General features: G+C 61.4%; 42 protein-coding genes and 1 pseudogene (1 of these 43 running past the window's edge). 28 read left to right on the top strand and 15 right to left on the bottom strand.

Annotated elements, in window-relative coordinates; all coding sequences use genetic code 11:
• Positions 1 to 297: 297 nt before the first annotated feature.
• Genes HDE80_RS15630 through HDE80_RS15620 form a run of 3 tightly spaced genes read right to left on the bottom strand, consistent with a single transcriptional unit; the run spans position 298 to position 5,797 of the window.
• A complete protein-coding gene (locus tag HDE80_RS15630; protein WP_345776464.1) occupies positions 298 to 3,372 on the bottom strand; it encodes an efflux RND transporter permease subunit in 3,075 nt (1,024 codons plus the stop codon).
• Positions 3,369 to 4,415 (bottom strand): efflux RND transporter periplasmic adaptor subunit, encoded by a 1,047-nt coding sequence (locus HDE80_RS15625; protein WP_184672413.1) that lies wholly within the window; start codon positions 4,413 to 4,415, stop codon positions 3,369 to 3,371. The genes HDE80_RS15630 and HDE80_RS15625 overlap by 4 nt, the downstream gene beginning before the upstream one ends.
• Positions 4,412 to 5,797, bottom strand: coding sequence for a TolC family protein (locus HDE80_RS15620; protein ID WP_184672411.1), 1,386 nt, complete (start codon positions 5,795 to 5,797; stop codon positions 4,412 to 4,414). Before HDE80_RS15620 ends, HDE80_RS15625 begins: the two co-directional genes overlap by 4 nt.
• 182 nt (positions 5,798 to 5,979) lie before the next feature.
• Between HDE80_RS15620 and HDE80_RS15615 the strand changes: the two genes are divergently transcribed.
• Positions 5,980 to 7,014: a YncE family protein gene (locus HDE80_RS15615; protein ID WP_184672409.1), complete on the top strand. Its 1,035-nt coding sequence runs from the start codon at positions 5,980 to 5,982 to the stop codon at positions 7,012 to 7,014.
• Positions 7,015 to 7,044: 30 nt separating this feature from the next.
• Here the strand turns inward: HDE80_RS15615 and HDE80_RS15610 are convergent, their stop codons facing one another.
• The 4 genes from HDE80_RS15610 to HDE80_RS15595 form a co-directional block, all read right to left on the bottom strand.
• Positions 7,045 to 8,445, bottom strand: a complete 1,401-nt coding sequence (locus HDE80_RS15610) for an ATP-binding protein (RefSeq protein ID WP_184672407.1) — start codon at positions 8,443 to 8,445, stop codon at positions 7,045 to 7,047.
• Positions 8,442 to 9,107, bottom strand: a complete 666-nt coding sequence (locus HDE80_RS15605; RefSeq protein WP_184672405.1) for a response regulator — start codon at positions 9,105 to 9,107, stop codon at positions 8,442 to 8,444. Before HDE80_RS15605 ends, HDE80_RS15610 begins: the two co-directional genes overlap by 4 nt.
• A gap of 700 nt (positions 9,108 to 9,807) precedes the next feature.
• Complete coding sequence (locus tag HDE80_RS15600) at positions 9,808 to 10,323, bottom strand: hypothetical protein (RefSeq protein ID WP_184672403.1); 516 nt, start codon at positions 10,321 to 10,323, stop codon at positions 9,808 to 9,810.
• A gap of 96 nt (positions 10,324 to 10,419) precedes the next feature.
• On the bottom strand, positions 10,420 to 12,126 hold the full coding sequence (locus tag HDE80_RS15595) for an MASE1 domain-containing protein (protein WP_184672401.1): 1,707 nt from the start codon (positions 12,124 to 12,126) through the stop codon (positions 10,420 to 10,422).
• A gap of 179 nt (positions 12,127 to 12,305) precedes the next feature.
• Here HDE80_RS15595 and HDE80_RS15590 point away from each other — a divergent pair.
• Positions 12,306 to 12,497, top strand: a pseudogene (locus HDE80_RS15590) (transposase); the annotation flags it as partial.
• A gap of 187 nt (positions 12,498 to 12,684) precedes the next feature.
• Here the strand turns inward: HDE80_RS15590 and HDE80_RS15585 are convergent.
• From HDE80_RS15585 to HDE80_RS15570, 4 genes are all read right to left on the bottom strand, one after another.
• On the bottom strand, positions 12,685 to 13,806 hold the full coding sequence (locus HDE80_RS15585) for a hypothetical protein (protein ID WP_255483830.1): 1,122 nt from the start codon (positions 13,804 to 13,806) through the stop codon (positions 12,685 to 12,687).
• A gap of 238 nt (positions 13,807 to 14,044) precedes the next feature.
• Positions 14,045 to 15,541, bottom strand: coding sequence for a S41 family peptidase (locus HDE80_RS15580; protein WP_184602756.1), 1,497 nt, complete (start codon positions 15,539 to 15,541; stop codon positions 14,045 to 14,047).
• 422 nt (positions 15,542 to 15,963) lie between these two features.
• Positions 15,964 to 17,982: a bifunctional 2',3'-cyclic-nucleotide 2'-phosphodiesterase/3'-nucleotidase gene (locus HDE80_RS15575; protein ID WP_184672399.1), complete on the bottom strand. Its 2,019-nt coding sequence runs from the start codon at positions 17,980 to 17,982 to the stop codon at positions 15,964 to 15,966.
• A gap of 183 nt (positions 17,983 to 18,165) precedes the next feature.
• Complete coding sequence (locus tag HDE80_RS15570) at positions 18,166 to 18,687, bottom strand: c-type cytochrome (RefSeq protein WP_184603051.1); 522 nt, start codon at positions 18,685 to 18,687, stop codon at positions 18,166 to 18,168.
• A gap of 519 nt (positions 18,688 to 19,206) precedes the next feature.
• On the opposite strand from HDE80_RS15570, the gene HDE80_RS15565 reads away from it, so the two are divergent.
• From HDE80_RS15565 to HDE80_RS15525, 9 genes are all read left to right on the top strand, one after another.
• On the top strand, positions 19,207 to 20,472 hold the full coding sequence (locus HDE80_RS15565) for an efflux RND transporter periplasmic adaptor subunit (RefSeq protein WP_184672397.1): 1,266 nt from the start codon (positions 19,207 to 19,209) through the stop codon (positions 20,470 to 20,472).
• On the top strand, positions 20,447 to 20,593 hold the full coding sequence (locus HDE80_RS15560) for a hypothetical protein (RefSeq protein WP_184602750.1): 147 nt from the start codon (positions 20,447 to 20,449) through the stop codon (positions 20,591 to 20,593). The genes HDE80_RS15565 and HDE80_RS15560 overlap by 26 nt, the downstream gene beginning before the upstream one ends.
• Before the next feature lie 15 nt (positions 20,594 to 20,608).
• Complete coding sequence (locus tag HDE80_RS15555) at positions 20,609 to 23,872, top strand: efflux RND transporter permease subunit (RefSeq protein WP_184672396.1); 3,264 nt, start codon at positions 20,609 to 20,611, stop codon at positions 23,870 to 23,872.
• 270 nt (positions 23,873 to 24,142) lie between these two features.
• Positions 24,143 to 27,274: an efflux RND transporter permease subunit gene (locus HDE80_RS15550; protein WP_184672394.1), complete on the top strand. Its 3,132-nt coding sequence runs from the start codon at positions 24,143 to 24,145 to the stop codon at positions 27,272 to 27,274.
• 433 nt (positions 27,275 to 27,707) lie between these two features.
• Positions 27,708 to 27,977: a hypothetical protein gene (locus tag HDE80_RS15545; protein WP_184602744.1), complete on the top strand. Its 270-nt coding sequence runs from the start codon at positions 27,708 to 27,710 to the stop codon at positions 27,975 to 27,977.
• Between the two features lie 342 nt (positions 27,978 to 28,319).
• Positions 28,320 to 29,579: an NADP-dependent isocitrate dehydrogenase gene (gene icd, locus HDE80_RS15540; RefSeq protein ID WP_184672392.1), complete on the top strand. Its 1,260-nt coding sequence runs from the start codon at positions 28,320 to 28,322 to the stop codon at positions 29,577 to 29,579.
• 274 nt (positions 29,580 to 29,853) lie between these two features.
• Positions 29,854 to 31,632, top strand: a complete 1,779-nt coding sequence (gene aceK, locus HDE80_RS15535; protein ID WP_184672390.1) for a bifunctional isocitrate dehydrogenase kinase/phosphatase — start codon at positions 29,854 to 29,856, stop codon at positions 31,630 to 31,632.
• A gap of 119 nt (positions 31,633 to 31,751) precedes the next feature.
• Positions 31,752 to 32,846 (top strand): TraB/GumN family protein, encoded by a 1,095-nt coding sequence (locus tag HDE80_RS15530; RefSeq protein WP_184672388.1) that lies wholly within the window; start codon positions 31,752 to 31,754, stop codon positions 32,844 to 32,846.
• A 77-nt stretch (positions 32,847 to 32,923) separates the two neighbouring features.
• Entirely contained in the window at positions 32,924 to 34,045 is a 1,122-nt protein-coding gene (locus HDE80_RS15525) for a TraB/GumN family protein (RefSeq protein ID WP_184672387.1), read from the top strand.
• 38 nt (positions 34,046 to 34,083) lie between these two features.
• On the opposite strand, the gene HDE80_RS15520 is transcribed toward HDE80_RS15525, so the two are convergent.
• Complete coding sequence (locus tag HDE80_RS15520; RefSeq protein ID WP_184672385.1) at positions 34,084 to 35,028, bottom strand: aldo/keto reductase; 945 nt, start codon at positions 35,026 to 35,028, stop codon at positions 34,084 to 34,086.
• A gap of 81 nt (positions 35,029 to 35,109) precedes the next feature.
• Entirely contained in the window at positions 35,110 to 35,298 is a 189-nt protein-coding gene (locus HDE80_RS15515; RefSeq protein ID WP_184672383.1) for a hypothetical protein, read from the bottom strand.
• A gap of 107 nt (positions 35,299 to 35,405) precedes the next feature.
• Here HDE80_RS15515 and HDE80_RS15510 point away from each other — a divergent pair, with 107 nt between their 5' ends.
• The 3 genes from HDE80_RS15510 to HDE80_RS15500 all read left to right on the top strand — a co-directional run bounded on the left by HDE80_RS15510 (position 35,406) and on the right by HDE80_RS15500 (position 38,092).
• A complete protein-coding gene (locus tag HDE80_RS15510; RefSeq protein WP_184602725.1) occupies positions 35,406 to 36,326 on the top strand; it encodes a LysR substrate-binding domain-containing protein in 921 nt (306 codons plus the stop codon).
• Between the two features lie 268 nt (positions 36,327 to 36,594).
• Positions 36,595 to 37,521, top strand: a complete 927-nt coding sequence (locus HDE80_RS15505) for a class I SAM-dependent methyltransferase (RefSeq protein WP_184672381.1) — start codon at positions 36,595 to 36,597, stop codon at positions 37,519 to 37,521.
• Positions 37,522 to 37,561: 40 nt separating this feature from the next.
• Positions 37,562 to 38,092, top strand: a complete 531-nt coding sequence (locus tag HDE80_RS15500) for an rRNA large subunit pseudouridine synthase E (RefSeq protein WP_184672380.1) — start codon at positions 37,562 to 37,564, stop codon at positions 38,090 to 38,092.
• Between the two features lie 38 nt (positions 38,093 to 38,130).
• On the opposite strand, the gene HDE80_RS15495 is transcribed toward HDE80_RS15500, so the two are convergent.
• On the bottom strand, positions 38,131 to 38,931 hold the full coding sequence (locus HDE80_RS15495; protein ID WP_184672378.1) for a TatD family hydrolase: 801 nt from the start codon (positions 38,929 to 38,931) through the stop codon (positions 38,131 to 38,133).
• Positions 38,932 to 39,710: 779 nt separating this feature from the next.
• Between HDE80_RS15495 and gspE the strand changes: the two genes are divergently transcribed.
• The 13 genes from gspE (at position 39,711) to HDE80_RS15430 (ending at position 54,289) form a co-directional block, all read left to right on the top strand.
• Positions 39,711 to 41,444, top strand: a complete 1,734-nt coding sequence (gene gspE, locus HDE80_RS15490) for a type II secretion system ATPase GspE (RefSeq protein WP_184602719.1) — start codon at positions 39,711 to 39,713, stop codon at positions 41,442 to 41,444.
• 1 nt (position 41,445) lies between these two features.
• Positions 41,446 to 42,663, top strand: coding sequence for a type II secretion system inner membrane protein GspF (gene gspF, locus HDE80_RS15485; protein ID WP_184602717.1), 1,218 nt, complete (start codon positions 41,446 to 41,448; stop codon positions 42,661 to 42,663).
• Positions 42,664 to 42,808: 145 nt separating this feature from the next.
• Positions 42,809 to 43,228, top strand: coding sequence for a type II secretion system major pseudopilin GspG (gspG, locus tag HDE80_RS15480; RefSeq protein WP_184602715.1), 420 nt, complete (start codon positions 42,809 to 42,811; stop codon positions 43,226 to 43,228).
• 149 nt (positions 43,229 to 43,377) lie between these two features.
• Positions 43,378 to 43,833, top strand: a complete 456-nt coding sequence (locus tag HDE80_RS15475) for a GspH/FimT family pseudopilin (protein ID WP_345776468.1) — start codon at positions 43,378 to 43,380, stop codon at positions 43,831 to 43,833.
• Positions 43,830 to 44,273, top strand: coding sequence for a prepilin-type N-terminal cleavage/methylation domain-containing protein (locus HDE80_RS15470; protein ID WP_255483827.1), 444 nt, complete (start codon positions 43,830 to 43,832; stop codon positions 44,271 to 44,273). The genes HDE80_RS15475 and HDE80_RS15470 overlap by 4 nt, the downstream gene beginning before the upstream one ends.
• Before the next feature lie 41 nt (positions 44,274 to 44,314).
• Positions 44,315 to 44,974 (top strand): prepilin-type N-terminal cleavage/methylation domain-containing protein, encoded by a 660-nt coding sequence (locus HDE80_RS15465; protein WP_184672374.1) that lies wholly within the window; start codon positions 44,315 to 44,317, stop codon positions 44,972 to 44,974.
• Positions 44,971 to 45,849 carry a type II secretion system protein GspK gene (locus HDE80_RS15460; protein ID WP_184672372.1) on the top strand — a complete coding sequence of 293 codons (879 nt, stop codon included), beginning with the start codon at positions 44,971 to 44,973 and terminating at the stop codon, positions 45,847 to 45,849. Before HDE80_RS15465 ends, HDE80_RS15460 begins: the two co-directional genes overlap by 4 nt.
• Positions 45,846 to 47,012 carry a PilN domain-containing protein gene (locus tag HDE80_RS15455; RefSeq protein WP_184672370.1) on the top strand — a complete coding sequence of 389 codons (1,167 nt, stop codon included), beginning with the start codon at positions 45,846 to 45,848 and terminating at the stop codon, positions 47,010 to 47,012. The genes HDE80_RS15460 and HDE80_RS15455 overlap by 4 nt, the downstream gene beginning before the upstream one ends.
• The gene (gene gspM, locus HDE80_RS15450) at positions 47,009 to 47,671 is read left to right on the top strand and encodes a type II secretion system protein GspM (protein ID WP_184672368.1); all 663 of its coding nucleotides are present in this window, start codon (positions 47,009 to 47,011) and stop codon (positions 47,669 to 47,671) included. The genes HDE80_RS15455 and gspM overlap by 4 nt, the downstream gene beginning before the upstream one ends.
• The gene (locus tag HDE80_RS15445; protein ID WP_184672366.1) at positions 47,668 to 48,381 is read left to right on the top strand and encodes a general secretion pathway protein GspN; all 714 of its coding nucleotides are present in this window, start codon (positions 47,668 to 47,670) and stop codon (positions 48,379 to 48,381) included. Before gspM ends, HDE80_RS15445 begins: the two co-directional genes overlap by 4 nt.
• Positions 48,382 to 48,395: 14 nt before the next feature.
• Complete coding sequence (gene gspD / locus HDE80_RS15440; protein WP_184672364.1) at positions 48,396 to 51,092, top strand: type II secretion system secretin GspD; 2,697 nt, start codon at positions 48,396 to 48,398, stop codon at positions 51,090 to 51,092.
• Between the two features lie 90 nt (positions 51,093 to 51,182).
• Complete coding sequence (gene hrpB / locus HDE80_RS15435; protein ID WP_184672362.1) at positions 51,183 to 53,735, top strand: ATP-dependent helicase HrpB; 2,553 nt, start codon at positions 51,183 to 51,185, stop codon at positions 53,733 to 53,735.
• Positions 53,736 to 53,899: 164 nt separating this feature from the next.
• Complete coding sequence (locus HDE80_RS15430) at positions 53,900 to 54,289, top strand: DUF1161 domain-containing protein (RefSeq protein WP_184672360.1); 390 nt, start codon at positions 53,900 to 53,902, stop codon at positions 54,287 to 54,289.
• A gap of 83 nt (positions 54,290 to 54,372) precedes the next feature.
• On the opposite strand, the gene HDE80_RS15425 is transcribed toward HDE80_RS15430, so the two are convergent.
• A complete protein-coding gene (locus HDE80_RS15425) occupies positions 54,373 to 55,791 on the bottom strand; it encodes a M20/M25/M40 family metallo-hydrolase (RefSeq protein WP_184672358.1) in 1,419 nt (472 codons plus the stop codon).
• A 169-nt stretch (positions 55,792 to 55,960) separates the two neighbouring features.
• Between HDE80_RS15425 and HDE80_RS15420 the strand changes: the two genes are divergently transcribed.
• Positions 55,961 to 57,671: the 5' portion of a tetratricopeptide repeat-containing sulfotransferase family protein gene (locus tag HDE80_RS15420; RefSeq protein ID WP_184672356.1), read on the top strand. It continues 338 nt past the right edge of the window; 1,711 of the gene's 2,049 nt are visible here — the first part of the coding sequence; the start codon lies at positions 55,961 to 55,963; its stop codon lies beyond the right edge, outside the window.

Here is a 57,671-nt window from a genome sequence, read left to right as displayed (position 1 = left end):
TGATCGTGAAGTTTTAGCGAAGCGGAACTCATGCCTTGACCAAAGCGGCTTTTGTGCATTTGAGTTGATTATCTCGTGTGATTCAAGTGTTGCATCATTAAATAGATTATTGAACGTATGATGGCTGTGTCGGATCGAAGCTGCACAGAAGTTGTCTTTCCGGTTATTTTATGTGGCAATGGACATCATATTGGTCGAATAACACTTAAATTGTCGCGATTCGACTTCGAACGGATAGGGGATGACTGCTGCCGAGCGGATGCCGTCCAGCCGTAACGCGAAAACACGTTGATGTGTTTAGACGTTTTTTGATGCGTCAGAGCGTCTTAGCGTGAAGCCGATAAGCATCGGCATCACCAGCAAAACCATCGGGTACTGCAGCATCAGTCCGGCGATGATGGCGATGGCCAGGGGTTGTTGCAAACCCGAGCCCTGACCGATGGCAAGCGCCAATGGGAGCAAGGTAAGAATCGCGGCCAGGGTGGTCATGGTGATCGGCCGCAGGCGATCTTCGCTCGCCTGGCGCAGGGCGCGCCGCGGCTCCACGGTTTCAGCGAGGCTCACGTATTCAGATACGTAGAAGATCGCCATCTCGGTGCCGATACCGATGATCATCGTCATGCCCATCATCGCGGTGATGTTGAAATCGACGCCACTCAGCCACAGTGCGATGAACACCGCGGTGGTCGAAAACAGCGAGCAGCCCAGTACGATAAGCGCCAGCCACAGTCGCTGATATAGAAACATCAGCAGGATGAACTCGGCCACCAACGCTGCGGCAAACACCTTGCTCAAACCGACAAAGGCGATCTGCTGCTGCTGATACAGGCCGCCCAATTCGTAGCGAACGCCAGCGTCGAGCATGCTGGGCTTGGCCAGCAGCGTTTTTACATCGGCCACCGCGGCGCCTATGCCGCGACCTTCGATGCGCGCGGTGACGGCGACCATGGGCTGCAGATCTTCGCGCGAAATCTGCGGCTGGCCGCTCACCGGTTGCAGCGTAGCGACACGGCCCAGCGGAAACACGTGGCCATCCGGCGCGCGGATTGGCAGGCGCGCAAGCTGGGGAATCTTCAATCCCATCGCGCCGGGAATCCACACGCGCACGCCGACGCTCTTGGTCAGCTGCGGTAGCTGTGTGGCAACGGTGCCGGACAAGGCCTGATCCACGACCTGGGTGATCGCATCGACCGTCATGCCTTCGAACGCTGCCCTGGCGGCATCGATGTTGACGTTGAGCGCATCGCCGGCCAGCTGTACGCCACTCTTGATCTCGACCACGCCGTCAATCTTGCCGATCGCCTTTGCCACCTTGTCGGCCTGATTGTCCAGTTCACTCGGATCGGTGCCGTAAAGCTTGATCTCGATCGGCTCCGGTACGGCAGTGAGATCGCCGATAAGATCTTCCATCAGCTGTGCCAGCTCGATCTGCACGCCGGGCACATGGCTTTCGATGTTTCCGCGCACCGCGCTCATCACGTCTTCGGTGGCACGCGCATGATTGGGCTTGAGCTTGACGAAGAAATCGCCGTGATACGACTGTCCGAGATCACCACCGAGGCCGGTGCCGAGCCGGCGAGAAAACGTATCGACTTCCGGCATCGCCTTGAGGATGGCTTCGATTTCGCCGACCTGGCGCGAGGTCTCCGTCAACGAGGTGCCGGGCGCGGTGTAGTAATCCATCACGAAGCCGCTTTCGTCGACTGTCGGCATGAAACCGGTGGAGACACGGGTATAAGCGACATAGCCAAGCACCAGCAGCGGAACCAGCACTGGCGCGAGCAGCCACGGGCGACGGGCGAGGCCGTCGTAAAGCGGACCGTGTGCGCGTCGCAGCCATCCGCGAGGATTGCTGCCCGGGTCCTGCCAGCGCCGGAAATTGATCAACTGCCGCGCCAGCAGCGGCACCACCAGCGCTGTCATCAGCCAGGATACGATCAGTGCGCTGGCCATGGTGATCGACAGCGCTTTTGAAAACGCACCGGTTACGCCGTCGAGAAAGCCCAACGGGATAAAGACGATCAGCGTGGCCAGACTCGAACCCGATAATGGCGCCATGAATTCGCGTGCCGCCGGCAATACCGCATCGGCACCGATCGCACCCTGGCCATCCTCGTGCACGGCGCCGGCGCGGCGCGCGATATGTTCGATCATCACGATCACGTCGTCGATCACCAGACCGACCGCCGCCGCAATGCCACCCAGCGTCATGATGTTGAAACTCAGTCCCAGCACGCTCAGCAGCAGAACGGTAATCGCCAGCGTTGCCGGCACGACGACAATCGTGATCAGGGTGACGCGCAGATTGCGCAGAAACAGCAGCATCACGATGGCTGCCAGCACCAGGCCGATGATCACCGCATCACGCACGCTGCTGGCCGATTCGGTGACCAGCTCGCTCTGGTCGTACCAGTTGCGGATGGAAACGCCGCGTGGCAGCGCGAAATCAGCCAGCTTGTCGCGCACCGCCTGCGCGATCTGCACGGCATTGCCATCGGGCTGCTCATAAACGTTGAACAGCACGGCCGGCTTGCCGTCCTCGGCTACCTTGATCCATTGCGGTATGTAGCCATCGTGCACCGTCGCCACATCCGACAGCTTGATCCAGCCGGTCGCGTCACTCTTCAATACGACATGGCGCAGTGCGTCGATGCCTTTCAGCGAATGATCGGCGACGACGAGATAGAGCTTGTTGTGGTCCTGCACGTGGCCGACCGCCTGCAGCGCGTTGGCGCCGGACAGCGCCGTGACCAGATCGCTCAATGCCAGACCGTGCAAGGCAAGCTTCTGCGGGTCGGCTTCTACCTGGACTTCGGCTGTCTCGCCACCTTGCACATCGACGTGTGAGAGTCCCGGCACCGCGGCCAGCAGCGGCACGATCTGGTACTGCGCCAGATCCCTCAGCGCGACCGGCGACATCATGTCGGAGTGCAGCGCGTACGAGATGATCGGGAACACCGTCGGGTCCATTCTGCGCACGCCGTACGTACTACCCGCCGGCAGCGTCGGCAGCACGCGCGCAATGGCCGCATCGACCAACAGGGTCGACGAGGTCATGTCGCGACCCCAGCCGAAATCGATCGACACCTGCGCCGAACCACGCGTGGTTTCCGAGCGCACGTTGACCACGCCGGGCACGGTACGGATGGCCTCCTCTACCGGACGGGTGACCAACAGCGCGGTCTGACCGGCGGGTCGATCACCGGCATCGAGGTCCACCACGACGCGCGGAAACGACACCTGCGGAAACAGGCCGACCGGCAGCGACAGTGCGCTCGCCAGACCAGCGAGGGCCAACGCCAGTGCAACGATGATGAGCGTTCGCCCATGGCGCGCCAGCCAGTTGGGCTCACTCGATACCGGTTCGCTCACTTCGACGGCTCCGCCATGCGAACTGCCATGCCGTCATCGATTTGCGTATTGCCTACGACGACGAGCGGGCGCTGTGCATCCAGTGCGCCGCTGACCACCGAGACCGTATCCGACTCGCCAACAAGGGTGACTGGAATCTTGACCGCCTTGCTGTCGGCCACCTGATACACCTGCCACGTGCTGCCATCACCGACCAGCGCATCGCGCGGTACCAGCCAGCCACGCCATTGGCCGACGGTGATGTCGGCGCGATAACCCATGCCGGCGATCACGGTGCCGTCGGGCGTGATATCCGCGTTCTGCAGATGTGTACGCGTGTCGAGCATGCCGGCGACGCGTTTCACCACGCCGGTGACCGAAGCTCCCGCGCCCAATGGCACCAGCATGACTTTGTCGCCGGGCACGGGCGCATGCTGCGGATCCAGCTCGATGCCGACGCTGACTACCACGCCGCCGCCGCGCGCCAGCGAGAGCAGCGGTGCGCCCGGCTGCAAGGTATCGCCGCGCGTGGCCGCGATGCTGCTGACGATGCCGTCGACCGGTGCGAGCAGCTCGACCGTGGTGCCGTCGCCCTGCTGTCTGCGCAGCGCATCGAGTGCGGAGCGCGCGTCGCTGGCCGCCTTGTCTGCCTGCGCCAATTGATCGCGTATGGCGAGTTGATGCGACAGCAACTGCGCGGTGTGCTCGCGCTGCGCGCGCGCAACGTTCAACGCCGTACGCGCCTGCTGATACGCCGCCACCGCCGCCGGTGAAAGCGTGAAGGTGAGCAGGTGCTGACCGCGGTGCACGGCGGTGCCGGCGGTGACATCGAATTGGGTCACCGCGCCTTCGGCCTGGATGTTTAGCGTGGATGCTGCATCGATCGTCGGCGTGGCCGTGCCATAAGCGCTGATGATGTCCGGCAGACTGCCCTGATGCACCGCCTGGGTGGTTACCGCCGCGCTGATCTTGTCGCTGTCGCCGCTGTCTGTCGTGGCGCCGCCGCAAGCGGCAAGCGTCAGCGCCAAAGTTGGCAGGACAAACGGGCGAAGACGCATGTTCATGGCGCGATGACATCCTGGGAAAGGGAATCGGGCATGCCAGTGCCAAGCAGCGTATCCATGGCGACCTGCTGCTCCAGCACGGTCTGCTGCAGCGTAATCGCCGCGGCCTGGTGGCTCTGCGCGGCCACGATCAGATCCACGTAGGTGCGCAGATCGATCAGTCCCAGCTGCTGCGCGCTGGTTGCCTGGTCGGCATCGTGGATGGCTGCCGGCAACGCCGGCAACAGCTCGGCGAGTTGGGCACGCGCCTGCGATTGTTCGGTGAGCAGCGCATCGACTTCACTGTGCGCCGCGGTCAGCCGCGCAAAGTATTCGTCATGCAACTGCTGCCGCGTTGCTTTCGCGATGGCGATATTGCCCTGGTTGCGATCGAAGATCGGCAGATCGAAGGTAATCGCAGGACCGCCGTTGCGCACACGACTGTTGTCCTGCGAGGCAGCGTAGCCTATCGACAGCATCGGGAACTGGGCCAGCACGGCCGCGCGCAAGGTCGCTTCCTGTGCCTGATAGCCAAGCTGCAGGGCGACCAGATCGGGCCGGCGACGTTCGATACTCTTTGCGCTGCTGCGGATGCTATCCGCATCGGGTGCGGGCAGGTTGAGTGTCGCTGGCAGCGGGATTGCCGCATCTGCTGCGACACCGAGCAACGCCGCCAATTCATGCTGCTGGCCAAGCAGACGACGTTGCAGATCATCGTAGGACGTACGGGCATCCGCCGCCGCCACAAAATCCGGCGAGGCCGCGGTCAGATCGGTGTTACCTTCGGCGATGCTTTTGCGCAGCTGCTGGTTGCGTTGTTCCAGCTGAGTCAGCGTGTGACTTTGCAATGCCCGCAGTCTTTCACCCTCAACCAGATCAACGACCAGCATTTGCGTCTTGCCGAGGGTCTGCCATTCCTGCCACAGCAAACTGGCGTCGACCTCGGCAGCGGCGGCCTTTGCCGCCTGCCGTCGCGGCGCCAGCGTGACCAGTGAGCGGATGTCCTCGCTGATGCCGGCGGTCCACGCGGTGGCGTCGCCTACGCCGGAGATGAGATAGCCGATGCTGCCATTGACGGAAGGATTCGGCAGCAGCCCGGCCTGAAGCATTTGTGCCTGTGCAACGTCGTGCTGGGCGCGTGCGGCGCGCAGGTCGGGATTGTTGAGCAATACCAAGCGTTGGAACGCAAGCATGTCGAGCGCACGGCCGTCGGTCGGTGCACCCTGAAGATGGGTTACATCATCCGGCAGCTCGACCGCCGTCGGCAGCGGCGCAGGACGATAGGTGGCACATCCACCGAGCAACGTCGCGCAGCTCAGCAATAGACCGGCAACGGACGTACGCGACCACGATGTCGAATTTGGTCGTGCGCCTGACGCTCGCCATGTGAGTGATCGCGACAAGCCGCGCTCCGAGTCTGCCTGATGTGTCTCGTTACGCTAGCGGATGTGGCTTAGTAGTGACTTTGTTCGGTATGACAATCTCGCGAAAGCGTTTCCCGGGAGGGCTTCACTAAGCCTGCGATAAGCAGACGCTTTCATGCTGGGCGGCATAACGCATCCACCCTCTCCGAGCAGGCAGCCCTATGCAAACCCTTTTCCGTCATCTTCTGCCTGCGGCGCTTGCGCTGGCGTTGACTGTTCCGCTGGGTGCGAGCGCTGGCCAGGCAGCGGACAACGATCAAGTGCTCTCGCGAATGAATCTCGGCGGTGACGGCGGCTGGGATTATCTGAGCGTTGACGCGCAGCGCCATCACCTGTTTGTCAGCCGCGGTGATCGCGTGCTGGTAATCGACCTGCAGCACGCGAAGCAGATCGGAACGATTGCCGATACCAAGGGCGTGCACGGCATTGCCGTGGCGCAGGACCTCAAGCGCGGTTTCACCAGCAATGGCAAAAATGCCACCGTCACCGCGTTCGATCTGGATACGTTGAAACCCGTGGCGGTGATCACAGGCACAGGCGAAAAACCCGACGCGATCGTGTACGACACTGCCTCGCATCACGTGTTGACCTTCAATGGCAAGAGCGGCAACGTCAGCGTGATCGATCCGCAAAAAAATAGTGTGGTAGCCACCATTGCGCTGCCCGGCAAGCCGGAGTTTGCGGTGTCCGATGGCGCCGGTCATGTCTACGTCAATATCGAGGACAAATCCGAGCTGGTGCAGCTCGACTCGCGCAGCAACACCGTGCTCAACACGTGGCCGCTGGCGCCGTGCGAGTCGCCCAGCGGCCTGGCCATCGACCGCGAGCATCACCGGCTGTTCTCGGTCTGCGATAACCAGAAGATGACGGTACTCGATGCGGGCAGCGGCCATCTGGTGGCAACGCTGCCGATCGGCAATGGCCCGGATGCGGTGGTATTCGACGACGCGGCATCGGTGGTCTACAGCTCTAACGGTGAAAGCGGCACGATCACTGCCATCCACGAGGACGATCCGGATCACTACACGGTGAAAAGCACGATTGTCACCCGGGTCAGCGCGCGTACGCTGGCACTCGATCCGCAGTCACATCGCCTGTATCTGTCCGCTGCGAAATTCGGCGACACCAAACAGGCAAATGGACATCCATCCATCGTAGCCGGAAGCTTTGCGGTCCTGGTCGTCGGTAAGCCCTGAGAGGGTGGGTGGCATATCGATCGCCGCCGATCATTCGCCGAGCGGAATAGCCACCCGCACGCGCAGACCTGTGCCGAAAGGGGAGTCGAGCAGTTCGATCGATGCGCCGTGCAGTTCGGCAGCGCGCTGCACTATCGAGAGGCCAAGGCCATAACCATCGCCCCGGCTGGACTTCTCCCGGTGAAAGCGCGCAAACACGGCGGCGCGCTGCTCCGTCGGAATGCCGGGTCCATCATCGATCACGTCCAGCGTGGCCTCCTTTGCGCCCCGCTCGATGATCAGCTGAACTTGCCCGCCCTGCGGAACATGTCGCAAGGCGTTTTCGATCAGGTTGCGCAGCAGCGCCGCCAGTGCTGCCTCGTAGCCCTGCACGATCACCTGCGGACTTTGTTGCATGAAATCGAGTTGCACGCCGCTGTCGGCGATGATCGTGGTCAGCTCTTCGATGACGTCGCTGGCGACTTCGACAAGATCGATCGCGGTTCGCTGTCCCGATGCCACGCCAGCCTCCAGTCGCGCCAGCGCGAGCAGCTGCTCGATACGGCGGGCGAGTGCAGCAACACTGTGCTGTGCGCCGGCTAGGCTGTCCTGCGCTTCGGTCAGGTTGCTGGTGGCGATGGCGCTTTCGAGATTGATCATGATCGACGCCAGCGGCGTGCGTAGTTCGTGCGCGACATCCGCACTGAAGCGCCGCTCGCGTTCGAGCGCATCTTCCTGACGTTCGAGTTGTCCGTTGAGCGCCGCAAGCACCGGTTGCAGTTCCAGCGGCGCCTGGCCCAGATGAATCGGCTTGCGACTGCCTGGCTCGCGCGACGACAGCGCCTGCGCCAAAGATGCCAGCGGTTGCAATCCACGCTTTACTGCCCAGCCGACCAGCAGCGCCAGCAGCGGAAGCCCGATCACCAGCGGCACGCCATGATCGAGCCACAGCGCATGCAGAATGCCGTTGCGACTGTCGTAACGCTCCGCCGTGCGAATCGTCACGCCTTCGGCGACATCTCTCAGCGTGTAAACGCGCCAGTTGTATTGCCCGGTATGCAGGTCCTGAAAATCCGCATCACCGGGTTGCGGCGCGGGCAGGTCGATCACATTGGCCGTCGCCAGCATGGGGCGCCCCAGGCTATCGAACACCTGAAAGCCGACCTCTGCCTCGTACGTGTAGGCGTGCTTGCTGCGTGCCAGCTTGATCGCGGTTTCGTTCGGTACCGGTACCAGGCTGCTTTGGCCATCCTGTCCGCTCAGCGAGCTGATGCCGGTGTGCTGGATCAGGACTTCGAGCGTGCGTGCCGACTCCGCCAGCCGCCCATCCATCAGTTCGTCGACTTCCTTGATTGTGCGCTGAAAGCTCAGTACGCCCAGCGGCACCAGCACGGCGACCAGCACGATAACGATCAGCCAGCGCAGCCGCGCACGCAGGCTTGTCGGTTTCACTTTGGTTCCCGCGGAATCATGTAGCCGAAGCCGCGCACGTTCTGGATCGTCTCGAAGCTCAGCTTGCGTCGCAGCGCGTGTACCAGCACTTCCAAAGCGCTGCTGCCGACCGCATTGTCCAGACCGTATAAAGAGTTCTCCAGACTTTCGCGGCGGACCAAGCGGCCGGCCCGTTCCATCAGCGTCTGCAGCAGCGAAAATTCGCGACGGGTCAGTTCAACCCGCTCGCCGCGGAAGCTTACCTCGGACGTACCCAGGTCGAGGCTCAGCGCGCCGACTTCGATGCGGTTGGCGGCGAGGCCCTGCATGCGGCGCGTCAGCGAGCGAATGCGTGCGCCCAGCTCGTCGAGATGGAACGGCTTGATCAGATAATCATCGGCACCCGCATCCAGTCCGGCCACGCGTGCCTCAAGCGTGTCGCGCGCCGTCATCACCAGCACCGGCGTCTTTATGTTGTTGCGGCGTGCTTCGATCAACACTTCCAGGCCATCTTTGCCCGGCAGGCCGAGATCGAGCAGTACCAGGTCGGCGGTTTCATCGCGCAGAGCGATGAGCGCAGCGCGGCCGTCGTGCAGCCAGGTCACGGTATAGGCAAGACGCTCCAGCGCACGCTGGATCGCCGCGCCGAGTTGGGTATCGTCTTCCACAAGGATGATGTGCAACGTGTGCTCCTACGGATGTCACATCACCGCGTGTGTCGGAGCGGCATGGACCACGGCGCAGAGTATCGCGGGGATGGCTTATAAACGACTTATGGGGCGTGCAGGCGCGCGTCGCATCGACATGGCATGGCCTCACCTTTGTGCTGATCAATGACCGTTTGCACGAGTTTGGGCAGGCGTAGGTGCTCGGCTTGGGGTCGACGGGGACGGCCGGATTCGGGCCGGTGATTCCGGCCGCTCAGGTGTTGGCGACGCTCCCGATTCTGAGTGGCACGAAGTTTTAGAGTCCGATCCCAGACTTGCTATGTATTACGAAGATGATCAATCAATAGGTCACGGATCATGCAGCGATCGCCCTTGGTGAAGCCGAGCAGCATGCGACTGGCATAGCGCAAGCGCGGCGCCATCTGGGGGCCCTCTGTGCCGCGATGTGCTGCATCAGGTCGGTAAGCTCGAATCGCTGATGGAAAAGCCGGTAGCGATCGTGAAGCCGAACAGGACGGTGTTCGATCCTTTTATGAGTAGTGCCACGACGGGCATTGCCGCGCTGCTAGCCAGCCACCATTTGTAGGCGTGAAAATGTCGGATGGTTATTTCGGGGTGGCCGAGGAGCGATTGCGCAACGAAGGACGGCAGGCGGCGTAGTGGCGCACGCCGGGTGCGATGCGCACCCGGCTTCCCACGGAAAGGTTTTCGATGGCTATAGCGGGGTGACGCCGGCGCACGGAGGACAGGCTGCGTCTGCCGGAGCTAACGCCGGTGTTGTCGTGGTCTTTGGCGATGTCTTGGCGGTGGCCGTCCATACGGTACTGCCATCGCTTTGATAGCGGGCCGTCAGCTGCACGGCATTATCCTGATAGACCATGATGGCCGGCGCCGTGCTGTTGAGGGCCGCCGCCAGCGGCCGCGCCGGCGTGGACACGCGTTGCGCATCGGCACCTAGCGGCAGCACGAGAAAATAGCCGTTCGCCGTCGCCACCGTCGCGCGTACCGTGCCGACGAGATCGTTGACCTGGATGTACTTGACCTCGTCCTGCACGAAGACGTAGACGCGCCAGCCGGGCGCCGCACTGACATTTTTCGCCTGCGGCCATGACTGTCCCAGCCCCGACTGTTGCTGACTTGTTCCAGTCTGCTGTGCCATGGCGGGCAGCGCCACAATGCCGGCGATCAACCCAGCCAACAATGGTGCACGCAATACATTGTGTCGAATCATGGTGTCCCCTCTGTTCGCGAATTCACATTCATCAGTTTAAGTACCAAACGTATTCCATGCAGCCGTCGCTATTGCATCACCGTCTTGTCGCCAGTCTCACGCCACGCTAACTGCGCGTCGACCTTTATTTGCGGCGAATCCAGCGTCGAGCTTTACGTCAGGTGTATCCAGCAACGACACGCTAATACGTTGCCGACGCTTGTTGGAGCGCAGCCTGCCTTGGTAAAGGCTGGCCCGATCCCGCATACCGGCAAGATCCAAACCCATGGCGCCGAGTCGAGACAGTAGCAAGTGGCTGCTCTTGGGTAGCGCGATCAGCAGGGGCTGCGCCGTGGGCGGTTCGGGTTCGCCGGCCACGACCAGCATTGTCCAGGGTATGTTGCGCGTCGGTCCCACCATCATCACCCGTACGTAGAGGCGGATACATGGCGTGGCTGGCGATTGCATCAGCGTATATGCCACCGCTTCGCAGGCCAGCCGGTAGAGCGTCCACTGCGCGCCTGGCGTCAGCAGATTTACCCGCTCCGAGACGTGGCCATCGAAGATGATGCCACATTCTTCCATGGTTTCAGCGATCGCGCCGCCCCAGAGCGCCGTAGGCAAGCCCAGGCGTGGCCACTGCCACGGCGATGGAAGAAAACTCTCTTGCACCGAGGACGTGAAACGCTGGACCAGAAGCAGCAGTGTACGGAAGTAATGCAGCTCATTTTCAGGAAGCACGTCGCGGACGCGTTCGAGCAGGCGGCCATAACCCTCCTTGATGTAATCATGGGCCTGTCCCTGCATCTCCATGCCACGACGTAGCCGCAGCTCGCCCTGATAGATTTCATGGCGCGCCGCTTGCCGGACCTGCACATGATCGCTCGCCAGCTGCCGCTCCTGCTCATTGAGCCAGTTGATCTTCGCTCCCAGCGGCAGTAACACCGTGAGAAAAATGGCCATAAAGTTCTGCGCGCTGATGACGCCCGGATCGTAGTGCGCGGGCATGCTCAGCAGGATGCCAACGCTGGCGGCGGTGCCGCCCACCGCGGCGCCCTGCCAGCCATAGCGCACGGCCATCCAAGCCACTGGCAAAAACAGGGCCATACGCGCGGCCTGACGCCATATGTCGCCGGCGACACCCACGCCCATCGCCGTCAGCAGCCCGACGCACGCCAGTCCGAGCACCACGCCTTCGAGCAATAGACGGCTGCTGCCCATCTGCCGACCCAGGTCACGCCAGGAGTCCGCCCGACGAACGGCTTGGTGGATGGCCAGCGCCAGCGGCCCCACCGTCAGACAGCCCAGATAGGTTCCCAATAGATAGCGCGGCGCCCAAAGCCAAACCCAGGCGGGACCGTTATCTTCCGGCTGAAACGTCAGAATAAGTTGCAAGGTGCTATCGGCTGCTGAAAGCAGCGCGAAGGCGAAGGTACAGCCCAGCAGCGCCGCCATATGCTTGGCTGTGATCGATTCGAGTACCCACTTGCCGGATACCGTGCCAGGGAGATGTGCACGCAGCGGCCATGCCACCACCATGGCAAAAGCCGATGTCGGAATCAGATGCAATAGCGACCCACTCCAACCGTATTGGTCAAAACAGGCATAAGCGACGGGGATAAAAGCCACGAGATTGGTGACCAGCAGGGCCGCCCAGAACCGACGCGGCAGCAGCAGCACACCAGCCAGCCAGATCCCGGCTTGGGGCATCCAGTAACCGTAATAGACCAACGAAACGCTGCGCAGCAGCAGGTACGCTCCGCAGAATGCCACGACGATGACTAGCTGTTGCGGCCAGGGCGTAAGCCCTATCCTCTTGAGCATGATGGTCTCCACTCCCTGAGTTGAAAGGGTTACGTACCCGTCGTTCCATCAGCCTGCGCCGAAAGTCCGTAAACGTCGTCATACCCCTCCAGTTTTATTACATTGCGGCCTCTCTCCGTGTCAATGAGAAATAGTCTTAGGGCCTGTTCACGATCTCCCCGACATTCCTGATAATGGGAATGTGTAAGAAGAGCTATCCCAGCGATATGAGTCGCGAACGGTTCGATCAGGTCCGACCGTTGCCAGAGCAGGCCCGCCGGAAGACCAAGCTCCGGATCGTGGATCTGATACGAAGTGTAGTGCGCGGTGTTGTACCTGCTGCGCACGGGCTGCCAGTGGCGCGAACGTTGCTGAGCGACTTCCCCAAGTGGAGCGAACAAGATGAAGCCATCCGGCCTTCTTGGCTTTGCTGCTCAGGAAATCGTGAACCGGCTCTTTAAGAGAGTGCACATGGGAGCCGCCGCGTCCGCATCGAGCGAAAAACGGACGGCTAAATGCCTGTGTAACGATCAGCGGTCAGTCGGTTGGACAATGTCACTGACGCGTTTGTTTCCGCTGTCAGGGATTTGGATTTTGTTTGGTTGGCCACGGCGCCGCCTGCCAACAGGCGTTGTAATAGTCCTTGAGGGTACTTCTGACAGGTTCGAGGTAGAAGGTAAAGCCGTTGCGGAATGCGCTATTGCTGTCGCCAACCCATGCACCGACGGATTGCGCAAAAATGATGTATTCCAGGCGAGCGGGCGGATAGGGCCGGGTCATCGTCACCGAATCGCTGGCGACACTGGCACCATCTCGCGGTTGCGTCAGCGTCTCTTGTCGGTTGATCTCGAAATACGATCGTGCGCCACGCGCCACAATATCTTTTGCACGGGCTGCGCCTACCTGATTGATCGCGGTAAGCGTCACGAGACCGCGCTTGCACTCGATCGTCATTCGGTGCTCGCCGTGACGGTCGACCTGATCGAGCACCAGATAGAGTCCAGTGGCGGATGGCTGGTATTTCGCCGTGAGGGGCAGCCGTCCGTTGTTGGCCAGTCCCGATGAAATCATCTGATCTGCCGTCAGCCATACCACCGCATCGTGTGATGTGGTCAGCATCGGCGTAAGCGCACTGGGATTGATGCCCATGTCCTTCAGATACGAAACGACTTCGTCCGAGGTCTGCTGCGCCTGGCCAATGCCGCTCACTGCCGGGTCCATCGTGTGGTACGAGGACAGACCGATGCGATCACTACCGGTGGCCGCCCACCGATAGAGCCCTCCGAAGTAAGCATAGGTGCATGCACCCACGCAGACAGCCGTGTTGATCTCCCCCTTGCGTCTTGGCTTGCCCAGGTGCGTGACCATCGAACCGGCCCTAAACAGACGCCCCAGCGCCAGGCCTGCGCTCAGGTTTCCGCTCGAGGAATTCAGATAGATATCGGAGCCGTTGGGGATCTTTCCCGACTTCATCAACGCGGCAACACGTTGAGGCGCGTCGGCGTCGATAACGCCATAAAGATAAACCTGCGGAACGTCGGTGACAGATAGGGTCAGCCGATCGCTATCGATCTGGATGGATAGTTGATCTGCAGACTGACCGCGCGACGAGCCTTTGAGCGTATGCGTCTCTACGCCACGAGCATGAGTCTCAAATGTCGGACCGAGGCACGCGGTAAGCAACAAAGCGCACCAGAACATGTACCGGCGCCCGCCTATACGGGCAAGAAAAGGTTCAACAACCATACCGTATTGCACTACTGCTCCCGGAGCTCAGACCACCCAGTCTCCTTTGTGCCAGATGTCCTGCAAGTGAACACGGCTCAACACACGGGGCAGCGCCACTACTTTCAAGACTCGGACGGAGAAGCGGACACACGCAGTGTCTGTTCACAACGGCGGTCTCAAACGATTGCTTGCCGTAATCTATCTACGGTCATCAATTATGCTGCGCGATGATCTCTGCCTGGCGCAGTACCTCGTCGTTTACGGATTGCACAATGGGGATCCGTATTTGTATATCCGGTGTAACGCCTCTCTTCTCGCGCAGATCTCCATTCGGCCGGACAATTCTTGCTTTGGGATAGCCGACCAAGAGCTTGGTGTTTTTCAAGGTGAACTGCTCCATCGCGCCATAGGTCGTCGCCATGTCGGACGTTGGTTCTCCCAGAATGACGCCGAATTTGTAGTCCTGAACGAGAGCGGCTACCGATACGGCATCCGAGTAGGACTGGCGGTCGATCAGAACAAATACCTTGCCGTTAAAGCGCTTTCCCGGACGCGGATAAGCCAATGGAATATCGAAATCAACGATATCTCCGCTTGACGCGTGTGCGTAGAGGTTTGCGTACTTTTGCGAAATGGGCCCGGCTGCTGCGGCATCATTCGCGATCCGGGCCTGGTTCGCGGCCGTGGATTCCTCACTCACTTTTATCTTGAACTGCGAGGCAAAGCGGAATGGGCGAGTGGCAATCCAGGAGACCAGGACATCGCTAAAGAGGTTGTCGCCGCCAGGGTTACCGCGTAGATCGATGATCACGCTTGCCGCGTGCGCTTCGGAAAAACTTTCGAATGCGCTATCGATGAATTGGCGAAAGCTGGAAACGTCCCACTCTTCGGCTCCGGTCTTTGCCTCCGCGTTGTAAAACGGCCCCGGACGAAGGTACGCGACGCTATCGCTGAGCATCCTCGAATCGCGCAATGGCTTTTCCAGATCAAGAACTGGCGGCTGCTGTTTACGAGCTGCGTCCATTTCAGCGCTGGTGCGAGCCGGTATGTGCAGACGCTGAGAAGCGGAACCGACCCTGCTCAATACGATATCGAAACCGTCAACCGCGCCAAGTTCGACCCAGACATAAGTGGGAAAGTCATACTCCATCAGCGAATGGGCCATGTATGGCGTCTCCGCGGATACATGCCGTTCCGTCCGCTCCAGCCAGCGCGATAGGCTTTCCCCGTCGAGGCTGGTTATTTCATCCCCTTGTCGGATCGTATCCAAACCGCTGAGGTTTTCCGCTACGTAAACGCGACCATCGGCAATTCTTATCTGCAGTGGGAAAGCCCGGCCGCCATGTTTTCTGTACCGCGCCCAATCCGATGCTGGCGAGTCGACGCGCGTATGGCCCATGTGTACGGCGGCAGCAAACAACTCGAATTGGTTTTTTGCCTGCGGCAGAGTTAGCGGCCGACTCAACCCTGCAAGCGTCCGAGCGTACAGTCGATCAAGTTCTGGCTTTGGCGTGAATGCATAGAGATCGAAGTGCGCCGCTTTAAGTTCGCGGTACATCTGTTCGAAGTCCGAGCGCAATTCCATAGCTGAGTACAAACGCTCCGGCGCCGCGCTTGGCTTTGGCGCCGGATGACTACCCGCCAGACAAACGCCGCTGGCCATGCTCATCAGCGCGACCAGGCAAGTAAGCAGAATCCGGGATTTCATATGCCCATCTCCTGGTCGAGGACGATTGCCATATGCTGTCCTGCGGCTCGTATCCATGTTCTGGCATCCTTAAATTCTGACGCGCAGAAGGCGTGATCGTATTGACCGCTACCTAAGTTGAGCGGCGCACCCCGCACCTGGACTAATGCCAAGCTCTGCGTAACTTCAAGCGAATGACGAATGTGCGCTGTACCTATCTAACCTACGCGTGTCAGAAGTACTGCCGTGCCATTCGTCATACGAACACGGGATGCCTGCTACGGGTCGAGGCGATTTTCGGCAACTTGTTCGAGCATCAGTGGTTCAGAGCCGAACGTACCCACGTCAATCTGAGCAAACCTTGATCAGCCAAAAACGCACGGCTGCGTTCTCACACAGCCTCGGTCGACATAGATAGGCTAGTCAAACTATCTGGCGGGTGATTACTCGGACAGGTCGATTGCGTAGATAGCCGTGCCGTCGCCAAGGTCCTTCAGTTGGCGGATACCTCTGAGTCCGGTCGCGTGCGCCACATCCTGCTTGTCGCTGGCGCCGCTGAACACCACCGAGCCGTGCGTTTTCAACGGCGCGAATTGCCATGACGTCGTTTCAAGATCCTTCGCGCCGATCTGCTTTTTGTCTTTCAACCAGTCGGCCAGAATTTCGCGGGTGCCATCCGGAGCGGTGAGGACGATATTGCTGCCGTCGAGGCCGGGAAAGTGGCCACCGCCGCTGGCACGATAGTTGTTGGTGACGATGACGAAGGGTTGATCAGGCGTCACCGGTTTGTCGTGATAGGTGAGCGTGGTGATGCGCTGGCCGACGGGCTTCGATAGGTCGACCACGTAGTGGATGCCGCCCTGGATCTGGTCGAAATTGAAACCGGGGTATTTGTCGTTGATGAGCTGCTGCTCGCCGGTCTTGTTCGGATCGATCTGGTTGAAGCGCTCGGCGGATTTCTCCAGCCATGCCCTGAGGCCGGCACCGTCGGTTTTCACCGCGGCCAGCGTGTTGGGATAGAAGTACAGGTCGGCGGCGCTGCGCAGAGTGAGCGGGCCGGTGGCGACGTCGGTGTAATCGTCGGGGCCGCTGAAGCCAGTGCGGAAGGCGGCGGCGCTGGACAGCACCGGTACGTCGCGCAGTTCGGGATGCGTGCGCGGAAGTTCGTTGCGCACATAGTCGGCTTGCGCCGCGTTGACGGCGGCCAGCGCGGTCATGTTGCCCTCGTCGGCAAAGTAGCTGCTCATGCGTACGGTGCTTTCGCCGATCGGTGTGTTGACGTAGGCGATCGCCGCTACCTGGGTTTTTTCCAACAGCGGCGCAATCTGCGGATCGGCAGGTACGCAGTCGGGTTTCGCAACAAGCTTGTTTGCGCCAGCGACAGCCGCGCAGATCGGCCGCACTTCGCTGTGCGACTGGCTGCGGTCGATTACCCAGCGGCCCTGCTGCCGGTCGAGTGTCAGCTGGATTACGCCCAGGTCCTTGCCGAAGAAGCCGCCCATCACCGCGGGCACGCCGCGGACGAAGCCGCGCTCGGCATCGACATCTTTCATGCCGGCATAGTGTGGACCGGGGAACTCGGTGTGTGCGTGACCGAGCAGCAGCACGTCGATGCCGGGCACGCCGGCCAGGTACCAGCCGCCGTTTTCCATCGCCGACGTGTATGGCGCGGTGTCGAGGCCGCCGTGCAGAATCGCCACGATCAGGTCGGGATGCTGTGCTTGCAGCTGCGGCAGGTACTTCTGCGCGGCCTCGACCACGCCGGTGACGGTGACCTTGCCGGCGAGGTTTTGCTTGTCCCACTGCATGATCGGTGGCGGGGTGAAACCGATGATGCCGATCTTCAGTGGCACGCTGATCTTGCCGCGGTCGGCTCGGCTTTCATCAGGCATGTAGGCCTCGATGGTTTTCGTCACCACCGTCCACGGCTGGAAGATCGGCTTGCCGTCGCGCACGCTGTCGACGTTGGCCAGCACCAGCGGAAAATGCGGGCCGGCGCAATGATCAGTGTGGCCGCCGTCGACGTTCATCGGCATACCGGAGGCTTGCGAGAGAAAGCGCAGGCCGTAGTTGAACTCGTGATTGCCGGCGGTGCCGCCGTCGTAGCCGACCGCATCCATCGCGCGGTAGATCGCCAGCTCCTGATCGCAGGCGAGGGGTTTCACCAGCGCCTGATAGTCGGCCAGCACGCTGCCCTGGATGGTATCGCCGCTGTCGAACAGGAAGGTGTTGGGAAACTCCGCGCGGGCGCGGCGGATCAGCGTGGCGGTGCGTTCGTAGCCCAGCGTGCTGTCCGGCTTGAGCTTGTAGTAGTCATAACTCAGGACGTTGGAGTGGATGTCGGTGGTTTCCAGAATCGCCACTTTTGCCTGCATGCCATCCGGCAGTTTCGCGTGTTGGCCGGCGCAGCCGGCGAGCAGGGCGGTTGCCAAGGCGACAAGTGACGCGAAACGTAACGACATAAAGGGGTTCCGATGAATACGTGCAGAAGCTGGAAGCGTGACGACAGGGTGCTGACGCTAGCAGATCGAAATGACGTTTTTTTGCGATGAACTACCCGTGATCAGGAAAAGTGGGCCAGTGCGCAAACAGCAACGCCGCCCGAAGGCGGCGTTGCAATGAATCAACGGCGATGGAATCGGTGCTTATTTTGCCTGGTCAACAATCCATGTCACCGCGGCCTTGACCTGTGCGTCGGTCAGCGCCGGGTTGCCACCCTTGGCCGGCATGAAGTTGCCGTCCGGCCCGTGATAACCCTCGGTAGCGTGCTTGATCAGCGTGTCGAGACCTTCGGCGATACGCGGCGCCCACATCGCCTTGTTGCCGACCTTGGGCGCACCAGCGACGCCAGCGGTATGGCAGCTGGTGCACAGGTTGTCGAAGATGACCTTGCCGTCGGTGGTGCCGCCATAGGCCACCTGCGAGGCAGCGGCCTTGGCGGCGGCATCGGCAGCGGCCTGCATCGCGGCGCGGCCGGTATTGCCGGCATAAACGGCGCCAGCTGGTGTGATGCGATCGACCACCGCAGCCGACTGGTTCGGATCGGTTTCCTTCGGCGCGTGGTCGTAAATCTCGTAGCCGGCGAACATCAATACGACCGTCAGCACAGCAAGGCCGCCGACCATGATGCCAAGCTGACGGATGGTGGTCTTGTCGGAATTGCTCATGGGACCGCTCACGCACGTACTCCTTTCAGTAGGCAGGGCGGTGAGCCAGGGAGGCTGTTCCGGCGTACCTGATTAGCTGTTCTGTTGCACCGGTGGTATGGCGAGGCCAGAACCGCCGTAGTCGCGGGTCAGGCCGTTGCGCGAGGTTGCCATGCCCGCTCAAAGGCAACCAGCGCCGGATTATAGACGAAGCGTGCGGCAAGTTTCAGGCCTCCGCGGACTAACATCACGGATGTGCTGCTTCGACAGCTGGGCGAGCGCGGCGCATGAACGATGTCGCAAAAACGAGGTCTGCAAATATCGAACCCTGCCATCGGTCATGCTCTACCCCTGTCAACTGGCATTGTTCAAGTTCGTTCCACTGCACCTATGCTTTCACCCCAGAGGAGTCTGTCGGCCATTGTGTCGACCGGGTGAGACCCGACAAACTTCAGACACACAAGCCGTGCATGCTGGACTGGTGTATGGCACCCCGTTGTGGACCCCTTTGCCGCGCTGTTTCAAGTCCAGGAGTTTTACATGTCGCGTTTTTGGAAGATCACCCTGATCGTTATTGCCGTGATCGTGGTGGCGTTAGTGGGCTTCCGACTGCTGCACAAGCCGGCAGAGACGGCCGGTGGCCATCATCGCCATGGCGCGGGTGCCGATAGCAGTGCAGCGGCCAAGGGCCAGGATGCGCAGGGCGACAAGGATGCCGCGCCGGTGCCGGTCACCGTGCAGCCGGTGGTCAGCCAGAGCGTGCCGATCTATCTCACCGGCCTGGGGACGGTGCAGGCGCTCAATACGGTGACCATCAACCCACAGGTCGGCGGCGAAATGATGACGCTGAACTTCACCGAGGGTCAGTCGGTGAAGAAGGGTGATGTACTGGCGCAGATCGATCCACGCACCTACCAGGCCAATTACGACCAGGCCCTCGCCAAGCAGAAACAGGACGAAGCGCTGCTGGGCACGGCGCAAAGCACGCTCAAGCGAAACCAGGCGCTGGTGGCGCAAGGCTATGTTGCCGCGCTGGACATGGACACCTACCGCAACACCGTGGCGTCGGACACGGCCACCGTCGCGTCTGACGCTGCCTCGGTCAAGTCGGCCAAGGTGCAGCTCGACTACACCAAGATCATCTCGCCCTGCGATTGCGTCACCGGTATCCGCAGCGTCGACCCGGGCAACGTGGTGACCACCACCACGGCGATCGTCACGTTGACCCAGATCCATCCGATCTACGTGATCTTCTATTTGCCCGAGCAGAATCTGGAAACCGTGCGCAATGCGATAAAGGGCGGCGCCCAGCTCGAGGTGGTGGCGCTGGACAAGACCGACGCGCATCCGCTGGCGAGCGGCGGCGTACTGCAGGTGATCGACAACCAGATCAATACCACCACCGGCACGTTCAAGCTGCGCGCGCAGTTCCCGAATCTGGACAGCAACCTCTGGCCGGGTCAGTTCATCAACACACAGCTGAAGGTGAGCACCACGGCCGGTGGTTTGGTGATCCCGGCGCAGGCGGTGCAACGTGGTCCGGACGGCGACTACGTCTATCAGCTGCAGGACGACAAGACGGTCAAGATGCAGCCGGTGACCGTGGCCAACGAAGTGGGTGCCAGCAACGTGATGATCAGCAAGGGTCTGGCGGTCGGCGATCAGGTGGTGACCGAAGGCCAGTTCCGGCTCAAGCCCGGCAGCAAGGTCCAGGCGCTGAAACCCGGCGAAGTGCCGCCTGCACCCAGCGATGCCGAGTTGAAGGCCAAGCAGAAGAGTGGTGGCGGCCGTCGTGGCGGTGGCTGACGAATTGTGCTTCATCCGGCGGGTGATCGCGGCGAATTCGCCGGTCACCCGCGACAGCCTGCCTTTGCGTAGCGCCATCGCGCAAGGTTCATTGACGGTCGCCCACGACCACGCCAGCTGACGGTTACCACACGCCATGGGATTTTCGACCCTCTTCATCCGCCGACCGATCGCCACCTCGCTACTGATGGTGGCGGTACTGCTGCTCGGCATCCTTGGCTACCGTGAGCTGCCGGTATCGGCGCTGCCCGAAATCGAGGCGCCCAGCCTGGTCGTGACCACGCAGTATCCCGGTGCCAGCGCCGCGACCATGGCGTCACTGGTGACCACGCCGCTGGAACGCAACCTGGGCCAGATTTCCGGCCTGGCGATGATGACCTCCGATTCGTCGGCGGGTCTGTCGACCATCGTGCTGCAGTTCAACATGGATCGCGACATCGATATTGCCGCGCAGGACGTGCAGTCCGAGCTCAACCAGGCGCGTGGCACGCTGCCCAGCACTTTGCCGTATCCGCCGGTGTACAACCGCGTGAATCCGGCCGATGCGCCGATCCTCACCCTGCAGCTCACGTCTGACTCGTTGCCCCTGCGTGACGTCAACAATTACGCCGACTCGATCCTGGCGCAGAAGCTGGCGCAGGTGCAGGGCGTGGGCCTGGTGTCGATCGCCGGCAACGTGCGCCCGGCGGTGCGCGTGCAGGTGAATCCGGCGCAGCTGGCCAATCTCGGCCTGACCATGGAAGACGTGCGCAGCGCGCTCATCGCAGCCAACGTCAACGCGCCAAAGGGCACACTCAACGGTGCCACGCAGAGCTACAGCATCGGCACCAACGATCAGCTGGCGACCGCCGAAGAATACAAGAGCAGCATCATCAGCTACAGCAATAACGCGCCGGTGCGCCTGTCCGACGTGGCCAGCGTGGTCGATGGCGTGGAGAACGACCAGCTGGCCGCCTGGGCCAACGGCAAATCGGCCGTGCTGCTGGACATCCGCCGCCAGCCCGGCGCGAATATCGTGCAGACGGTGCAGTCGATCCGGCAGATCCTGCCGCAGCTGAAGGCGGTGTTGCCGGCCGATGTGCACCTGGATGTGTTCGCCGACCGCACGGTGACCATCCGTGCCTCGGTGCACGACGTGGAAATGACGTTGCTGATCACCATCGGCCTGGTGGTGGCGGTGATCTTCGTATTCCTGCGTCGGTTGTGGGCCACGGTCATTCCATCGGTGGCCGTGCCGCTGTCCCTGCTGGGTACGTTTGCGGTGATGTCGTTCACCGGCATGTCGCTGGACAACCTGTCACTGATGGCGCTGGCGGTGGCCACGGGCTTCGTTGTGGACGATGCGATCGTGATGATCGAGAACATCGTGCGCTATATCGAACAAGGCATGGACGGCAAGGAAGCGGCTGAGGTCGGCGCCAAGGAAATCGGCTTCACCGTGCTGTCGTTGACGGTATCGCTGGTCGCGGTGTTCCTGCCGCTGCTGCTGATGCCTGGCGTTACCGGCCGGCTGTTCCACGAGTTTGCCTGGGTGCTGACTATCGCTGTGGTCATCTCGATGCTGGTGTCGCTGACACTGACGCCGATGATGTGTGCATATCTGCTGAAGGCCGACGCTTTGCCCCACTCCGATGAAAGCTGGAGTGATGACGTGCATGAGCGTCACGCCGCGGCGGGCAAAAAAAATGTGTGGACGCGCATCGCCGGCGGCTACGAGCGTTCGCTCGACTGGATTCTCGACCACCAGCGGCTGACCATGGTGGTCGCTGGTATCACCGTGTTCATCACCATCATTCTGTACATCATCATTCCCAAGGGTCTGCTGCCGGAGCAGGACACCGGTATGATCACCGGCGTGGTGCAGGCCGATCAGAACGTGGCGTTTCCGCAGATGGAGCAACGTACGCAGGCGGTCGCCAATGCGCTGCGCAAGATCGATGGCGTGGCTGGTGTAGCGGCGTTTATCGGCGCAGGTTCGGTCAATCCGACCCTGAACCAGGGCCAGCTCAGCATCGTGCTGAAGGATCGCGGTGATCGCGCCAATCTCGATACCATGGTTGCCAACCTGCAGCAGGCCGCAGCTAATATTCCCGGCGTCGCGCTTTACCTGAAGCCGGTGCAGGACGTGACGCTAGACAGCCAGGTGTCGGCCACCGAATACCAGTACTCGCTGTCCGAGGTGAGCTCGACCGAGCTGTCTGGCTATGCCAATCAGATGACCCAGGCGCTGCGCCAGCGGCCTGAACTCGCAGACGTCGACAACAATCTCGCCGACCAGGGCACGGCGCTTAAGCTGACCATCGATCGCGACAAGGCCAGCCGTCTCGGTGTGCCGGTGCAGACCATCGACGACACGTTGTACGACTCGTTCGGCCAGCGGCAGATCTCGACCATCTTCACCCAACTCAACCAGTATCGCGTGGTGCTCGAAGTGGCGCCGCAGTTCCGCAACAGCACGGCGCTGCTCAACCAGTTGGCGGTGAAGAGCAACGGCAACGGCGCGCTGACGGGCAGCAACGCAACGTCCTTCGGTCAGGCTGCTTCGAGTAATTCGTCGACCATCACCGGTGTCGGCGTCGCCAATACCGGCGTGATCATTGGCACCGGCAGCATTATCCCGATCGCCTCGCTGGCTTCATCGGTTGTCACCACGGCACCGCTGGTGGTCAGTCATTCGCAGCAGCTGCCGGCGGTGACCTTGTCGTTCAATCTGGCGCCAGGTTACTCGCTGTCGCAGGGCGTCGATGCGATTCACGAGGTCGAGCAGCAACTGAAATTTCCGGCGCAGGTACGGGGACAGTTCATCGGCAAAGCTGCCGAGTTCTCCAACAGCCTCAGTGACGAAGTGCTATTGCTGCTGGCCGCGATCATCGTGATCTACATCGTGCTTGGCGTGCTGTACGAGAGCTACATCCATCCGCTGACGATCATCTCCACGTTGCCGCCGGCGGGTGTGGGTGCGTTGCTGGCGCTGATCCTGTGCGGCATGAGCCTGTCGGTGGATGGCATCGTCGGCATCGTGCTGCTGATCGGTATCGTCAAGAAAAACGCAATCATGATGATCGACTTCGCGATCGAGGCGAAGCGCACTGGCCTCAGCGCGCGCGATGCGATTCGCCGTGCCTGCCTGTTGCGCTTTCGTCCGATCATGATGACTACCGCCGCGGCCATGCTCGGCGCGTTGCCGCTGGCTTTGGGCAACGGCATCGGCTCGGAGCTGCGTCGTCCGCTGGGCGTGTCGATTGTCGGCGGTCTGCTGTTGTCGCAACTGGTCACGCTATACACCACGCCAGTGATTTACCTGCATATGGAACGGTTCTCCGACTGGATGGAAGCGCGCCGCGAGCGGCGTGCGCTGGCCAATGCGCAGGCACCGAGCCGGGTGCGGAGAACGACTTGAATTCAGCGGTCCGATGGCGGCCGTTCCGCGATGCGCGGGCGGTGCTAAGCGAAAGGGGCGCGGCGCGAGCCGTTCGCCCCTTTCGACTTGATGGCGGTGCGCTGGCATGCTGGTTGATGAGCACGTTGCGCCGCACATTTTTGTCCCACTTCCGAGTTAAAAAATTTTTGTGCGAACTGTTTTCCAGACTCAACCTTTTCAGCCTGCGGACGTTGATGGCTGCATGAGCCTTCACCTTTCGCACGTCGCCGTCGCGCATCATTTCACGGCATGAATATCTCCGGACCGTTCATCCGTCGTCCGATCGGCACCTCACTCCTGGCCATCGGCGTGTTTGTGGTCGGTGTGATCTGCTACGCGTTGCTCGGCGTGGCCGCACTGCCGGATATCCAGGTGCCGGTAATCTTTGTGCAGGCCAGCCAGGCCGGTGCCAGTGCAGGCACCATGGCGTCCACCGTCGCCGCACCGCTGGAGCGCCATCTGGGCCAGGTGACTGGCGTCGATACGCTGCGCTCCTCCAGTTCGCTGGGCAGCACTCAGGTGTTCATGATCTTCGACGGCGGCCGCAATCTCGACGCCGCGGCGCGCGACGTGCAGGCAGCGATCAACGCGGCGCAGTCCGATCTTCCCTCCGGCCTCAACAGTCCACCCAGTTACGAGAAGGCCAATCCCAACGACGACCCGATCATTGCCTTCGCGCTGACCTCGGATACGCAGTCCTCGCGTGACCTGTATGACGTGGCTGATTCGCTGCTGGCGCAGCGGTTGCGGCAGCTGGAAGGCGTGGCTTCGGTGGATATCGCTGGTGCATCGACACCGGCGGTGCGCGTTGATGTCAACCTGCGCGCGCTGAACGCCATGGGATTGTCGCCCGACGATCTGCGCAATTCGCTGACTGCCGCCAACGTCACCTCGCCGCAGGGTTTCCTGTCGGACGGTCAGACCACCATGGCGGTAACGGCCAACGACGCCCTGCACGTCGCTGACGATTTTTCCAGCCTGATCATCTCCAACCAGAACGGTGTGGTGGTGCGTCTGTCCGACGTGGCCAAGGTCTACGACGGCCAGCAGGACGCGTATCAGGCGGCCTGGTTTCAGGGCAAGCCTGCGGTGCTGATGTACGTCTACAAGCAGTCCGACGCCAACATCATCGGTACGGTGGATCGGGTCAAGGCGGCGATTCCCGAGTTGCGCGGTTTCCTGCAACCAGGCACCACGCTGACGCCTTATTTCGACGGCACGCCGACTATCCGTGCTTCGCTGCACGAGGTGCAGGCCACGCTGCTGATCAGCCTGGCCATGGTGGTGTTGGTGATGGCGATGTTCCTGCGCCGTCTTGCGCCCACGATGATCGCCGCGCTGACGGTGCCGCTGTCGCTGGCCGGCGCGGCCATGATGATGTACATCTTCGGCTACACGCTCAACAACCTCACCTTGCTGGCGCTGGTGATCGCGATCGGGTTCGTGGTCGATGATGCGATTGTGGTGATCGAGAACGTCGTGCGGCATATCGATCAGGGCATGACGCGCATGGAAGCCGCGCTGGCCGGCGCACGCGAGATCGGCTTCACTATCGTGTCGATCACCGCTTCGCTGGTGGCGGTGTTCATCCCGTTGCTGTTCATGGGTGGCATCACGGGCATGTTCTTCAAGGAGTTCACGATGACGCTGGTGGCGGCGATCGTGATCTCGGCGCTGGTCTCGCTGACCCTGACACCGTCGCTGTGCGGTCTGTTCCTGAAAGGTCACAGCGAACCGGAGAAGCCCTCGCGGCTGAATCTTGCGCTGGAATCGATGCAGGACAAGATGCTTGCGGTCTACACCCGCGCATTGGATTTCTCGCTGCGCCATGCGCTGATGCTGGCGCTGACGCCGCTGATTCTGGTGGGCGTGACTCTGTTCCTGTTCACCCAGGTCAAGGCCAGCCTGTTTCCCCCGCAGGACACCGGGCTGATTCGCGGCCGTGCCACCTCCGGTGCGACCGTGTCGTTTCAGGATTCGGTCAGTCGCCAGCAGCGCCTGATCGACATGTTGCTGAGGGATCGCGATGTGGCCACCGTCGGCTCGCGGCTGGGCAGCAGCCGGCAGGGTGCCAGTGGCCTGTTCGACATCCAGTTGAAGACCCGCGCCGAGGGTCGCAAGGACGATACCTTCGCAGCACTCGCGCGGCTGAGCGCCAAGGCCGCGCGCTATCCCGACCTCAATGTGCGGTTGCGCCCGATCCAGGATCTGCCCAGCTTTGGTGGCGGGGGCAGCAATCAGGGTGCGCAGTACCAGGTGTCGCTGCAGGGCGACGACTTGACCGAGCTGCAGACCTGGCTACCAAAGCTGGTGACCGAGCTGCGGAAAAATCCCAAGCTCAGGGACGTTGGCAGCGACATCGATGACGCCGGGCTGGAGCAGGACATCATCGTCGACCGCGACAAGGCCTCGCGGCTGGGGCTGTCGATCGGCACGATCGATGGTGCGTTGTACGATGCCTTCGGCCAGCGCCAGGTGTCGACGATCTACTCCGATCTCAACCAGTACAAGGTGGTGATCAACGCGCTGCCGAACCAGACCGCATCACCGGCTTCGCTGGACAAGACTTATGTGAAGTCGACCAGTGGCCAGATGATTCCGCTGACCGCATTCGCGCACCAGCAGGCGGGCTTGGCGCCGACCCAGGTGACCCACGAAAACCAGCAGACCACGATGGATCTGAGCTTCAACCTGGCACCGGGCATCAGCCAAGGCGAGGCGCTGGAGATCATCCAGGCGACCGCCAGCGATATGCGCATGCCCGGTGACATGAAGCTCAACATCGGCAGCGATTTCCGTCGTTTCCAGCAGTCGCAGAGCGGCATGTTGTGGCTGGTCGCGGCGGCGATCATCACGGTCTATATCGTGCTGGGCATGCTTTACGAGAGCCTGATTCACCCGGTGACGATCCTCTCGACGCTGCCCGCAGCTGGTGCTGGTGCGCTGCTGGCGCTGTGGATCACCGAGACCGAGTTGTCGGTGATCGCGCAAATTGCCCTGGTGCTGTTGATCGGTATCGTCAAGAAAAACGCGATCATGATGATCGACTTCGCGCTGGTGGCCGAGCGCGAGCACCACAAGCCGCCGCTGGAAGCCGTGCGCGAGGCCTGCCTGGTGCGCTTCCGTCCGATCATGATGACGACGATGGTGGCGATTCTCGCTGCGCTGCCGATCGCCATTGGCCTGGGCGAAGGTTCCGAGCTGCGTCGTCCGCTGGGTATCGCGATGATCGGCGGCCTGTTGATTTCACAGAGCCTGACCCTGCTCAGCACGCCAGCGCTATATGTGATCTTCTCTTGTCTCTCTGCGCACTGGAAAAGCTGGCGGGTGCGACGGCGTGAGCGCGCCCGGTCAAGGCGCCTCGTGAGCGTCAGGGGCTGAGTCGAGGGAGAATGTCGTCCACGTATCAGCTGACGTCGGCGGATGGCGCCATTAGTTCCGTTCATCGATGCTCACAAATGGTTAACCAACAACGGGTTATGAGTGATGACGCTCGGACGCGGGTTATAGGGAGCGAGGAGCTATGAAACCGGTTTGACGATATCCATTGGTTGCAGTTGCAACTCGATCCCTGGATATTCCATTCCGTTTTTGTTCTGAAGGTTTACGTAGACGATTGACCCCGGAGCGGGCCATCTTCTACAACAGCGGTGGCAAGTGATAGCCTGTAGGTGGTTGCCTGGCAGTTTTACGGCAGCGCCGATGCATGGAAGCCGTTTTTGATGCCCGTCGTGATCAGCTTATGGACCCCGATCGGATCAAACCCGGTCAGATGTAAAAATTTCCTTCCAACCCTAAATCTGGAGATGTTTGTATGAAGATGACCCGCACCCTGATCTGCGCTGCCTCGCTGGCCGCCGTCCTGTCCCTGAGCGCCTGCGGCAAGAGCGATGATTCCGCTTCGGCACCGGCTGACTCGACCCCGCCGGCAGCTGCTACCGCTGCACCGGCAGCAACGCCGACTCCGGCTTCCACCGCGGCTGCGGCACCGGCTTCCACTGCAGCCATGGCACCGGCCAGCACCGCCGCTGCTCCGGCCAGCACCGCTGCAGCGCCGGCGAGCGCTTCGACCGCTGGGCATTAATTTGCCCAAGCGGTATTCAGAGGCTGATTGTTAAGTAGGCGATATAGGTTAGCCAATCAGTACTCGAAAATAAAAAGAGCGCGGTTATCCGCGCTCTTTTTATTTGGGCCAAGTGACGGTGGCGTTAGTTGGACGAATCACCGGTTGCGAGCCCAGCTGAAGTTGAGCGTCCGGCGTCCGCGTACGCATACCATTGCGCAGTGCCTCAAAACGTCGCTGCGTGAATCCGGCATGGTCAGCGAGGTCTATTCGGGCGAAAATGGGCGTCTTGTGTTTGCCCGGGACGGCGCCATGTCCGTCCTGACATTTTTGCAGGTCCTGATTTACCAGCCGGAGATTTCTATGTCTGACAGCAAGCCCACGCCGCCGACCGGTGGCAGCAAGATCACCATTACCGACGGCGAGCTGCACGTGCCGAACCAGCCGATCGTGCCCTTCATCGAAGGCGATGGTATCGGTCCAGACATCTGGAAGGCTTCCGTGCGCGTGCTTGACGCCGCCGTGGCCAAGGCCTACGGCGGCCAGCGCAAGATCCACTGGATGGAAATCCTGGCGGGCGAGAAGGCATTCAACGAAACCGGCAGCTGGCTGCCGGAGGAAACCGTCGAGGCCTGCCGCGACTACCTCGTCTCGATCAAGGGTCCGCTGACCACGCCGGTCGGTGGCGGCATCCGCTCGCTCAACGTGGCACTGCGCCAGCAACTGGACCTTTACACCTGCCTGCGCCCGGTGCGCTGGTTCAAGGGCGTGCCATCGCCGGTGAAAAAGCCGGAAGACGTCGATATGGTGATCTTCCGCGAGAACTGCGAAGACATCTACGCCGGCATCGAATTCCAGGAAGGCACCGACGACGCGAAGAAATTCATCAAGCTGCTGCAGGACAACTTCCCGGACCGCTTCAAGAAGATCCGTTTCCCGGAAACGTCCGGCATCGGCATCAAGCCGGTTTCGAAGGAAGGTACCGAGCGCCTGGTGCGCGCCGCGTTCAAGTACGCCATCGACAACGACCGTAGGTCGGTGACCTTGGTGCACAAGGGCAACATCATGAAGTACACCGAAGGCGCGTTCCGCGACTGGGGCTACGCTCTGGCCAAGAACGAGTTCGGCGCGGTCGAGCTGGACGGCGGCCCGTGGATGAGCTTCAAGAACCCGAATACCGGCAAGGACATTGTGGTCAAGGACGTGATCGCCGATGCGTTCCTGCAGCAGATCATGACTCGCGCTGCGGAGTACGACGTGGTCGCCACGCTCAACTTGAACGGTGACTACATCTCCGACGCACTGGCCGCTGAAGTCGGCGGTATCGGTATCGCGCCGGGCGGCAATATCAACTACATCACCGGCCATGCGGTGTTCGAGGCCACTCACGGCACGGCACCGAAGTATGCCGGCCAGGACAAGGTCAACCCAGGTTCGGTGATCCTGTCCGGTGAGCTGCTGCTGCGTCACCTCGGCTGGAACGAGGCCGCCGACAAGATCATCGAGGCGATGGACAAGGTGATCGCCGCCAAGACAGTGACCTACGACTTTGCCCGCATGATGGACGGCGCCAAGGAAGTGAAGTGCTCCGAGTTCGGCGACGCGCTGATCGCAGCACTATGACGACTCCGTTCGGAGTTTGATTTAAAAGGGGCCGCGAGTGCGGCCCCTTTTTATGAGCATATACCGGTATGGGTCATCGCTTTGTGGCCTGCGCATGCGATGGCGTTGCCATACGCTTTTTTGATCGCCACGCCGCTGTTGGGTTTCGCATCCGCGATTCGCCGTTACCCGACCGATGGCTAGGCAAAACGCAAGGCGCGCAATCGCGTCGAGCAGTCTTCCTGACTCAAGCGCACAATGAATTTCATGCAGCGGCTGGCACTAGACTAAGCTGATGGACCCACCGCAAGACACGCAAGGTCAGTCGGTTGCTGTTTCGCAGGCGCATGCTGCGGCGGCGCTGTTGGTGGATGCGTTTGCGGACTACAACGCCCGTTTCGCCGACATCACGCGCCGGGCGCGTCGGCGTTTCGAGCGGCGCGATTGGCACGGCAGCAGTCTGGATGCACGCCAGCGCATCGATCTGTACGACATCTGCATCCGTGAAACCCAGGGACGGCTTGATGGGCTGCTCGACGACCGCGTGCGCTCGCGTCTGCTTTGGGTCGCCATGCGCCATGCCTACGAGAAACAGATAGCCCGATTGCCCGACCGCGAGTTTTACAAGACCTGGTTCAACTCACTTTCGCGCCGCCACTTCCATACCCGCGGTCTGGCATCGGATATCGAATTCGTGGCGCTGGAGCGTGAGCCGGACTCCGAAGGCAGCGATGTGGCGCCACATCGGCATTACGAAGTGCAAGGCGACTTGCCTTCTGCCTGCGAACGCCTGCTGAAGGATGCCGCGTTTGCCTACGCTGATCCCGCTGGCTGTGCGGCAACATTGGCACGCACGCTGGAGGCGCGACTGCACGCGGCAGGTCTGCCGACCGTTGAAGTGATCGATCTGCTGCAGGCGATTTTCTATCGCGACCGCCGCGCGTATCTGGTCGGACGCTTGCGTGTCGGACACCGGCGACATCCGCTGGTGATCGCGCTGACGCATGCCGCCGATGGCGTGCAGGTGGATGCGCTGCTGACTGTGCGCGAGCACATCTCGATCCTGTTCGGCTATGCGCGCAGTTATTTTCATGCCGACATCGGCAACGTAGGTGCGGTCGTTGCCTTTGTGCGGGCGCTGCTGCCACACAAACCGCTGGAAGAGCTTTACGCCGTGTTGGGTCGGGCCAAACAGGGCAAAACCGAGCGTTACCGGCGCGTATTCAGCCATCTGGCCATCCATCCGCAGGAGCGCCTGGTCCATGCTGACGGCAAGCGCGGCATGGTGATGGCGGTGTTCACCCTGCGTGATCTGCCGGTGGTATTCAAGTTGATCCGTGACCGCTTCGCGTGGCCCAAGGACACGGTGCGCAAGCAGGTGGAGGAGAAATACCGGCTGGTGTTTCATCACGATCGCGTGGGTCGGTTGATTGACGCCCAGGAATTTGGCCAGCTGCGTTTTTCGCTGCATCAGTTCGACGAAAAGCTGCTGCAGGAGTTGCTGGACGAATGTGCTGAAAGCGTGCGCGTGGACGGCAACGAACTGGTGATCGCGCACTGCTACGTCGAGCATCGGTTGCGCCCGATGGATCTGTACGTGCGCGAGGTCGATCCGATCGAGGCGGCGCGTGCGATGCGCGACTACGGCCAGGCGATCAAGGATTTGGCCGGCAGCAATATCTTTCCCGGCGATCTGCTGCTGAAAAACTTCGGTATCTCGCGCAACGGGCGCGCGGTGTTCTACGACTACGACGAACTGTGCATGTTGGGCGAGTGCCATTTCCGCGCGTTACCAAAGCAGCACGAGGACGATGAAATGCAATCGCTGCAGGATTCCGTCTACGCCGCACCGGAGGACGTGTTTCCCGAGCTTTTCGTCAACTTTCTTGGCGTGCCCGCGCCGTTGCGTGCGGCGCTGATCGAAGCGCATGGCGAGATTTTCGATCCGGCGTGGTGGCGCAGTCTGCAGGATCGCCTGCGCGCAGGTGATTACGTCGATGTGCCGCCGTACCCCGCCGAAACGCGGCTCGCCCATCAGTGCGCTCTGCCTGGGCGGGAAGAAGCCTCGCAGTGAAACGGGTCCGTACAGGGATCATGAACGCCGGATGCTTTTATTCGCGCATGTGCGCACCTTCAGCGAAAATTGCGGTCAATAGCTGCGACCAAACGGTCAAGCGACTCGGGAAATCCACCATGCGCGTTGTATTGGCACTTTGCCTGTCTGCCCTGTCCCTCAGCCTGTCGGCGCAGACAGCGCCTGCTGCTCCGGCATCACCCTCCAGCGTGACCGACCTGGCTGCCGTGGCCGTCAGTGGCGTGCAGCCCGGTCCCGGGCTTTGGAAGGTCAGCAAGGGCGGTCATACGATGCTGCTGCTCGGCGTGATCTCGCCGCTGCCGGAGCTGATGCAGTGGCGGTCGGCCGATGTCGAAACCGCTATCGCCAGTTCGCAGCAGGTGCTGCAGCTACCCGACGTCAAGCTGAAAGTGGACGTGAGTTTCTTCGGTAAACTGTTTCTGCTGCCGTCGGCGTACAGCGCGCGCAAGAATGACAACGGCGCCAGCCTGCAGCAAGTGCTCCCTGCGCCGATGTTTGCGCGTTGGGAGGTGCTGAAGGCCAAGTACATTGGGAAAGATGCCGGCATCGAACGGTGGAAGCCGATCTTCGCCGCCCAGGAACTGTACAAGAAAGCGATCAAGGCGAATCAGTTGAGCAAATCCGGTGGCGTGCAGTCGAACATCGATGCGCTGGCCAAAAAGTACAACGTGCCGGAAACCTCCACCGACTACCCGCTGGTGATCGAGCACCCGCATGATGCGATCAAGGCGTTCAAGGCATCCGGGCTGGACGATATGGCCTGCTTTGGCCACACGCTGGATGCGATCGAGCAGGACATGCCAACGATGACCTTGCGGGCCAATGCATGGGCCACCGGCGATCTGGATGCGCTGCGCAAACTGCCCGACAGTGACCGCCGCGGTACCTGCGTCAGTGCGATTACCGATGCAGAATTTGCGCGCAAGCTTGGTCTGTCAGACGTGCCTGCGCGAATGGAGGACAACTGGCTGGCCACGGCCCGTGCGTCGCTGGCAAAGAATGCGCAAACCTTTGCGATGCTGCCGATCAAGGAGCTACTGTCGGCCGATGGCTACCTGTCCAAGCTCAAGGCCGAGGGTTATCAGGTCGAGGCGCCGGATGCCGACGATAGCGATGATGCCGGCCCGGCATCGGCGACCACATCTGCACCAAGCACGTCCGTCCCTGGCACGGCAGCGAGCGTGGTTCACTAAGGTAGCTGTTGCGATAACTTCGAATGACCATGCGTCGTTTGCAATGTTAGTCAGAGGCATTGGGAGAAAGTACGCGGATGTTCATCCATCGACGTATCGCCCATCGATTGATCGTTCTGTTGTTGCTTGCAGGCACGGCTCCGCTGGCTGCGGCTTTTGATGCGCCCGCACCCGCATCGTCAGCGCTGCCGCCGCCGGGACAGGTTACCGAGCTGCAAGGCGTCAGCGTCAGCGGTGTGCAGCCGGGGCCCGGTCTGTGGAAAGTCAGTAAGGGTGATCACGTGCTGTGGGTGTTGGGTACGCTGGAGCTGCTGCCCAAAGGCATGGTCTGGCAGGCGCGCGACGTGCAGGCAGCGATCGCCGATTCGCAGCAGGTGCTGGATAAACCGCAGTTCAAGGTGGATGCCAAGTTGGGCTTTTTCGGCACGCTCGGCATCCTCCCCAGCCTGATCGGTGTGCGCAACAATCCCGATGGCAAGCATCTGGTCGATGTGGTGCCGCCGGATCAGTACGCGCACTGGCTGGTGCTGAAAAAGAAATATCTTGGCTGGGATAACGGTGTCGAAAAACAGCGACCGATTTTCGCTGCCTTTGCGCTGTTTCTCGCGGCGATCAAACAGGCTGATCTGACCGACGACATGATCGATCCGCTGATCAAGAAGGCGGCAGCGCAGCACGATCTGAAACCTACCCCGATCAATTACACGGTTGTGGTCGATCAACCGAAAGCCATCTTGAAGGATTTCAAGAAAGGTCCGCTGGAGGATGGGGATTGCTTCGCCAAAACGCTCGATCATCTCGATAGCGATGTGGCGCTGATGCGCGCACGCGCCAACGCATGGGCCACCGGCGATGTGGATGCGTTGCGCCGCTTGCCACTCAGCAATCAGTTGCAGGTCTGCCTTGCGGCACTCAATCAGTCGGCTATCTCACACGAGTTGGGCTTGACGGATATTGAAGCGAATATCGAATCGACCTGGGCAGCAGCTGCCATCAAGGCACTCGGCAACAACCGTGTGACCTTTGCCCAGCTGCCTATGGAACGACTGCTTGGCAAGCATGATTATCTGGCCCCATTGCAGGCGCAGGGTTATACGGTGACATTGCCGGAAGGCTTGACCGATGCGGCGTCGGAGTCGGCAGCTGCAACCGCGTTACCGGCAAAGGCAGCGAGCACCACTGGCGCTCGGCCCCGCTGAACTTCCCGCGCTTTTATCCGCAGAGCGTTGCCACAAGCTCACTCACTTGCGGAATTCAGTCGCGCTATCTCGTTGTCACTCAGGCTGAGCTCCGCGGCACCGACCAGCTCGTGCAACTGTTCCACGCTGGTTGCACTGGCAATCGGCGCGGTGATGCCGGGTCGCGCCATCAGCCATGCAAGGGCAACCTGCGCCGGTTTGGCATGATGCGTTGAGGCCACTTCATCCAGTGCCGCCAGAATCTGCATGCCGCGCGGATTGAGATACTTCTTCACCGCACCGCCGCGAACGCTGCTCTTGGCCAGGTCGCTCTCGCTGCGATACTTGCCGCTGAGAAAGCCGCTGGCCAGCGAGTAGTAGTTGATGACGCCGATGTTTTCGCTGCGGATCAGCGGTTCGAGATCCTTTTCGTAACCCGTGCGATCAATCAGGTTGTAGTCCGGCTGCAGGCTTTCGTAGCGCGGCAGGTTGTACTCGCGCGATACCTTCAAAGCCTCGGCGAGGCGGTCAGCGCTGTAGTTGGATGCACCGATCACGCGCACCTTGCCGGATTCGATCAATCGCGCGAATGCCTCCAGCGTTTCCGCGAGAGGCGTGCTGGCATCGTCTTCATGCGCCTGGTAAAGATCGATGTGGTCGGTCTGCAGTCGCTTCAACGAGCTATCCACAGCCTGCGTAATATTCACCGGCGACAGACCCGGCTGATCAGTCCACTTGCCCACCTTGGTGGCGATCACCACCCTGTTGCGCTTGCCTGATTGCTTCAGCCACTTGCCGATGATCGTTTCCGACTCGCCGCCACGGTTGCCCGGCACCCATGCCGAATAGACGTCGGCTGTATCGATCAGATTAAAGCCGGCATCGACGAAGGCATCGAGCAGCTCGAACGAGCGCTTTTCGTCAGCGCTCCAGCCGAACACGTTGCCGCCGAAGGCGAGCGGCGCAATAGAAAGTGCTGATTTGCCAAGTGGGCGCTGTTTCATGGGACACCTCGGATGGGCGGGATCGTTATGTGCAAACGGCAGCACATCATTCATCCGAGGTGGTTGCACTTCATGCGGGAATCAAGCGCAGGCCGGTTTGGCGCCATCGTGCAGTTCGCACGATGGCGCGGTGGTGACCTGTGCTGCCTTGGGTGGTTCGATCATGGTGCTGGTCTTGCGCGGATCGACGCCATCGTTCAACCGCCACAACAGCTTCGCGGGGACCACATGCCCATGGAGAAACAACAGATTAGTCCATATCGAGTTCATCAGAGGCACCTCAAGGAGGGTGGAGGGTGTTTGGGGGCTCAACATAGCGACATGACAGATCGCCAAAAAGCGATATATTCGCAAGCTAGACTTGAGAGAAATTCAAGATGGGAAAGCTGCCGTTGGGCCTGCTGCAACAGTTCGTGCTGGTCGCCCGGCTGGGCAATCTGTCGCGCGCCGCGGCGCAGGCGAATCTCACCGTGAGTGCGCTCAGTCATCAGATGCGCCAACTGGAAGAGCGACTGGAGCGGCGCCTGTTCGAGCGCGGGCCGCGCGGCGTGACGTTGACCGTCGATGGCTGCAGCCTGCTTGAGGCGGTGGGCGAACATTTCGATGGTATCGAGCATGCGTTGCTGCGCTATCACCAGCGCCGCCACGACGCGCTTACGCTCAGTGCCAGTCCCGGTATCATCACGAGCTGGCTGGTGCCGCGACTGCCGCGGCTGGTCGCCGTGCATCCGGATCTGGAACTCAGCCTGCAGTCGAGCTCCACGTTGGTGAATTTCGAGCGCGAGCCGGTCGATGTCGGCTTGCGTTTCGGTCGTGGCAACTGGCCGGGTGTGCGTAGTGAGCGGTTGTTCGGCGAATGGGTCGCACCGGTCGCTGCGCCAGAACTGGTGGCGCAGATGGGCGATGCCGATCCAAACGATCTCTCGCAGTGGCCATTGCTGGGTGATCCGCATCCGGCCAATCGCTGGCTCGACTGGTTTGCCCAGTACGGTGGTACACCGCCGAAGCGCTATGTGGCGCATTTCGACACGGTCGATGCGCTGCGGCATGCGGCGCTGGAAGGCCTCGGCGTGGCGCTGGGGCGGATGGTGACGTCGAAATCGCTGATCGACGCTGGGCGCTTGCAGGTACTCGGCGATCACTACCTGCCAGTAGAAGATGCGTACTGGCTGGTGTATCCACCGCGCTCGCAGGAACATCGCGGCTTGCAGGTCTTCCGTGAGTGGCTGCTGGCCGAAGCCGAGGATTACTGCCGGCATATGCCGGCGTTGCGGCGTGACGACGCGGCGGTTGATTGATGGGGTTTCACAAAGCGGCAGGGGTCCTCACCATCGCGGGTCGTTGCAGGCGCATCGTCAGGAGATGATCCATGAAGTCACGAGCCGTGGTCGCGTGGGAAGCCGGCAAGCCGCCAAGTATCGAAATTGAGCGACAGCGATGGCTTGCGATGGCTGACGTAGAATGTCTTCACGCAACAACGTGTTTGCACAAGCTATGGTCGTGCAGCGTTGGTGAGATGCAACGCAACGTCGATCAACAGTGAAATACAGGTAAGGGGCTGGCAGCATGGAAATAATTCGTTCACGCACGCTTGCAGCATGGTTGCTTGCCGCATGCATCGGCTTGCCCACGTTGGCTGCAGCGCAGGCTACAGCGTCCAGTTCGATGGCGCAGGATCAGCCGACCGACACACTAGTGCCGCCCACCAGTGCCAGCGATTTCACCGGTCAGCAGCTGGACAGCGCACTGGCCGGCGACTGGCGTTCGCCGAACAACCGCGCCCGCGACGTCTATCGTCATCCCAAGGCGACCTTGCAGTTTTTCGGCATCCGCCCCGATGAGACAGTGATCGAAATCACGCCCGGTGGCGGCTGGTACAGCGAGATCCTGGCGCCGTTGCTGCATGACGACGGTCATTACATCGCTGCCGTGGAGAAGCCGGCCAGCGGTGACGAGGCAAGCAAGGACGATGATGCCCTGCATCGCAAGTTTGCCTCCGACCTCATGCACTACGGGAAAGCCAAGGTAGTCGAGTTCGACCCCAAGGCGCCGGTGTTCGGCGCGCCGGGTTCTGCCGATCTGGTGCTGACTTTCCGCAACGTGCACAACTGGGCCAGCACCAATAAAGATGGGGCCGACACCACGTCGGCCATGTTCAAGGCGTTTTATGCGGTGTTGCGGCCGGGCGGCGTGCTTGGCGTGGTCGACCATCGGGCCGACGATAGCGCCATGCTGGATGCGGTAAAAAAGAGCGGCTATCTGCCAACCAAGTATGTGGTGAAGATGGCGACCGATGCCGGCTTCACGCTGGAAGACAGCAGCGAGATCAACGCCAATCCGAAGGACACGAAAAATTATCCCAAAGGCGTCTGGACCTTGCCGCCCACGTTCGCGCTGGGTGATACCGACAAGGCCAAGTATCAGGCGATCGGCGAATCCGATCGGATGACCTTGCGCTTCGTCAAACCGGCGCCGGCCACCGCGACACCTTGAGGCCAGCGTTGGTGAGGAATGTTGTGTGCGGTAAGCCATCATGCTGATCGCACTGAATAAACCCTACGGGGTGCTGTGCCAGTTCACCGATGAAAATGGCCGCCGCACGCTGGCCGATTTCGTCAGGCAAAAAGACGTCTATGCGGCCGGACGGCTGGATCAGGACAGTGAGGGTTTGCTGCTGCTGACCGATGATGGCGCACTGGCGCATCGGCTCACCGATCCCCGCCATAAACAGCCGAAAACCTATGTGGCGCAGGTCGATGGCGAAATCAACGAAACGGCGCTGTCGGCCCTGCGGAACGGCGTGTTGTTGAACGACGGACCCAGCCTGCCAGCCACCGCGGAACGCATCGACGAGCCAGGCTGGCTATGGCCGCGCGATCCGCCGGTGCGCTTTCGCAAGCACCTACCCACCAGTTGGCTCAGTCTGTCGATTCGCGAAGGTCGCAATCGGCAGGTGCGGCGTATGACGGCTGCCGTGGGGTTCCCCACGCTGCGATTGATCCGTGTAAGGGTGGGTGATTACGTGCTGGACGGTCTGGCGTCGGGCGAGACGCGCATGCTGTGATAGCGTGGTCGGCGCCATGGCGACCGTGTAACGGGAGCCTATGAGCAGGCTCTGGACAAGCCGAAAAACGCCTCGGCTGTCGCCGTGCTGTTCGCTGCCGTCACCTCAGCCGGCTCACCGCGATCACGCGCGATTTCCTCACAGATATGTTTCAGATACATCGGTTCGTTGCGTCGATGCTTCGGCTGCGGTCGCACCGTGCGGGGCAGCAGATACGGCGCATCGGTTTCGATCATCAATCGGTTGGCCGGAATCTCGCGTACAAGCGCCCGTAGATGCGTGCCGCGACGTTCGTCGCAGATCCAGCCGGTGATACCGATATGGCAATCCAACGCCAGATAGTCGCGCAGCGCCTCATCGGTATCGGTAAAGCAGTGCACCACGGCAGCCGGTACCCTGTCGCGGTAACGCCGCAGTACCGCGACAAAGTCCTCGTGCGCATCGCGTTGGTGCAGAAACAGTGGTTTCTGCATGTCGACGGCAATTTGCAGCTGCCGTTCAAACACCTGCAGTTGCACCTCGCGCGGCGAATAGTTGCGGTTGTAGTCCAATCCGGTTTCGCCGATGGCGCGCACGACTGGATCGTGCGCGAGCTCGCGCAGCTGGGTATCCGTCGCGTCGTCGTAATCGATCGCATGATGCGGATGCACGCCGGCCGTGGCAAACAGCTTGCCAGGATGTGCTTTGGCCAAAGCCAGCGCATGCGCGCTGCCTTCGCGCGAAGCGCCAGTCAGGATCATCCGGCTCACACCATGCCTTGCAGCGCGCTGCAGCACTTCATCGAGATCGTGCTGAAACGATTCGTGACCGAGATTGACGCCAATATCGAGCAACTGCATGGTTAGGCCGCGACAGGTAAAGCGGGATTGTCCCAGACATCGATGGCGTCGCAAGCGGCCTCAGCACGTGGGAACGACGATAGAGGAAAGGTTTCGTAATCACAGGTGCACTTGCGGTGATCGATCTGTTGCGCCAGCTCGGGTATCAGGCGTTGAGGTCGGAATACCCCTGATTGTGTACGTTGGTAGGCATATTGACCGGCACACCGCCGACAATGGCGGCGAAATCGATGCCATTGTCGAGGTTGTAGCCGCGCAAGAAGTATTGTTTGCCTTGCCATCGGCGGAATGCTGGTGGGTCACCACCATGCCCGGGATCGCCCCCAGCACCTCGCCCGGACGCGGCAGCGGAATATCTTGCAGCAAGCGAGCCAGGGTGGTGCCCTGCGACGCGGCGTCGGAGGTGCCAATACCGTTACCCGCATGGCGTTGACGTTATCCAGATGAGCTGTTCGAACTAACCGCCAGCAGCCGGGTCAGACCCACATACACCCATGACACAAAAATGGATGCAGGAAATTTTCCTAAGATGTGAAGACGCCGCTGAACGGGTGGAGACGGCACAATGGCGGGCGGTTCTGGGTGTGATGTGGGCCGGGGCATGATGTCGACATCATCTCCGACAACAACAAGATGATCGAGCGATGGTTGGCAAAATTCAGCAGCCGCCACGCTGGGATAATCAAGTTGTGATAGTTATGGTGGTTATTTCGTCAAAGCGGGTGGTTCGCGACAACCGGCGTTGACGGCTTCTCAAAAGCATTGAGCGGGGTGGAATCATGTCGGCAGTCATCAAGCCGGCGGCAAGCGGGGCCGGCATGGCGGCAGACGATCGCGAAGCGGAAGTCTGTGCATGGCTGGTTGCGCGTGGTCGTTTGAAAGACAGCGATCTGGGCCGTGCGCGCCGTCTGCACGAGGAGTCGGCCGAAGGCACGCTCACCACCCTGATGGCGCGGCTGGGGCTGGTGTCCGAGCGCGATCTGGCCGAGGCCTGGGTCGAGTTGCTGCAGGTGCCGCTGCTGGCCGCGCGCGATGCGCCCGAGCTGCCGCCCGCCGAGCTGGAAATATCGTTGCGCTTTCTGAAACAGCACCACGTGGTGCCGGTGCAGGATGAAAAAGACGGGCTGGCCCTGATTGTCTCTGATCCGGCCGATCCGTATCCGCTGCAGGCGGTGACCCTGGCGGCTGGTCGGCCGGTCGCACTGCGGGTCGGCCTGCGTTCGGAAATCGACGGGCTGATCGAACGTTATTACGGCACCGGTCGTTCGGCCATGGGCACCATCGTGGAGAACCTCGATGGCAGTGCTGCCGAAGAGGACGACGTCGAGCATCTGCGCGATCTCGCCTCGGAAGCGCCGGTCATTCGGCTGGTCAACCTTATCCTGCAGCGCGCGGTCGAGCAGCGCGCGTCGGACGTGCATATCGAGCCGTTCGAGAATCGTCTGAAAGTGCGCTATCGCATCGACGGCGTGCTGCATGAAGTGGAGGCGCCGCCGTCGTCATCGACCGCGGCGGTGATTTCGCGCGTCAAGATCATGGCGAGGCTGAATATCGCCGAGCGCCGCCTGCCGCAGGATGGCCGCATCCAGTTGCGCGTGCAGGGCAAGGAGTTGGACTTGCGCGTATCGACCGTGCCGACCAGTTTCGGCGAGTCGGTGGTGATGCGTATCCTCGATCGCGAGTCGGTGGTGTTCGACTTCGCCTCGCTGGGTTTCACCGACAGCTTTCAGCAGCGCTTCGTCGACGTGCTCAATCGTCCGCACGGCATTCTGCTGGTGACCGGTCCCACGGGTTCCGGCAAGACCACCACGCTGTACACCGCGCTGTCGCAGATCAATACCAATGACGTCAAGATCATCACGGTCGAGGATCCGGTCGAGTATCAGCTCGAAGGCATCAACCAGATCCAGGTGAAGCCGCAGATCGGGCTCGATTTCTCCGGCGCGCTGCGCTCGATCATGCGTCAGGATCCGGACGTGATCATGATTGGCGAAATGCGCGATCTGGAAACCTGCCGCATCGCGATCCAGTCCGCGCTCACCGGCCATCTGGTGCTCTCCACGCTGCACACCAACAGTGCCGCCGGTGGCATCACGCGACTGCTCGATATGGGTGTTGAAGATTACCTGCTCGGCTCGACCATCAACGGCATCCTGGCACAGCGACTGGTGCGCCGGCTCGATCCGGAAACCGCGATTGCCTACGAAGCGCTGCCCGAAGTGATCGAGCAGTTCGAGCTGGAAAAATACACCGACGAGCGACCGATTCGTTTGTGGAAGCCGGGCAGCAGCGCAGCCAACCCAACCGGATACCGCGGCCGCCGCGCGATCATGGAATTTCTCACCATGAGCGATCCCTTGCGCCGATTGGTGATGCAGCGCGCCGATGCCGGCGAAATCGAACGTCAGGCGCGCAGTGAAGGCATGCGCACGATGTACGAGGACGGCATCGCCAAGGCCGTGAGTGGCGTCACTACGCTGGAAGAAGTCATGCGCGTTACGCAGGACGGTTGACGTGGCGCAATTCAGCTACAAGGCAGTCAGCGACGCCGGCGAGATGCTGCAAGGCCAGATGGAAGCGGCCAGCGTCGAGGACGTGATCGGTCGCCTGCAGGATCAGGGTCATACGTTGCTGGCCGCGCAGCCCGCCGATGGCGCGGCCGGTGGCAGCGGGCTGGCTGGTCTGTTCAAGCGTGGCCCGTTCACCGGCGATCAGCTGGCGCAGTTCACTCATCAGTTGGCGACCCTGCTCGGTGCCGGCCAGCCGCTCGATCGCGCGCTGAGCATCCTGCTCGATCTGCCCGAGGGCGAGCATGCCAAGAAGATGGTCGAACGCGTGCGCGATCGGGTGCGCGGCGGCACCACGCTGTCGCAGTCGCTGGATGAAGAACTGGGCGTGTTTCCCAAGCTCTACATCAGTCTGGTGCGCGCGGGTGAAGCGGGCGGCTCGCTGGAAGAAACGCTGCGTCGCCTGGCCGATTACCTGGAACGCGCGCAGGCGATGCGCGGCAGCATCATCAATGCGCTGATCTACCCAGCGTTCCTGATGGTTGGTGTACTCGGTTCGCTGGTGCTGTTGTTGGCTTACGTGGTGCCGCAGTTCGTGCCGATCTTCGCCGACATGCAGGTACCGATTCCGTGGATCACCCAGGCCGTGCTGGTGGTGGGCAACACGCTGCAGGCGTGGTGGTGGCTGATCATCCTGCTGATCGGTGGCGGCGTGTTTTTCTGGCGCGCGCGATTGCGTGACCCGCAGGCACGGCTGGCCTGGAATACGAAAATGCTGAGCATGCGGCTGGTCGGTCCGCTGCTGCTGAAAGTGGAAACCGCGCGCATCGCCCGCACGCTCGGCACGCTGTTGAAAAACGGCGTGCCGCTGCTGAGTGCGCTGACTATCGCGCGCCAGGTCACCAGTAATCGCGCGCTTGATGCCGCGCTGATCCAGGCACACGAACAGGTCAAGGGTGGCTCGGGCCTGAGTCTGGCGCTGGGCCAGTCAAAACTGTTTCCACGGCTGGCCATGCAGATGGTCCAGGTCGGCGAAGAGGCCGGCCAGCTGGACACCATGCTGCTGAAAGTCGCTGATACCTTTGAACTTGAATCCAAGCGTGCGATTGATCGCTTGCTTGCTGCATTGGTGCCGGCACTGACCATCGTGATGACGGTGATGGTGGCGATCATCATGGCCGCAATTCTGCTGCCGCTGCTGAGTTTGACCAGCAATATTCAATGAAGATTTGAACGGAGAGAACACGATGCATGATTTGATGAAGCGGGAACCAAGAGTCGGGTTCAGGGATCAGGGAAGCGCCAAAGTCGAAGCTGTTGCTGCATTGAGGCGTTCGCGTTCCCCGCTTGCTATTTCCCGCCGGGCCACCTTGGGTGGCTCCCTCAACACTTCGCGCTCGAAAGGCTTCACCCTGCTCGAAATGCTGGCGGTGATCGTATTGATCGGCATCATCGGTGCGGTGGTGGTGACCCAGGTTGGCAAGAACGTCGACAAGGGCAAGTACGGTGCGGGCAAGGCGCAACTGATGACGCTGAGCCAGAAGATCGAAAACTATGCGCTCGACAACGGCTCGCCGCCGCAGCAGCTGGACGATCTGATGACCAAGCCGGCGAATGCCACCAACTGGCAGGGACCGTACGCGAAAGAGTCCGAGTTGAAAGATCCCTGGGGCCATCAATTCGGTTACCAGTATCCGGGCCAGCACGGCAGCTTCGATCTGATCTTCTATGGTCAGGACGGCAAGCCCGGTGGTGATGGCTACAGTCAGGATGTTGGTAACTGGCAATGAACATCAGGGAACGGGGAGCCGCCCGAGGTGGTCTAGTGGCGAGTGAGCAACAAGAGCATGCGAATGTCGCTGCTCTTGCGTTCCACGCTAGGTCACCTCGGGTGGCTTCCCGCCAGGCCACCTCGGGTGGCTCCCTGTTCTCTGCGCGCATCAAACGCGCGCATGGCTTTACCCTCCTCGAAATGCTCGCCGTGATCCTGCTTATCGGGATAGCGGCCGCGGCGGTATCGTTTTCGGTCACGCAAGGTTTGGCCAGTGTGCGGATAAACGCAGCCAGCAGCGAATTGGCCGGCGCGCTGCGCGCCACGCGGGCGCAGGCGATCGTGAAGGGCCAGCAGCAGAATTTCGATATCGATACGCGCAGCAACAGCTATAGCAACCTGAAGCAGCAAAACGTGCCACTGCCAAAAGGTTTGCAGCTCAGCGTCACCAGCGCGAAGGACGACCAGCCGAACGATCACACCGGACGCATCCGCTTTTTCCCCGATGGCAGCTCTACCGGCGGCCGCATCACCTTGACCAGCGGCAAGCGCGAGTGGCACGTCAACGTGTCATGGCTGACCGGCGAAGTACGCGTAGTCGATACGACGGTGGCGATGCAATGAGTTGCCGTTTGTCAGGTATGCAGACCAGGCGCGCGCAGCGCGGCTTCAGCCTGATCGAAGTGATCGCCGCCATCATGCTGCTGGCCATCGCTTTTGCTGCGTTGATGAAAGTGGCCGGCGGTTCGATCAGCCTCACCCAGAATGCGGCCGGCTATAGCGAGGCGGCGTTGTGGGCGCGAGGCCTGCTCGATAGCGCTTTCATCGGAGAGCCGATCAAGACGGGCAGCAGTGCGGGTCAGTTCAACAACCAGTTCCGCTGGCAGCTCGCTGTGACGCCGTGGAACGATGCCGGCATCCAGCCACCGGCCGCCCCGCTGCATTTATATCAGTTGGATCTGGATGTGCTGTGGGGGCCGATCGGGCATCCACGTTCGGCCCACTTCCGCACGTTGCGGCTAGCCGGCCAGGATGCCGCCAACATGATGCGGCCGGCACCATGAATTCTGCCGTGCTTAGAGCCTTTACAAAGTCTCCTAGGCCGATGGCCGGTTTCACCTTGCTCGAAGTGCTGGCATCGCTGGTGCTGCTTGCCCTGCTGCTGATCGGCGTGTATTCGGGCTTGCGCACGGCCACGCATAGCGTGCGTTCGGGCACGGCGGCGGTGGAGCGGATCGACCAGATCCGCTCGGCGCAGCAGTTTCTGCAGCGCGAGCTCGCGCAGAGCATGGCCCAGCCGATCAGCAAGAACGAGCGCGGCGAGAACATCTATTTCCAGGGCGACGCGCACGAAATGCGTTACGTCGCGCCGCTGCCTGGCTATCTCGGCAAGCTTGGGCCGCAGCTGCAGAGTCTGAAGCTAGTCGATGATGGCCACGGCGATGCCAGCCTGGTGCTCAGTCTCGCCTTGCTGCCGCCGGATGGATCGCCGCCGAAAGCACTGGGCGACCCGCAGGTCTTGCTCGATCACATCAGAAGCGGCGGCTTTGCCTATCGCGGGCTGGATGCGTTGGGCCAGAAGGTGCCATGGTCTGCCGCCTGGCCGGATGGACGGCTGCTGCCGCTGCTCGTGCGCGTGCAGCTGCAGCCGCAGGGCAATTACGCGTGGCCGTTGATCGAGGTTCCGTTGCGGGTCAATCCGCTGGCCAGCGGTGCAGCCACTGGTCTGCAGCCGCTGAATGCGGTGAGCGGGGGCGCGCGATGACGCGGGCGTTGGTTCATCACTCAAGGTCAAGTCAGCGCGGCGTGGCGCTGCTGCTGGTGCTATGGGCCTGCACATTACTGGCGATTTTGCTGGGTGGTTACGCGGCGCTGGCCCGGACCGAGGGTCTGCAGGCACGCTATCAGTTTGCGCAGACGCAGGCGCATTACGCTGCCGAGGCCGGCATCATGCGTGCTTTCTACGGCCTGCAGGATCCGATCAACAAGAATCGCTGGATCGGCGATGGACGCATTTATTCTTTCGCATTCGACGCCGCCGAGATCAAGGTCTCTGCGATTGGCGAAAACGGCAAGGTGGATCTCAATGCGGCCACGCCGCAAATCCTGCAGGCGCTGTTTCAGGCGGCGGGCACGCCGCAGGCGGCAGCCCAATCACTGGCTGCCAACGTCGTGGACTGGCGCAGCGCTCCATTGATAGCGAGTGACCTTGACAAGCGTCGCGCGGCTTATGCGGCGGCCGGACATGATTACGGTCCGCGCAATGGTCCGTTCGTCAGTATCGAGGAGTTGCAGATGGTGCTGGGGATGACGCCAGCGCTCTATCGCGTGATTGCCCCGGACATCACGATCTGGTCCGGCAATGCGGCGCCCGATCCCAACACGGCGCCCCCGCTTGCACTGGCAGCGATTCCCGGCATGACTGCGGCGCAGGAAGCCGTCATTTACGCGGCAAGGCAGAAGGGCGCCAGCGATGCCGGTATGGTTCTCAACAACGGAGTAACGCATAGTATTCGGTCGGAGGCGACACTGGCCGACGGTACGCGTGCAGTGCTGCGCGCGACGATGCGTTTACAGCAGGGACAAACCGGTGCGCAACCCTTTGCGGTGCTGCGCTGGCAGGAGGGGGACGAAGAATGAGTACGGCTACGCAGTCGCTGCGGCCATTGGTGGATCGCATGCGCCGCGCCTGGCGCGGTTCACCGCTGCCGGATTTTTTCTGCTGGTGGGGCGGCGAGCTGCGCGCTCTGCTGCCGGTGCGCTGGCAGAGTTTTTTCAGCGGTGGCGCGGACTGGTATCTGCTGCAGCATGAGGGTACGCAGTGGTCGTTGCGCCGCGCGGGCAACAGTCTGCCGATGACGCGCTGGAACGACAGCGACGACAGCCTGATCCAGCAGACCACGTTGACCAGCGCGCTGAAAAATATAGACCCTGAAGATCTGCGGCTGGCGTTGCTGCTGCCGACAGCTGCCGTCTTGCGCCGCACGCTCGCCTTGCCGCTGGCGGCACGCGACAACCTGCTGCAAGTGATGGCGTTCGAGATCGATCGGCAGACGCCGTTCAGTGCGGCGCAGGTGTATTACGCGGTGCGCGAACTGCCACAGCCGGCCGCAGCCGGACGCGTCAATGCGGAGCTGGTAGCGGTGACGCGCAGCACGCTCGATCCGCTGTTGGCACTTCTGGGCACGCTGAGCATTCCGATCGATGCCGTCGATTTGGCGGTCGGCAATGATCGGCTCGGCGTCAATCTGCTGCCGCCTGAGCAGACAACGCGGCGCGTGCGGCCGCGCCTGCGCTTGAATCTCGCATTGGCGGCTGGTGCTGTTGTGCTGCTGTTGTTGACGCTGGCCACCTGGTTGCACAACCGGCAGGCTGCGCTGGCGAACATGCAGGACACGGTGGAAAGCATGCGCAGCGAGGCGCAGCAGGTCACCTCGCTGCGGCAGCAGTTGCAGGACAATGCGGGTGCCGCCGGCTTTCTGGCTCAGCGCAAGAAAAGCACCGTCAGCATGCTCAGCCTGATGCAGGAGATCACGACGCGCCTACCCGACACGGCATGGCTGGAGCGTTTCAGCGTCGACAACACCGGCCAGGTCGGATTGCAGGGTCAGAGCGTGCAGGCGGCCAAGCTGCTCGACGCGCTGAAGGATTCCACCCTGATCACGAACGCCAGTTTTCAGGGCAGCATTCAGCCGGATCCCACCACGGGCAAGGAACGGTTCTATCTGACCGCGCAGCTGCGTCAGCCGGCCGCCGGCAAAGGCAAGCCGTCGGCCACGGCGGTTGGTGGAGGCGTGCCATGAAAAAGCTCAGCCTCAATCCGCGTGACAGTCGCCTTGCCGCGATCGGCCTGCTGCTGGTAGCACTGGTGATCGGCTATTTCGTGCTGTTGCACTGGTGGTTCGTGGCGCCGCTGAAGCAGATCAGCAGCGACATGGTCGACCTGCGCGATACGCAGGGCCGCTTCGCCGCGGCGATTGCCGAAAAGCCGGCGCTGCAGCAACGCATTGCCACGCTCGGTGCGGGACAGGCCAGCAGCAACGCGTTTCTGGCCGAGGATGATCCGAATACGGCTGCGGCTGATTTGATGCAGCGCGTGGTCGACGTGGTCGGTACCAGCACCCAGGGCGGCAGCTGTGTGGTGAGCCAGAAGGTACCGATACCCAACCCACCAGCGACGCCCGGTGAGCCGTATCGCAAGGCGGCCGTGAGCATCAACCTCAGCTGTGATATCGAGTCGCTGGCGCAAGTGCTGCAGGCGCTGGAGCAGGGCACGCCCTACGTATTCATTGATGACCTGAGCATTTATCGCAATCCGGTCGCGGCGCAGCAAAATAACGCGGCACCGCTCGAGGTGCAGTTCACACTGTCCGGCTACGTGCGTCCTGCACACGATACGCCAGCGGCTTCGCCGCTTGTTCCGGCAGGCTCGCGTGTACCGGGACAGGGAGCTGCGCCATGAATGCTGCCAATCAACGACGTCTGACGCCGATGCTTGCTGCGATCGTCGCGCTGCTGGCGATCGTGTTGCTGCTACTGCTGAGCGGCGTGGGACGCAAGGTGCACTGGAATACGCCACGACCGCCAACCATGCTGCCACCGGGCAACAACGCGGCCAATCTGCCGACACCGCTGCCTTTACAAAGCTTCGCGCTGGTCTGGCAGAAGCCGTTGTTCACTCCTGATCGCAAGCCGATAGCCCGCATTGCCAATGGCGGCACGTCGTTGGGTGATCTCACGCTCACCGGCATCATTCTCACGTCGGGCCTGCACATGGCCTTGCTGCATGACAAGAACGGCGATCGCCAGATTCGCCTGCACGAGGGTGAGGCGATGCCCGATGGCAGTGTAAAGCTGGTGGAAGTTCGTCCGCGCTCGGCACTATTCGATGCATCCGGTGGTCGAACCGAGTTGAAGCTGCCGGCGGGGGCACCGTTCGATGATCCAAAGGCGGCTGTACCGGGAATGCCGAACGGGGATGCCAACGCCAACAATCAACAGGTGCCCGCCGACGCGATGATCCGCATCGGGCCGCATGGCGTCGGACGACAACCGGGACCGCCCGGCAATGCACAACCACCGCAGGATGCGCCACCCGCGTCACCGTTGCTCGATCGAATCAAACAGGCAAATCAGAGACGCCGCGCCGAACGCGCCGCGGCATCTCACTAAGGAGTAGGTGATTCATGTTTCGCAAGCTCACTCAACATGTTCTGCGTACCAGCACCATCGCCTTGACCGTGTGGCTGGTCGGTTGCGCCAGCTCGCAGGTGCACGACGACAGCGCGCTGCAGCGCGAAGCGATGGCCGGCACGCAAAATCCGGTGCCAGCACCGCTGCCGCTCAACAACGATCTCAACGGGGGCAGCGGCGCTGCCACGCCGAAGTCGGAGATCAGCCCGGGTACGGGCAACTTCATCCATCCCACTGCGTTGAGCACGCCGCGTCCAGCGGCAACCGGCGACGGCGCAGTGACCTTCAATTTCGAGAATCAGCCGGTGCAGGCGGTAGTCAAGGCGATCCTCGGTGATCTGCTCAAACAGAACTACACCATCGTGCCGGGCGTGCAAGGCAATATCTCGTTCTCTACCTCCGAACCGGTGGACAGCAGCCAGGCATTGCCGATACTGGAGACGCTGCTGTCGTGGACCCATAACGCGCTGGTCAAGCGTGCCGGCGGCTATGTCGTGCTGCCTGAAAAAGATGCCGTGGCCGGCAATATGGTGCCCAGCCTGGGCGCTAACGCACCATCAGGTGGTCTGCAGTCGCGGCTTTTCCCGTTGCGCTACATTTCCGCTACTGAGATGCAGAAGCTGATCAAGCCGTTCGCCCGGCAGGATGCCGTGCTGCTGGCAGACCCTTCGCGCAATCTCATTGTGATGTCCGGTACGCCGGAAGAGCTGGCCAATTATTCCAGCATGGTGAAAACCTTCGACGTCGATTGGCTGCGTGGCATGTCGATCGGCGTATTCAACCTGCAGTACGCCAAGGTTGATGAGCTGATGCCGAAACTCGATGGCATGTTCGGCGAACATGGTGATACGCCGCTGGCTGGCACGCTGCGCTTTATCCCGATTGAACGCACCAATGCGATGGTGGTGATCAGCACACAGCCGCAGTACCTGCAGGAAGTCGGCGACTGGATTGCCAAGATCGACGCCGGTGGTGGCAACGAGCCACAGCTGTTCGTCTACGACGTGCGCAACCTCAAGGCATCCGATCTCGCCAAATACCTGGGGCAGATTTATGCCAACGGTTCGGGTTCCGGCAACGGCAGCGATGCCAATGGCAAGGTCGGTCCGGGCCTGACCGGCAGTACGCTGGGAAGCGGCAACAACAGCAGCTCGCAAAGCTTGGGCAGCACCGCCGGCAGCTTCGGATCGTCCTCGTCCGGCACCAGTGGCCTCGGCGGGTTGGGCAGTTCAAGCGGTACGTCCGGACTGGGCGGTCTGGGCAGCAGCAGCGGTGGATTGAATACGAGCGGTGGCATTGGGAGTTCAAGCGGCTCGTCATCCAGCCTCGGTAGTGGCGTCGGTGGCAGCGCCAGTGGTGCGGGCGGCAACGGCAGCGATGCTTCAAGCGATCAGCAGTACACATCCAGCGACGGCAGCGTCCGCATCAGCTCGGTCGACAGCAACAATCAGCTGCTGGTCCGCGCCCGGCCGTCGCAGTGGAAGGAGATGCAGGAAGCCATCAAGAAGCTCGACAACGTGCCGCTGCAGGTACAGATCGAAACGCGCATCCTCGAGGTGACGCTCACGAACCAGTTCGCGTTCGGCGTGCAGTACTACCTTGACGGGCTGACCGGCTCCACTACTTCCGGCACCACGATCACGCCGGGCCAGACGTACCGTCATCGCAATATCGGCGCAGGCGGCGGCGGCACGGTGCCCACCAGCGCAGACACACTCTTCTATTCCTTCATCAACAGCAATACCCAGGTCGCGATCAGTGCGATGGAAACCAGCGCCAATTCCAAGACGCTGTCCGCGCCCTCCATGGTGGTGATGAACAACCAGCTGGCGCATATCCAGGTCGGCAACCAGATACCGGTCAACCAGACGTCATTGATTGGCCTGGGTGGCACCACTACTACCGACACCACCGCCAGTACGGTCACGTATATTCCTACCGGCGTCATCCTCGATGTGCAGCCGCGTGTGAATCCAGGCGGTCTGGTGTATCTGAATGTGCATCAACAGGTAAGCACGGCATCGACGACGACCAATTCGCAGGGCAACCCCACCATCGCCCAGCGCGATGTGTCGACCCAGGTTGCAGTACAGAGTGGCCAGACTGTGCTGTTGGGAGGTCTGATAACCCAGGACAACGAGGTGGGCAACACCGGCGTTCCGTTTCTCAGCGACATTCCCGTGCTGGGTCGACTGTTTGGCACCACCAGCAAAAGCCGCACGCGCACAGAACTGATCGTGCTGATCACGCCCAAAGTGATCCGCAGCAGTGAGGATGCCAAGCAGGTGACTAGCGATTATCAGAGCAAGTTTGAATCGTTGCAGCCGTTGCGCGCATCAACTGCCCCCACCACGCCGATGGCCCTGGCCCTTTCCACCGCGCTGCAGTCATCGGCGCCAGGGGCGCTGCCCGTATCGTCCAATACCCCATCGGCAAGCGCTGCGTCGACGGGTGTTCCGGCACCGAACTGGCCTGAGCAACTGCAGCAGCATGCGGAAGATGCGCTGCGCCAGTCCGACTATGCGACCGCGCAGAATCTGGCGATGCAGTCGTGGCGACAGGGTTCGCATCATGGTTCGCTGTGCGAGCGCAACTGGCAGGTCATCGCGCAAGCGCGTGAGCACAGCAATCGACTCGGTAGCGTCGATGCGGCGCGCAAGCAGGAGAACAGTTGCCTGGCAACTCCTTGACCTTGTACCGCGTCGACGGGCGAGCCACGGATGGCTTGTCCTGACGCTGCCTAACGCATGGCGCCCCAGCAGCTATCATTATCAGCGACGATGAATGTTCCGCTGCCCATTTCCCTGATTACGATTTTTCCGATCACGCCGCTGCTGCCGGATATCTGCGCGTCGCTCGCGGATCATCCTCGACTGGTGCTGGAAGCGCCGCCCGGCGCCGGTAAAACTACCCAGGTGCCGCTGGCCTTGCGTGACGCCGAGTGGCTTGCGGGCAAGAAGATCATCGTTCTGGAGCCACGACGCATTGCCGCCCGGGCGGCTGCGCAGTTCATGGCACAGCAGCTCGGCGAAGCGGTCGGCCAGACCGTCGGCTACCGCATCCGCTTCGAATCAAAAGTGAGCGCGGCAACGCGTATCGAGGTGGTCACCGAAGGCATCCTCACCCGATTGATCCAGGACGATCCGGAACTCACCGGCATCGGAGCGATCCTGTTCGACGAATTCCACGAACGGCACCTCGCCGGTGATCTCGGTGCGGCGCTCGCGCTGGATGTACAGGCCACCTTGCGCCCGGATCTTCGATTGCTGGTGATGTCCGCGACGCTGGATGGTGAGCGCATCGCGCAATGGCTGGATGCGCCGCGTATCAGCAGTCCAGGCCGCAGTTTCCCTATACGCATCGAACATCCACCGGCGCGCACGCAAGAAACCGTGGAGCATCATCTGGCGCGCATCGCACGGCAGGCGCTGGAAGAGAACGAGGGTGACGTACTCGCGTTTCTGCCGGGACAGCGGGAAATTGTTCGTGCCAAAAATGCACTTGCGCAAACGATCACGTCGGAAGGTATAGAAGTCATCACGTTGCACGGCGAGCTGTCGCAGGTCGAGCAGCAGGCGGCGCTGGCACCGGCCGAGTCAGGCATGCGGCCAGATCGTATGAGGCGTGTAGTGCTGGCCACCAATGTGGCGGAATCCAGTGTGACCCTGCCAGGCATCCGTGCCGTGATCGATGTGGGGCTGGCGCGCGAGCCGCGTTTCGATCCGAACTCCGGCTTCACACGGCTGGAAACCGTAAGCATTTCACAGGCCTCGGCCGATCAGCGCGCGGGTCGCGCTGGTCGTGTGGCGCCCGGTACGGCATATCGCCTGTGGCCGCAAAGCAAACGGCTGGAATCAGCGCGGCGCGCGGAAATCAGCCATGCCGAATTATCCGGGCTGGCGCTCGAACTGGCGGCCTGGGGTTTGAACGCAAGCAGCAGAGACACGCTGCGCTGGCTCGATCCACCACCTGCTGGCGCACTGGCGCAGGCGCGCGAGTTGCTGATGAGTCTCGGTGCGCTGGATGCCACCATGCGTATCACCGCCATGGGTCGCGCCATGCTGGAGTTGGGTGCGAGTTCGCGACTGGGCGCTGCGGCATGGCGCGCGCCGTCAGCATGGCGCCCACTGATCGCCGATCTGCTTGCCTTGATGGAGGTGCGTTCGCCGATGCGTGGCGAACAAGCGCGCAGCGATGATTTCCGTGTCCGCGTCGCCGCCTTGCATGCGTGGCGCGATCGTCGGGGGCCTTCAGCACGCCATGACGTCGACAGCGGTGCGCTGGCAGCCATTGAACAGATCAGCAAGGGATGGCGCAGACGTCTGGACGTCCGAACGGCCGCCAGCGGTGTGCCGGATAGCCATGCGGTCGGCGATCTTTTGCTGCACGCCTTTCCCGATCGGGTGGCGCGCCGCGACGAGTCCAATCTGCTGCGCTACACGCTGGCCAACGGTCGTGGCGCGCGCCTGCATGAGAATACCTCGTTGCACGGTGAGCCCTGGCTGGTCGTGCTGGATCTGCGTCACGAGGCACGCGACAGCCTGATTCTTGTCGCCGCACCGCTGGATCCTTTGGTGCTGGAGCGCGATTATCCGGCGCAGTTTTCTCGCGAGCACACGCTGCGCTGGAACGAGCAGCGCGCGGTGATCGAAGCGTTCGACGAACGTCGTTTCGGCGCCATCGTGCTGGAGCGGCGCAGCGTACCGGTGCGGCCAGAAGATGCACTGCCGGCGCTGTTGGCCGTGGTGCGTGCGCGAGGCATCGAGACCTTGCCGTGGGGCGATCAGGCGAAACGACTGCGTGCGCGCATGCAGGCCTTGCGCGCGTGGATGCCGGAGCTCGGGCTGCCGGACGTGTCCGATACCGCACTGCTCGATTCGATCGACATCTGGCTTTCACCCTATCTCAATGGCAAGCGCGGACTTGATGCGTTGGGCGCCGACGAACTCTCGCAGGCGCTGGCCTCGCTATTCGATTACGAACAGCGCCGCATGCTCGACGCGCAGGCACCTGAAAGCCTCATGGTGCCCAGTGGCCAACTGCGCCGACTCGACTATGCGCCGGACGAGCCGCCGGTGCTCGCCGTAAAACTGCAGGAGCTGTTCGGTCTCGCCGATACGCCGCGCATCGGCGGCGGTCGTATTCCGGTGACATTGCATCTGCTGTCACCGGCCGGGCGGCCAATTCAGGTGACGCAGGATCTGAAAGGCTTCTGGGAGCGCACTTACCCGGAAGTGAAGAAGGAATTGAAAGGTCGTTATCCGCGCCATCCATGGCCGGATGATCCATGGACCGCCGTGCCAACGCATCGTGCGAAGCCTCGCGGCACCTGATGGCGCGAGCGCACGGTGGAGGATATGACGACCTTCTTGCGCTCGGTGGCTACCGGTAATATTTGTTCCGTACAATGAAGCTTGCACCTGAAATTCATCGTGGCAGGTGTTTTATCAGCGGAATAGTTTGATCTTAGGATTGTTGACCCCAGAGGAGAAAGCCCATGAACAAGCGTTTTGGAATGATGGCATTGCTGTTGCTCGCCCTGCCAGTGATGGCCCATGCATCCTGCGATGATGTGAAGTCCAGCATCGATGCCAAGATCAAGGCCAAGGGTGTATCCGACTACAAGCTGGACGTTGTGTCCGGAGACCAGGCCGATGCTAACGGCAAGGTTGTCGGCCAGTGCGAAGGCGACAAGAAAATTGTCTACACGCGTGGCGAAGGATCCAGCTCTGACAGTTCTTCTTCGGACAGTTCGTCATCCGATAGCGCAACACCCGCCGAAGCGAGCAGTTCGCCGGCGCCGATGAAAAAGCATCACCACATGAAAAAGGCGGCGGATGATTCGGCTTCGCCAGCGCCAGCGCCGGCAACTTCCAGCGGCGGTTGAGCAAGTTTTTTGCAAATCTAGATAAGGGCGCCTTGAGGCGCCCTTATCATTTCAGCCGAGTTTATTTCGCTCGGCTTTTGCGCTTAATGATTGGCAGCGGTGCTGCTCGAGGCTGGTTCCGGTGAGCGCGTAAAGCTGCCGGGGTCGCCGGGAAACACGACCGGGCTTTCATAGCCGTCCGCCGATACGGATGAGACGCCAAAGAACCAGTCGTCGATTACCACATCCTTCAGTACAGTGTGATCGTCATCGCCGACGCTTTGCTGGTACTGCCACTGCGGCGCTGTCGTGTCGCGCCAGTGCACGCGATAGCCGATGGCGCCGGACACCTTGTTCCATTTCACTGTGGTGTCGGTGGCCAGCGCGCCCTCGGTCTCCACGCCCGTTGGCGGTGCGGGTGCACGGCTCAGCGCGGCCATTGTCAGCGTATTGAGCGCGGTAACGTGGGCCAGATAACGGAAGTCGATACCATCGATGGTGTCGCCGTAACGCACGCCCCGATCCTTGTCGGTATTTCCGATACGTAGATCCTGATGCTGCCGGGTGTAATCCTCGTGCGACTCGGTCACGCGCACTGCGGGGAAGCCGGCCTCCAGAAATGGCACTTGATCGCCGCCGCGGCCATAGCGGTCGGTGCGATAAATCATGTGCACGTGCAGATCAGGCAGGTAGGTATCGGCCAGATTCGCCATGTAGCGGGCCATATTGCGTGAGGGCGAATCCACCTCACCGCCGTGATAGCGGCGATAGGTTGCCTGCGCAGCGGTTTCGTTGCTCTTGGTGCCCTCGGAAAACACGCGCACCGAGGTGTTGTCGATCGCGCCGTTCTGGCCGCGGCTATTGCCGATAATGTCGTTGTTCAAGTCGGCCTCTACCTGCCAGCCTTGCGCCACGGCGTAGTCGGCCAGCACCTTGCCGCCGTAGAGGCCTTGCTCCTCGCCGGACAAGGCGGCGAATACCAGCGTGGCCTGATTGTCCTGCTTGGACAGCAGACGAGCTGCCTCCATCAGTGCTGCCACACCGGATGCGTCGTCATTGGCGCCCGGCGCATCGCTCTTGCTGTTCATCACGTCGGTGACGCGTGAATCGAGGTGGCCGGTCATCACGATCACCCGATTGGGATCGCCCTTGCCGCGCTTGATCGCGACCACGTCCATCACTTCGGTTGGCGTGGGCAATCGTTTGCCGGTGAACGTCTGCGATGGTGTAACCACTTCGATGCAGCCGCCGCAATCCTGCGAGATGGTCTCAAAGCGCGATTTCACCCATTGACGAGCCGCACCGATGCCGCGTGTCTTCGACGTGGTGTCCGACATCGTGTGGCGCGTACCGAAGCTGACCAGCTGGGTGATGGTGGTACGCAATTCGGCTTCACTCGGTGCGCTGGCCAGCGTTTGCAGGGCAGGTTGATCGTACGACGCAATGGAGGAAGTTTGTGCCAGGGCGCCGATGCTCGCGGCTGCCAGCATGGAAAAGGCAAAAATTTGCAGGCTTCGATGCATCGTACGTATTCACCGTCAAGGGGTGAACACGATACAACGCTTAGGCAGATAATTGCTGGCCTAAGCGGATAGTTGTCGGTGCGATCGATGGGCCAGACATGTATCGCTCCACGCGTGTATTCGCAATATCTCGTGAGGTCTGCGTCGTCACTTACCGCCAGGGCCAACCATGTCGCACAATGAGACGATGGAGCATCGCGCGCACCATTCTTCGGATTCGACGCCGCTGGCAGCCGGTTCGCCTGGCCAGCAGGACATCGACGCGCTTGCCAATCTGGTTAACCAGCAGCGGCACACTGAAGCCGAAGCGCTGGCACGAAAGCTCATCGACCGCTTTCCCGAATACGGCTTTGCCTGGAAGGTACTTGGCGCGTCGCTCAAATCACAGGGGCAGATGGTGGAAGCCGTTGCCATCGAGCAACAAGCCGCCGTCCTTTTGCCGCACGATGCCAACGTGCATTACAACCTCGGCAACAGCTTGATGACATTAGGGCAGCCGAGTGATGCCGCCGACAGTTATCGTCGTGCCGTTGCGATCAGGCCGGATCATTTCAAAGCACATTTCAATCTCGGCAATGCGCTAAGCGCACAACACCGGATGAAGGATGCGATGGGCAGCTATCGGCACGTGCTGGTGATTCGGCCGGATTTCGTCGAAGCCCATGCCAAGCTCGGCCATGCCCTCATCGCGACCGGCCAACCCGGCGAAGCAGAGGTGCATCTGCTTCGCGTTCTGGCAGCGCGCCCGGACGACGCGCCGGTGCATAACAGCCTGGGCATCGTGTATCGCAGCCAGGGCTGCAAGGCCGACGCTGAGGCCTGCTATCGTCGCGCATTGGCGATCGACCCGAACTACGTCGAGGCACACACAAATCTAGGCAATGCGCTTGGCGACCAGGGCCGCATGGTTGAAGCGGAGTCCAGCTATCGTCAGGCGCTGGCGCTCAACGATGGATATGCCGAGACGCATTTCAATCTCGGCAACATCCTGCGTGACCAGAAGCGGCAACTCGACGCGGAACAAAGCTATCGGTGCGCGTTGAAGATCGCGCCCAATCATTTGCGGGCGCTCAACAATCTGGGCCTGTGTCTCAAGCGGCAGGGTCGCCTGGAAGAGGCCAGTCAGTGTTTCGAGGCCGCCATCGCGATCAAAGCGGATTTCATTCAGTCGCACTGCAATCTCTCGCCACTCAAAACCTATACCGCTGACGACCCCCATCTCAGACTGTTCGAAAGCCAGCAGCATCAACTCCCCACGTTGCCGAGAACAGGGCGCATCAGCTATTGGTTTGCCTTGGGCAAGATGCGCGAAGATGTTGGCCGCTACGAGGATGCATTCGCCGCCTATGCGGAGGGAAATCGCTTGCAGCACGAGCAATTTCCGCACGACGAAGCTCGCGAGGTGGCGCTGACGGAGTGTCTGCAATCCGTATTCAGCGCCTCATTCTTTGCCAGTCGGCCGAAGCCGGCTTACGCGGACAAGGCGCCGATCTTCATCGTCGGCATGCCGCGTTCGGGTACCTCACTGATCGAGCAGATCCTGTCTACCTATCCAGGAGTTTATGGCGCTGGCGAGCTGAGCGACTTGGACGATGTAGTGCATGCCATCGCCGCGAAAACAGGTGAACAGGTAGATGCCTATCCGGAAGTCGTCACCACATTGTCGGCCGATGAGTTCCATCGCCTGGGCGAAACCTACATCGAACGCATTTGGCGGCTGGCGCCGGAAGCCGAACGCATCACCGACAAGATGCCGGCCAATTTTCTGCACTTGGGCATGATTCACCTGATGCTGCCGCATGCCAGGATCATCCATGCCATGCGCGATCCGATGGACTCGTGCTTCTCGTGTTACTCACGCCTGTTCGCAAACAACAATC

It is taken from the genome of Rhodanobacter sp. A1T4 (assembly GCF_014207185.1).
GTDB lineage: Bacteria > Pseudomonadota > Gammaproteobacteria > Xanthomonadales > Rhodanobacteraceae > Rhodanobacter.
The sequence above is the reverse complement of the archived record's forward strand: the minus strand, read 5'-3'. Positions and strand labels throughout refer to the sequence as shown.

Coding starts and splice junctions, on each gene's coding strand:
- gspM (WP_184672368.1), top strand. CDS start 47,009: ATGAAAAAGCTCAGCCTCAATCCGCGTGACAGTCGCCTTGCCGCGATC.
- HDE80_RS15505 (WP_184672381.1), top strand. CDS start 36,595: ATGGAAATAATTCGTTCACGCACGCTTGCAGCATGGTTGCTTGCCGCA.
- HDE80_RS15545 (WP_184602744.1), top strand. CDS start 27,708: ATGAAGATGACCCGCACCCTGATCTGCGCTGCCTCGCTGGCCGCCGTC.
- HDE80_RS15595 (WP_184672401.1), bottom strand. CDS start 12,126: ATGCTCAAGAGGATAGGGCTTACGCCCTGGCCGCAACAGCTAGTCATC.
- HDE80_RS15495 (WP_184672378.1), bottom strand. CDS start 38,931: ATGCAGTTGCTCGATATTGGCGTCAATCTCGGTCACGAATCGTTTCAG.
- HDE80_RS15565 (WP_184672397.1), top strand. CDS start 19,207: ATGTCGCGTTTTTGGAAGATCACCCTGATCGTTATTGCCGTGATCGTG.
- HDE80_RS15525 (WP_184672387.1), top strand. CDS start 32,924: ATGTTCATCCATCGACGTATCGCCCATCGATTGATCGTTCTGTTGTTG.
- HDE80_RS15625 (WP_184672413.1), bottom strand. CDS start 4,415: ATGAACATGCGTCTTCGCCCGTTTGTCCTGCCAACTTTGGCGCTGACG.
- HDE80_RS15585 (WP_255483830.1), bottom strand. CDS start 13,806: ATGTTCTGGTGCGCTTTGTTGCTTACCGCGTGCCTCGGTCCGACATTT.
- aceK (WP_184672390.1), top strand. CDS start 29,854: ATGGACCCACCGCAAGACACGCAAGGTCAGTCGGTTGCTGTTTCGCAG.
- HDE80_RS15500 (WP_184672380.1), top strand. CDS start 37,562: ATGCTGATCGCACTGAATAAACCCTACGGGGTGCTGTGCCAGTTCACC.
- gspE (WP_184602719.1), top strand. CDS start 39,711: ATGTCGGCAGTCATCAAGCCGGCGGCAAGCGGGGCCGGCATGGCGGCA.
- HDE80_RS15465 (WP_184672374.1), top strand. CDS start 44,315: ATGGCCGGTTTCACCTTGCTCGAAGTGCTGGCATCGCTGGTGCTGCTT.
- hrpB (WP_184672362.1), top strand. CDS start 51,183: ATGAATGTTCCGCTGCCCATTTCCCTGATTACGATTTTTCCGATCACG.
- HDE80_RS15430 (WP_184672360.1), top strand. CDS start 53,900: ATGAACAAGCGTTTTGGAATGATGGCATTGCTGTTGCTCGCCCTGCCA.
- HDE80_RS15470 (WP_255483827.1), top strand. CDS start 43,830: ATGAGTTGCCGTTTGTCAGGTATGCAGACCAGGCGCGCGCAGCGCGGC.
- HDE80_RS15570 (WP_184603051.1), bottom strand. CDS start 18,687: ATGAGCAATTCCGACAAGACCACCATCCGTCAGCTTGGCATCATGGTC.
- icd (WP_184672392.1), top strand. CDS start 28,320: ATGTCTGACAGCAAGCCCACGCCGCCGACCGGTGGCAGCAAGATCACC.
- HDE80_RS15555 (WP_184672396.1), top strand. CDS start 20,609: ATGGGATTTTCGACCCTCTTCATCCGCCGACCGATCGCCACCTCGCTA.
- HDE80_RS15460 (WP_184672372.1), top strand. CDS start 44,971: ATGACGCGGGCGTTGGTTCATCACTCAAGGTCAAGTCAGCGCGGCGTG.
- HDE80_RS15515 (WP_184672383.1), bottom strand. CDS start 35,298: ATGAACTCGATATGGACTAATCTGTTGTTTCTCCATGGGCATGTGGTC.
- HDE80_RS15550 (WP_184672394.1), top strand. CDS start 24,143: ATGAATATCTCCGGACCGTTCATCCGTCGTCCGATCGGCACCTCACTC.
- HDE80_RS15575 (WP_184672399.1), bottom strand. CDS start 17,982: ATGTCGTTACGTTTCGCGTCACTTGTCGCCTTGGCAACCGCCCTGCTC.
- HDE80_RS15445 (WP_184672366.1), top strand. CDS start 47,668: ATGAATGCTGCCAATCAACGACGTCTGACGCCGATGCTTGCTGCGATC.
- HDE80_RS15615 (WP_184672409.1), top strand. CDS start 5,980: ATGCAAACCCTTTTCCGTCATCTTCTGCCTGCGGCGCTTGCGCTGGCG.
- HDE80_RS15510 (WP_184602725.1), top strand. CDS start 35,406: ATGGGAAAGCTGCCGTTGGGCCTGCTGCAACAGTTCGTGCTGGTCGCC.
- gspD (WP_184672364.1), top strand. CDS start 48,396: ATGTTTCGCAAGCTCACTCAACATGTTCTGCGTACCAGCACCATCGCC.
- HDE80_RS15580 (WP_184602756.1), bottom strand. CDS start 15,541: ATGAAATCCCGGATTCTGCTTACTTGCCTGGTCGCGCTGATGAGCATG.
- HDE80_RS15520 (WP_184672385.1), bottom strand. CDS start 35,028: ATGAAACAGCGCCCACTTGGCAAATCAGCACTTTCTATTGCGCCGCTC.
- HDE80_RS15600 (WP_184672403.1), bottom strand. CDS start 10,323: ATGATTCGACACAATGTATTGCGTGCACCATTGTTGGCTGGGTTGATC.
- HDE80_RS15455 (WP_184672370.1), top strand. CDS start 45,846: ATGAGTACGGCTACGCAGTCGCTGCGGCCATTGGTGGATCGCATGCGC.
- HDE80_RS15530 (WP_184672388.1), top strand. CDS start 31,752: ATGCGCGTTGTATTGGCACTTTGCCTGTCTGCCCTGTCCCTCAGCCTG.
- HDE80_RS15425 (WP_184672358.1), bottom strand. CDS start 55,791: ATGCATCGAAGCCTGCAAATTTTTGCCTTTTCCATGCTGGCAGCCGCG.